Annotated in this window: 54 protein-coding genes and 3 pseudogenes (1 of these 57 cut by a window edge); 24 read left to right on the top strand and 33 right to left on the bottom strand. The window is 70.0% G+C overall.

The window, feature by feature from the left end:
* Window positions 1–434, bottom strand: partial view of a GNAT family N-acetyltransferase gene (locus AB0959_RS25245; protein WP_366828806.1) — the 5' portion only. 199 nt of this gene lie to the left of the window's left edge; only the first 434 of its 633 coding nucleotides appear in the window; it begins with the start codon at window positions 432–434; the stop codon falls past the left edge of the window.
* A gap of 133 nt (window positions 435–567) precedes the next feature.
* On the opposite strand from AB0959_RS25245, the gene AB0959_RS25240 reads away from it, so the two are divergent.
* From AB0959_RS25240 to AB0959_RS25220, 5 genes are all read left to right on the top strand, one after another.
* A complete protein-coding gene (locus tag AB0959_RS25240; RefSeq protein ID WP_366828805.1) occupies window positions 568–1017 on the top strand; it encodes a helix-turn-helix transcriptional regulator in 450 nt (149 codons plus the stop codon).
* Window positions 1018–1022: 5 nt separating this feature from the next.
* On the top strand, window positions 1023–1433 hold the full coding sequence (locus AB0959_RS25235) for a VOC family protein (RefSeq protein WP_366828804.1): 411 nt from the start codon (window positions 1023–1025) through the stop codon (window positions 1431–1433).
* Between the two features lie 200 nt (window positions 1434–1633).
* The gene (locus AB0959_RS25230) at window positions 1634–4027 is read left to right on the top strand and encodes an excinuclease ABC subunit UvrA (RefSeq protein ID WP_366828803.1); all 2394 of its coding nucleotides are present in this window, start codon (window positions 1634–1636) and stop codon (window positions 4025–4027) included.
* 46 nt (window positions 4028–4073) lie between these two features.
* Window positions 4074–4604, top strand: a complete 531-nt coding sequence (locus AB0959_RS25225; RefSeq protein ID WP_366828802.1) for a GNAT family protein — start codon at window positions 4074–4076, stop codon at window positions 4602–4604.
* 63 nt (window positions 4605–4667) lie between these two features.
* Window positions 4668–5318, top strand: coding sequence for a CatB-related O-acetyltransferase (locus AB0959_RS25220; RefSeq protein WP_366828801.1), 651 nt, complete (start codon window positions 4668–4670; stop codon window positions 5316–5318).
* Window positions 5319–5639: 321 nt separating this feature from the next.
* On the opposite strand, the gene AB0959_RS25215 is transcribed toward AB0959_RS25220, so the two are convergent.
* The 4 genes and pseudogenes from AB0959_RS25215 to AB0959_RS25200 all read right to left on the bottom strand — a co-directional run bounded on the left by AB0959_RS25215 (window position 5640) and on the right by AB0959_RS25200 (window position 8556).
* A complete protein-coding gene (locus AB0959_RS25215; protein ID WP_366828800.1) occupies window positions 5640–6320 on the bottom strand; it encodes an LAETG motif-containing sortase-dependent surface protein in 681 nt (226 codons plus the stop codon).
* Window positions 6321–6779: 459 nt separating this feature from the next.
* Window positions 6780–7031: pseudogene (locus AB0959_RS25210) on the bottom strand (peptidoglycan-binding protein); the annotation flags it as partial.
* 36 nt (window positions 7032–7067) lie between these two features.
* Window positions 7068–7208: pseudogene (locus AB0959_RS25205) on the bottom strand (LysM domain-containing protein); the annotation flags it as partial.
* 184 nt (window positions 7209–7392) lie between these two features.
* Window positions 7393–8556, bottom strand: coding sequence for an MFS transporter (locus AB0959_RS25200; protein ID WP_366828902.1), 1164 nt, complete (start codon window positions 8554–8556; stop codon window positions 7393–7395).
* A 46-nt stretch (window positions 8557–8602) separates the two neighbouring features.
* Between AB0959_RS25200 and AB0959_RS25195 the strand changes: the two genes are divergently transcribed.
* On the top strand, window positions 8603–9355 hold the full coding sequence (locus AB0959_RS25195; protein WP_366828799.1) for an AraC family transcriptional regulator: 753 nt from the start codon (window positions 8603–8605) through the stop codon (window positions 9353–9355).
* 62 nt (window positions 9356–9417) lie between these two features.
* Here AB0959_RS25195 and AB0959_RS25190 read toward each other — a convergent pair whose 3' ends face one another.
* Genes AB0959_RS25190 through AB0959_RS25180 form a run of 3 tightly spaced genes read right to left on the bottom strand, consistent with a single transcriptional unit; the run spans window position 9418 to window position 12490 of the window.
* Window positions 9418–10377: a 3-hydroxyacyl-CoA dehydrogenase NAD-binding domain-containing protein gene (locus AB0959_RS25190; RefSeq protein ID WP_366828798.1), complete on the bottom strand. Its 960-nt coding sequence runs from the start codon at window positions 10375–10377 to the stop codon at window positions 9418–9420.
* Window positions 10364–11293 carry a 3-keto-5-aminohexanoate cleavage protein gene (locus tag AB0959_RS25185; RefSeq protein WP_366828797.1) on the bottom strand — a complete coding sequence of 310 codons (930 nt, stop codon included), beginning with the start codon at window positions 11291–11293 and terminating at the stop codon, window positions 10364–10366. The genes AB0959_RS25190 and AB0959_RS25185 overlap by 14 nt, the downstream gene beginning before the upstream one ends.
* A 27-nt stretch (window positions 11294–11320) precedes the next feature.
* The gene (locus AB0959_RS25180; protein ID WP_366828796.1) at window positions 11321–12490 is read right to left on the bottom strand and encodes a ring-hydroxylating oxygenase subunit alpha; all 1170 of its coding nucleotides are present in this window, start codon (window positions 12488–12490) and stop codon (window positions 11321–11323) included.
* Between the two features lie 216 nt (window positions 12491–12706).
* Between AB0959_RS25180 and AB0959_RS25175 the strand changes: the two genes are divergently transcribed.
* Window positions 12707–13291 carry a TetR/AcrR family transcriptional regulator gene (locus tag AB0959_RS25175; protein ID WP_366828795.1) on the top strand — a complete coding sequence of 195 codons (585 nt, stop codon included), beginning with the start codon at window positions 12707–12709 and terminating at the stop codon, window positions 13289–13291.
* A gap of 333 nt (window positions 13292–13624) precedes the next feature.
* Here the strand turns inward: AB0959_RS25175 and AB0959_RS25170 are convergent, their stop codons facing one another.
* Window positions 13625–15439, bottom strand: a complete 1815-nt coding sequence (locus AB0959_RS25170) for a helix-turn-helix domain-containing protein (RefSeq protein ID WP_366828793.1) — start codon at window positions 15437–15439, stop codon at window positions 13625–13627.
* Window positions 15440–15817: 378 nt separating this feature from the next.
* Between AB0959_RS25170 and AB0959_RS25165 the strand changes: the two genes are divergently transcribed.
* From AB0959_RS25165 to AB0959_RS25145, 5 genes are all read left to right on the top strand, one after another.
* Window positions 15818–17158 carry an MFS transporter gene (locus tag AB0959_RS25165; protein WP_366828792.1) on the top strand — a complete coding sequence of 447 codons (1341 nt, stop codon included), beginning with the start codon at window positions 15818–15820 and terminating at the stop codon, window positions 17156–17158.
* Between the two features lie 136 nt (window positions 17159–17294).
* Complete coding sequence (locus AB0959_RS25160) at window positions 17295–18683, top strand: FAD-dependent oxidoreductase (protein ID WP_366828791.1); 1389 nt, start codon at window positions 17295–17297, stop codon at window positions 18681–18683.
* Between the two features lie 80 nt (window positions 18684–18763).
* Complete coding sequence (locus tag AB0959_RS25155; protein ID WP_366828790.1) at window positions 18764–19666, top strand: dihydrodipicolinate synthase family protein; 903 nt, start codon at window positions 18764–18766, stop codon at window positions 19664–19666.
* Window positions 19667–19734: 68 nt separating this feature from the next.
* Window positions 19735–21246: an aldehyde dehydrogenase family protein gene (locus AB0959_RS25150; RefSeq protein WP_366828789.1), complete on the top strand. Its 1512-nt coding sequence runs from the start codon at window positions 19735–19737 to the stop codon at window positions 21244–21246.
* Between the two features lie 155 nt (window positions 21247–21401).
* Window positions 21402–21752 carry a hypothetical protein gene (locus AB0959_RS25145; protein ID WP_366828788.1) on the top strand — a complete coding sequence of 117 codons (351 nt, stop codon included), beginning with the start codon at window positions 21402–21404 and terminating at the stop codon, window positions 21750–21752.
* A 57-nt stretch (window positions 21753–21809) separates the two neighbouring features.
* On the opposite strand, the gene AB0959_RS25140 is transcribed toward AB0959_RS25145, so the two are convergent.
* Window positions 21810–22886 carry a cellulase family glycosylhydrolase gene (locus AB0959_RS25140; RefSeq protein ID WP_366828787.1) on the bottom strand — a complete coding sequence of 359 codons (1077 nt, stop codon included), beginning with the start codon at window positions 22884–22886 and terminating at the stop codon, window positions 21810–21812.
* Between the two features lie 731 nt (window positions 22887–23617).
* Between AB0959_RS25140 and AB0959_RS25135 the strand changes: the two genes are divergently transcribed.
* Window positions 23618–23908 (top strand): zinc-ribbon domain-containing protein, encoded by a 291-nt coding sequence (locus AB0959_RS25135; protein WP_366828786.1) that lies wholly within the window; start codon window positions 23618–23620, stop codon window positions 23906–23908.
* A gap of 49 nt (window positions 23909–23957) precedes the next feature.
* On the opposite strand, the gene AB0959_RS25130 is transcribed toward AB0959_RS25135, so the two are convergent.
* The 4 genes from AB0959_RS25130 to AB0959_RS25115 all read right to left on the bottom strand — a co-directional run bounded on the left by AB0959_RS25130 (window position 23958) and on the right by AB0959_RS25115 (window position 26017).
* Complete coding sequence (locus AB0959_RS25130; RefSeq protein ID WP_366828785.1) at window positions 23958–24449, bottom strand: hypothetical protein; 492 nt, start codon at window positions 24447–24449, stop codon at window positions 23958–23960.
* Window positions 24433–24924 carry an RNA polymerase sigma factor gene (locus AB0959_RS25125; RefSeq protein WP_366828784.1) on the bottom strand — a complete coding sequence of 164 codons (492 nt, stop codon included), beginning with the start codon at window positions 24922–24924 and terminating at the stop codon, window positions 24433–24435. Before AB0959_RS25125 ends, AB0959_RS25130 begins: the two co-directional genes overlap by 17 nt.
* Before the next feature lie 98 nt (window positions 24925–25022).
* Complete coding sequence (locus AB0959_RS25120) at window positions 25023–25637, bottom strand: class F sortase (RefSeq protein WP_366828783.1); 615 nt, start codon at window positions 25635–25637, stop codon at window positions 25023–25025.
* The gene (locus AB0959_RS25115) at window positions 25634–26017 is read right to left on the bottom strand and encodes a sortase-dependent protein (RefSeq protein WP_366828782.1); all 384 of its coding nucleotides are present in this window, start codon (window positions 26015–26017) and stop codon (window positions 25634–25636) included. Before AB0959_RS25115 ends, AB0959_RS25120 begins: the two co-directional genes overlap by 4 nt.
* A 283-nt stretch (window positions 26018–26300) precedes the next feature.
* On the opposite strand from AB0959_RS25115, the gene AB0959_RS25110 reads away from it, so the two are divergent.
* Together AB0959_RS25110 and AB0959_RS25105 are read left to right on the top strand one after the other, a co-directional pair.
* Entirely contained in the window at window positions 26301–27641 is a 1341-nt protein-coding gene (locus AB0959_RS25110) for a HEAT repeat domain-containing protein (protein WP_366828781.1), read from the top strand.
* Between the two features lie 56 nt (window positions 27642–27697).
* The gene (locus AB0959_RS25105) at window positions 27698–28738 is read left to right on the top strand and encodes an endonuclease/exonuclease/phosphatase family protein (RefSeq protein ID WP_366828780.1); all 1041 of its coding nucleotides are present in this window, start codon (window positions 27698–27700) and stop codon (window positions 28736–28738) included.
* Between the two features lie 51 nt (window positions 28739–28789).
* Here AB0959_RS25105 and AB0959_RS25100 read toward each other — a convergent pair whose 3' ends face one another.
* On the bottom strand, window positions 28790–30133 hold the full coding sequence (locus tag AB0959_RS25100; protein WP_366828779.1) for an ABC transporter ATP-binding protein: 1344 nt from the start codon (window positions 30131–30133) through the stop codon (window positions 28790–28792).
* A 244-nt stretch (window positions 30134–30377) separates the two neighbouring features.
* Here AB0959_RS25100 and AB0959_RS25095 point away from each other — a divergent pair.
* Window positions 30378–30479 (top strand): annotated as a pseudogene (locus tag AB0959_RS25095) (alpha/beta hydrolase); the annotation flags it as partial.
* Window positions 30480–30530: 51 nt separating this feature from the next.
* Entirely contained in the window at window positions 30531–32117 is a 1587-nt protein-coding gene (locus AB0959_RS25090; protein ID WP_366828778.1) for a hypothetical protein, read from the top strand.
* Window positions 32118–32230: 113 nt separating this feature from the next.
* Here AB0959_RS25090 and AB0959_RS25085 read toward each other — a convergent pair whose 3' ends face one another.
* Together AB0959_RS25085 and AB0959_RS25080 are read right to left on the bottom strand one after the other, a co-directional pair.
* Window positions 32231–33013 carry a class I SAM-dependent methyltransferase gene (locus AB0959_RS25085; RefSeq protein ID WP_366828777.1) on the bottom strand — a complete coding sequence of 261 codons (783 nt, stop codon included), beginning with the start codon at window positions 33011–33013 and terminating at the stop codon, window positions 32231–32233.
* A 248-nt stretch (window positions 33014–33261) separates the two neighbouring features.
* The gene (locus tag AB0959_RS25080; protein ID WP_366828776.1) at window positions 33262–34443 is read right to left on the bottom strand and encodes an FAD-dependent monooxygenase; all 1182 of its coding nucleotides are present in this window, start codon (window positions 34441–34443) and stop codon (window positions 33262–33264) included.
* 95 nt (window positions 34444–34538) lie between these two features.
* Between AB0959_RS25080 and AB0959_RS25075 the strand changes: the two genes are divergently transcribed.
* Together AB0959_RS25075 and AB0959_RS25070 are read left to right on the top strand one after the other, a co-directional pair.
* Complete coding sequence (locus AB0959_RS25075) at window positions 34539–35096, top strand: TetR family transcriptional regulator C-terminal domain-containing protein (RefSeq protein ID WP_366828775.1); 558 nt, start codon at window positions 34539–34541, stop codon at window positions 35094–35096.
* Window positions 35097–35130: 34 nt separating this feature from the next.
* A complete protein-coding gene (locus AB0959_RS25070; RefSeq protein WP_366828773.1) occupies window positions 35131–35604 on the top strand; it encodes a diadenosine tetraphosphate hydrolase in 474 nt (157 codons plus the stop codon).
* Window positions 35605–35769: 165 nt separating this feature from the next.
* Here the strand turns inward: AB0959_RS25070 and AB0959_RS25065 are convergent, their stop codons facing one another.
* Window positions 35770–37152, bottom strand: a complete 1383-nt coding sequence (locus tag AB0959_RS25065) for an SMI1/KNR4 family protein (protein ID WP_366828772.1) — start codon at window positions 37150–37152, stop codon at window positions 35770–35772.
* Between the two features lie 156 nt (window positions 37153–37308).
* Between AB0959_RS25065 and AB0959_RS25060 the strand changes: the two genes are divergently transcribed.
* On the top strand, window positions 37309–38760 hold the full coding sequence (locus AB0959_RS25060; protein WP_366828771.1) for a WGR domain-containing protein: 1452 nt from the start codon (window positions 37309–37311) through the stop codon (window positions 38758–38760).
* Between the two features lie 22 nt (window positions 38761–38782).
* Here the strand turns inward: AB0959_RS25060 and AB0959_RS25055 are convergent, their stop codons facing one another.
* The gene (locus AB0959_RS25055) at window positions 38783–39886 is read right to left on the bottom strand and encodes a winged helix DNA-binding domain-containing protein (protein ID WP_366828770.1); all 1104 of its coding nucleotides are present in this window, start codon (window positions 39884–39886) and stop codon (window positions 38783–38785) included.
* Window positions 39887–40172: 286 nt separating this feature from the next.
* Complete coding sequence (locus AB0959_RS25050) at window positions 40173–40751, bottom strand: DinB family protein (protein WP_366828901.1); 579 nt, start codon at window positions 40749–40751, stop codon at window positions 40173–40175.
* Between the two features lie 101 nt (window positions 40752–40852).
* Here AB0959_RS25050 and AB0959_RS25045 point away from each other — a divergent pair, with 101 nt between their 5' ends.
* A complete protein-coding gene (locus tag AB0959_RS25045; protein ID WP_366828769.1) occupies window positions 40853–41863 on the top strand; it encodes a WYL domain-containing protein in 1011 nt (336 codons plus the stop codon).
* Window positions 41864–41962: 99 nt separating this feature from the next.
* Here AB0959_RS25045 and AB0959_RS25040 read toward each other — a convergent pair whose 3' ends face one another.
* From AB0959_RS25040 to AB0959_RS25010, 7 genes are all read right to left on the bottom strand, one after another.
* Entirely contained in the window at window positions 41963–42655 is a 693-nt protein-coding gene (locus AB0959_RS25040; protein WP_366828768.1) for a class F sortase, read from the bottom strand.
* A gap of 129 nt (window positions 42656–42784) precedes the next feature.
* Entirely contained in the window at window positions 42785–43375 is a 591-nt protein-coding gene (locus tag AB0959_RS25035; protein WP_366828767.1) for a hypothetical protein, read from the bottom strand.
* A 236-nt stretch (window positions 43376–43611) separates the two neighbouring features.
* Entirely contained in the window at window positions 43612–44304 is a 693-nt protein-coding gene (locus AB0959_RS25030) for a M24 family metallopeptidase (protein WP_366828766.1), read from the bottom strand.
* 70 nt (window positions 44305–44374) lie between these two features.
* Window positions 44375–44860, bottom strand: coding sequence for a hypothetical protein (locus AB0959_RS25025; protein WP_366828765.1), 486 nt, complete (start codon window positions 44858–44860; stop codon window positions 44375–44377).
* A gap of 319 nt (window positions 44861–45179) precedes the next feature.
* Entirely contained in the window at window positions 45180–45710 is a 531-nt protein-coding gene (locus tag AB0959_RS25020; protein ID WP_366828764.1) for a hypothetical protein, read from the bottom strand.
* Between the two features lie 238 nt (window positions 45711–45948).
* Window positions 45949–46563 carry a dihydrofolate reductase family protein gene (locus tag AB0959_RS25015; protein WP_366828763.1) on the bottom strand — a complete coding sequence of 205 codons (615 nt, stop codon included), beginning with the start codon at window positions 46561–46563 and terminating at the stop codon, window positions 45949–45951.
* A 110-nt stretch (window positions 46564–46673) separates the two neighbouring features.
* A complete protein-coding gene (locus AB0959_RS25010) occupies window positions 46674–47393 on the bottom strand; it encodes a DinB family protein (RefSeq protein WP_366828762.1) in 720 nt (239 codons plus the stop codon).
* Between the two features lie 206 nt (window positions 47394–47599).
* Between AB0959_RS25010 and AB0959_RS25005 the strand changes: the two genes are divergently transcribed.
* Complete coding sequence (locus tag AB0959_RS25005; RefSeq protein WP_366828760.1) at window positions 47600–48256, top strand: ATP-dependent endonuclease; 657 nt, start codon at window positions 47600–47602, stop codon at window positions 48254–48256.
* A gap of 28 nt (window positions 48257–48284) precedes the next feature.
* Here the strand turns inward: AB0959_RS25005 and AB0959_RS25000 are convergent, their stop codons facing one another.
* Window positions 48285–48881 (bottom strand): cadmium resistance transporter, encoded by a 597-nt coding sequence (locus tag AB0959_RS25000; protein ID WP_366828759.1) that lies wholly within the window; start codon window positions 48879–48881, stop codon window positions 48285–48287.
* A gap of 126 nt (window positions 48882–49007) precedes the next feature.
* On the opposite strand from AB0959_RS25000, the gene AB0959_RS24995 reads away from it, so the two are divergent.
* Window positions 49008–49391 carry a DoxX family protein gene (locus AB0959_RS24995; RefSeq protein WP_366828900.1) on the top strand — a complete coding sequence of 128 codons (384 nt, stop codon included), beginning with the start codon at window positions 49008–49010 and terminating at the stop codon, window positions 49389–49391.
* A gap of 11 nt (window positions 49392–49402) precedes the next feature.
* Here the strand turns inward: AB0959_RS24995 and AB0959_RS24990 are convergent, their stop codons facing one another.
* The 4 genes from AB0959_RS24990 to AB0959_RS24975 all read right to left on the bottom strand — a co-directional run bounded on the left by AB0959_RS24990 (window position 49403) and on the right by AB0959_RS24975 (window position 52086).
* The gene (locus AB0959_RS24990; protein ID WP_366828758.1) at window positions 49403–50203 is read right to left on the bottom strand and encodes an alpha/beta hydrolase; all 801 of its coding nucleotides are present in this window, start codon (window positions 50201–50203) and stop codon (window positions 49403–49405) included.
* Window positions 50203–50751, bottom strand: a complete 549-nt coding sequence (locus AB0959_RS24985; protein ID WP_366828757.1) for a YciI family protein — start codon at window positions 50749–50751, stop codon at window positions 50203–50205. The genes AB0959_RS24990 and AB0959_RS24985 overlap by 1 nt, the downstream gene beginning before the upstream one ends.
* Window positions 50752–50923: 172 nt before the next feature.
* Window positions 50924–51496: a hypothetical protein gene (locus AB0959_RS24980; RefSeq protein ID WP_366828756.1), complete on the bottom strand. Its 573-nt coding sequence runs from the start codon at window positions 51494–51496 to the stop codon at window positions 50924–50926.
* Window positions 51493–52086, bottom strand: a complete 594-nt coding sequence (locus tag AB0959_RS24975; RefSeq protein ID WP_366828755.1) for an RNA polymerase sigma factor — start codon at window positions 52084–52086, stop codon at window positions 51493–51495. The genes AB0959_RS24980 and AB0959_RS24975 overlap by 4 nt, the downstream gene beginning before the upstream one ends.
* 302 nt (window positions 52087–52388) lie before the next feature.
* Between AB0959_RS24975 and htpG the strand changes: the two genes are divergently transcribed.
* Window positions 52389–54299, top strand: a complete 1911-nt coding sequence (gene htpG, locus AB0959_RS24970) for a molecular chaperone HtpG (RefSeq protein ID WP_366828754.1) — start codon at window positions 52389–52391, stop codon at window positions 54297–54299.
* Window positions 54300–54559: 260 nt separating this feature from the next.
* Here htpG and AB0959_RS24965 read toward each other — a convergent pair whose 3' ends face one another.
* Complete coding sequence (locus AB0959_RS24965; protein ID WP_366828753.1) at window positions 54560–55633, bottom strand: glutamate--cysteine ligase; 1074 nt, start codon at window positions 55631–55633, stop codon at window positions 54560–54562.
* Window positions 55634–55765 lie beyond the last annotated feature (132 nt).

Raw genomic sequence — 55765 nt, 5'->3', positions numbered from 1 at the left:
CCGAGCCCCTGCCACTGGGGAAGCAGATCGATGTGCAGGTGGGCCGGATACGCGGCGACTTCGGGGACGAGCATGCGCTCGGGGTGGTGCAGCATCTGGATGATCGCCTCGTCCGGTGTGCTCGGCGTCCCGAGGGGCTCCGGATAGCGGTCCACGACCAGGGGCAGCCACCGCGTGCGGAAGGCCTCCGCGAAGCGGGGAGTGTCCGCCGTGCCGAGGACATAGCCGACCGCCCGTCCCCGCCCGTCGTCCAGTACGAAGGCCAGCTCCGGCTCCAGGTGAACGTACGGAGCCGCGAAGGTCGTCGGGAAGATCCCGGGGTCCGTGTAGACCGGGCGGCTGTCCTGCCCGTTGTGCGCGGTGCGGACGCAGATGTCGTCGAGGGACTCTCGGTCCTCGGGGCGGTAGGGACGTATGGCGGCAGACGAGGTCACGGCGACATCCTGTATCGATGGGAGCGCTCCCACAAGAGGCGGGGACTGACCGGGACCCTGAGAGCGCCGAACAGCCCGTGAAGCGCCGGCAACCCGCTTGAGCACTCCGGTGCGCCGTGGCACGATCACGAAGGTGAGCACCAGACCGCCCGCAGAGCAGCGGCTGAGCGACCTCGCGCGACTACGTCGCGTGCGTGACCGGATCGACCGGGAGTACGCGCAGCCGCTGGACGTCGAGGCGCTCGCCCGGGGCGCGAACATGTCGGCCGGGCACCTCAGCCGCCAGTTCCGGCTCGCCTACGGCGAGTCGCCGTACGGCTACCTGATGACGCGGCGCATCGAGCGGGCGATGGCGCTGCTGCGCCGTGGGGACGTCAGCGTCACCGAGGTCTGTTTCGCGGTCGGCTGCGCGTCACTGGGCACCTTCAGCACGCGCTTCACCGAACTGGTCGGCATGCCGCCCAGCGTCTACCGGCGCAAGGCGGCGACCTCGACGGAGGGGCTTCCGTCCTGCGTGGCGAAACAGGTGACGAGACCGGTCAGGAATCGAGAAGCGCCGGCACCCGAACCACACCTAGCGTGAGGGCCATGGACATCACCATTCACACCAGCGTCCTCCCGCACGACGACCCGGACGCCTCCCTGGCCTTCTACCGCGACGCCCTCGGCTTCGAGGTCCGCAACGACGTCGGAACCGGCAAGATGCGCTGGATCACGGTCGGCCCCGCCGGCCAACCCGAGACGAACATCCTGCTGGCTCCGCCCACCGCCGACCCCGGCATCACCGACGACGAACGCCGCGTGATCGCCGAGATGATGGCCAAGGGCACCTACGGCTGGATCCTGCTGGCCACCAGAGACCTCAACGGCACCTTCGAGAAGGTGCAGGCAGGCGACGCCGAGGTCGTACAGGAGCCGACCGAGCAGCCGTACGGCGTCCGCGACTGCGCCTTCCGCGACCCCGCGGGCAACATGGTCCGCATCCAGGAGCTGCGCTGACACGTCAGGTAGAGCCGCCCGCCGGTTTCGGCCGGAGGGTGTCCTACCGGTCGGGCTCCGTATCCCCCCGTGCCGCATCCGTGCTTGGCGCGAGGAGAGCGGGACCTGAACAGAACACCCCGCTCGACGGCTGGCCGGACGGAGCCGGGCGACGCCGACGGAGGCCGCGAGGGCGGCTCCGCCCAACAGATGGAGACACGATGAGCACGGCCAAGAGGACGCACGCGCAGTCGCCTTCGCCGCACGCCGCCGACACCCACGATCTGATCCGCGTGCACGGGGCGCGCGAGAACAACCTCAAGGACGTCAGCGTCGAGATCCCGAAGCGCCGGCTCACCGTGTTCACCGGCGTCTCCGGCTCCGGCAAGAGCTCGCTCGTGTTCGACACGATCGCCGCGGAGTCGCAGCGGCTGATCAACGAGACCTACAGCGCCTTCGTGCAGGGGTTCATGCCCACCCTGGCGCGGCCCGAGGTCGACGTCCTCGACGGGCTGACCACCGCGATCAGCGTCGACCAGCAGCGCATGGGCGGCGACCCCCGCTCCACGGTCGGCACCGCCACCGACGCCAACGCCATGCTGCGCGTCCTCTTCAGCCGCCTCGGCGAGCCCCACATCGGGCCGCCCAGCGCGTACTCGTTCAACACCGCCTCCGTCCGCGCGAGCGGTGCGATCACGGTCGAGCGCGGTGACAGGACCAAGGCCCAGAAGGCGACGTACGAGCGCACCGGCGGCATGTGCAACCGCTGCGAGGGCCGGGGCAAGGTCTCCGACATCGACCTGACCCAGCTCTACGACGACTCCAAGTCGCTCGCCGAGGGAGCGTTCACCATCCCCGGCTGGAAGTCGGACAGCCAGTGGACCGTGCAGGTCTACGCCCAGTCCGGCTTCGTCGACCCGGACAAGCCGATCCGCGAGTACACCAAGAGGGAGATGCAGGCCTTCCTGTACGGGGAGCCGACCAAGGTCAAGGTCAACGGCGTCAACCTCACCTACGAAGGGCTGATCCCCAAGATCCAGAAGTCGTTCCTGTCCAAGGACAAGGAGGCGATGCAGCCGCATATCCGGGCGTTCGTGGAGCGGGCGGTCACCTTCACCACCTGCCCCGAGTGCGACGGCACCCGGCTCAGCGAGGGCGCCCGGTCGTCGAAGATCAACAAGATCAGCATCGCCGACGCCTGCGCGATGGAGATCCGCGACCTGGCGGCATGGGTCCGTGACCTCGACGAGCCGTCGGTGGCGCCGCTGCTCACCGCGCTGCAGCACACCCTCGACTCGTTCACGGAGATCGGCCTCGGCTACCTCTCGCTGGACCGGCCGGCGGGCACGCTCTCGGGTGGCGAGGCGCAGCGCGTCAAGATGATCCGCCACCTCGGCTCCTCGCTCACCGACGTCACCTACGTGTTCGACGAGCCCACCATCGGCCTGCACCCCCATGACATCCAGCGGATGAACGACCTGCTGCTGAGACTGCGGGACAAGGGCAACACGGTGCTCGTCGTGGAGCACAAGCCGGAGACGATCACGATCGCCGACCATGTCGTCGACCTCGGACCCGGCGCCGGTACGGCGGGCGGCACCGTCTGCTTCGAGGGCACCGTCGAGGGGCTGCGGACCAGCGGCACCGTCACCGGCCGCCACTTCGACGACCGGGCCACCCTCAAGGAAACCGCGCGCGAGCCCACCGGCCGGCTTCCGATCCGGGGCGCGAGCACGCACAACCTGCGGGGCGTCGACGTCGACATCCCGCTCGGCGTGCTCTGCGTGGTCACCGGAGTCGCCGGCTCCGGCAAGAGTTCGCTCGTCCACGGGTCGATTCCCGCCGACGAGGGTGTGGTGTCCGTCGACCAGAGCCCGATCAGGGGCTCCCGGCGGAGCAACCCGGCCACGTACACCGGGCTGCTCGAACCGATCCGCAAGGCGTTCGCCAAGGCCAACGGCGTGAAGCCGGCGCTGTTCAGCGCCAACTCCGAGGGCGCCTGCCCCACCTGCAACGGCGCGGGCGTCATCTACACCGACCTGGCGATGATGGCCGGTGTCGCGACCCCGTGCGAGGACTGCCAGGGGAAGCGGTTCCAGGCGTCGGTGCTGGAGTACCACCTCGGCGGGCGCGACATCAGCGAGGTGCTCGAGATGTCGGTGGCCGAGGCCGAGGAGTTCTTCGGCGCCGGCGAGGCGCACACGCCCGCCGCGCAGCGCATTCTCGCCCGGCTCGCCGACGTCGGACTCGGCTACCTCAGCCTCGGCCAGCCGCTGACCACGCTGTCCGGCGGCGAACGGCAGCGGCTCAAGCTGGCCACGCACATGGCCGAGAAGGGCGGCGTCTACGTCCTCGACGAGCCGACCGCCGGCCTGCATCTGGCCGACGTCGAGCAACTGCTCGGCCTGCTCGACCGGCTCGTCGACTCCGGCAAGTCGGTCATCGTCGTCGAACACCACCAGGCGGTCATGGCGCACGCCGACTGGATCGTCGACCTCGGCCCCGGCGCCGGCCATGAGGGCGGCACGATCGTCTTCGAGGGGACCCCCGCCGACCTCGTCGCCACCCGGTCCACTCTCACCGGCGAGCACCTCGCGGCCTACGTCGGCGCCTGACATCAAACCAGTTGATCAACCGGGGCGCGTGGGATAGCAAGGACACGTGATACGAGGGGAAAAGGTCGCGCTGCGGACGCGGCAGGACAGCGATGTTCCGGTCTTCCAGGCCGAGTTGTACGAGGACGTACTCATGCGCTCACGTGCCGACTCCGCGCCCTGGCGACCCCTACCGCCGGATGCGGCGGATTCGCCCGCCGCGGCGGCAGCTCCCTCGCCGGAGAAGGCGTACTTCTCGGTGGTGGAGCTGCAGTCGCGGGAACTGGCGGGCGAGGCCCTGCTGTGGGGAATCGACCCGCACAACAGGACGGGCCATCTGGGGGTCTCCCTGCTCCCCGCCTTCCGGGGGCGGGGGCTGGCGGTCGACGTCGTCCGTGTGCTGTGCGAGTACGGATTCGCCGTGCGCGGCCTGCAACGGCTGCAGCTCGAGACCCTCGCCGACAACCACGCGATGATCGCGGCTGCGACCAGGGCCGGGTTCTCCGTCGAGGGAACGCTGCGGCGCTCCGCGTGGGTGTACGGAGCCTTCCTCGACACGGTCGTTCTCGGCCTGCTCGCCGAGGAATGGACACGGTGAGGGAATGCCCGCCGGAATGCCGGCCAGGAAAACCCGCTGCCGTGACACACGAGGAGCCGATTCATGAGCCCAGTTGTTCCCGCTGACCCCAACGTCGTGCATCCGATGCCCGAGCAGCCGCGTGTGGTGCTGTTACGGCCGTTGGTCACCTCGCCGCTGATCGAGGTGGGGGAGTTCTCCTACTACGACGACCCGGACGATCCGACGGCCTTCGAGACCCGCAACGTGCTGTATCACTACGGGCCCGAGAAGCTGGTCATCGGCAAGTACTGCGCCCTGGGCGAAGGTGTGCGGTTCATCATGAACGGCGCCAACCACCGCATGGACGGTCCCTCGACGTTTCCGTTCCCCATCATGGGCGGTTCCTGGGCCGAGCACTTCGACCTGATCACCGGTCTGCCGGGCCGGGGTGACACGGTGGTCGGCAACGACGTCTGGTTCGGCTACCGGGCCACCGTGATGCCCGGCGTCCGCATCGGCAACGGAGCGATCATCGCTTCCGGTGCGGTCGTGGTCGACGACGTTCCGGACTACGGCATCGTCGGGGGGAACCCGGCCCGGCTCCTGCGCCGCCGGTACGACGACGAGGATGTCTCCCGGCTGCTGGCGCTCGCCTGGTGGGACTGGCCCGTCGAGCACATCACCGCACACATCCGCACCATCATGTCGGGCAGCGTCGACGCCCTCGAAGCGGCGGCTCCGGCCGGCGGGTAGGCCCGCACCACGGGGCCGCCGCACGCGAGGGCGCGCGGCGGCCGAACGCTCCGTGGCACCTGCCCACGGAGTGGTGCGCCGCTCAGCGCGCTCGGTACCCCGGTACGTGCGGGACGCTGATGCATGCCATGGCACCAGGACGCCGGGGGTCACGTGAGCCCCGGGACGGTCACGGACGTCGGCAACGGGCCACCGGGTTCGTCCAGTTGGCCCGCGCAGCCGGAGGGACCGCGATGCCGTCGGGGTGGACGTCCGTACCCGATGCTGTCGAAGTGCGACAACTCGGGGCCGCTCCTGAACCGGCGCGGCCCCGATCAACCGTCAACGGGAGCGGGACGTCCTCGGGCGGCGCAGGGCGAAGACCACGCCGGCTCCGACGGCGACCAGAGCGGCCGCGATGCCGAGGATCAGCGGGGTGTGGGAGTCCGCGCCGGTCTCGGCGAGGTTGGAGCCGCCGCCCTGGGGCGAGGGGCTGCTGCTCGTGCTGGGGCCTGCGGCAGGGGTGGTGCTCTGCGACGGAGTCGACTGGGCGGGCGTCCCCTTGGGGGGCTGCGTCGACGGGGTCTGCGAGGGCGAGGGGGACGTCTTCGTCGCCGAGCAGGCCTGGGACGGAGTGGTCAACAGGGGCTTGATGTCCTCGTCGACCTGGTTCCCCGCCTTGACGCGGATCCGGTACGTCGTGTCGGGCGCCCAGTTCTCGGCGAAGTCGACGGCGACGCCCTGCGCGTCCGGATGCTCGATCGTCTTCGTGTCGAGGAGCCGGTCTTCCTCGCCGGGGACGGTCATCTTGATGTACAGCGAGACGGTGGCAGGAGTGCCGGACGCGTCCGTGTCCGTGACGCGGATGACGCCGCTACCGCTGTCGTCACAGGTGGCGACGGCGGAGAAGTCACGGATGTTGCAGGCGAACGCGGTGTTCGCGACGCCGATGGAGAGCGCTGCCGCAGCGGTGCAGACGCCCAGGAGGCGCACCGCTCTCGCGGTGCGGTGGGAAGGGGACACAGTTGTCCTTCACGGGTTGCTGAAGCTCGATGGGGTTCGCCGGGGCGGTCCAGTGGCCGGAACCACCCGTCGAACGCCACACGTCTACAAGCCTTTCAGATCCCTGTCAACGTCGTGTCTTCGCAGGTCACAGCGCGATGAAGGGCTCGTCATGAACCGGTCGGCGCCAGGTCAAACTGTGGTCATGGCCGGTACGGGTTCGGCCATTCGCCGTGTGTGCGCGGCTGTGTGCCGTCCCTCATGGTCCGTCACGGGCTCGGGAAGCGCGTGACGGCCTGGCGGTAGGCCTTCGGCTGTTCCATGTCGATGAGATGGCCGGCGCGGGGCACGGTGACGAACGTGGCGCCGGGCATGGCTTGTTGGTATTCGCGGGCGATGGAAGCCAAACCGGGCGCCCCCACCGTGCGGCCCCCGTCGGGGTCCGGGGGCCGGGCTGTTCTTCAGTGCACTCGTATCACTTCACTCGTAGATGGCGGGCACGTGGAGTCTGTCCCACGACTTCCGGCCGGGAATGCCGTCCGCGTCACCGCCGGAGAAACCGAGCTTGCGCTGCCACTTGGCGTACGACTTCCGGTCCGCGTCGCTCCACCGGTAGTCGGGCTCGCCGTTGTACGCGGAGCAACCCTCCTCGACGAGGCGGTTGCCCATGGCCTCGATGACCGGGCTGCTCACGGAGGTCTGGAAGAAGTCGGTGCCCGGGAAGGGCTCGTACTCGCCCTCGAAATCCGGCTCGGAAACGCGGATCCGCTGCCCTGGGTGAATGATGTTCGGGTTGGTGATCTGCGGGTTCCACTCCATGATCTGGGCCAGCGTCACGTCGAACATGGCCGCGATTCCTGAGAGTGTGTCGCCTTGTCGCACCACGTATATCTGCGCTGTTCTGTCCATATGGCCACTGTAATAAAACGTGCCTGGAATTGAGAAGAGCGAGAACGTGAAATGTCGTTGAAAAGGCGTGCTATTAGCCAGCGGAAAGGATCTCGGAGGAATCTTACTAGCCCGGATGTCTTGTGCAACCTGAGTGTTCGCCGAAAAATGCGAAGGCGGGGATTTCCATTGTCCTTTCAGCTGTTCAATCCCGCAATAACCTCGGTTCGGGCAGGGTGCGGAACAGCAGCCAGCTCAGGGCGGGCATCAGGATCAGCGGGGTCAACGCCGTGCGCAGGGACGTCGCGTCGGCGAGGCTCCCGATCAGCGGGCTGGCCAGACCCCCGACGCTCACGGTGAGGCCCAGGGTGATCCCGCCGGCGGTACCGACACGGGACGGCAGATAGTCCTGGCCGAGGGTGACCTGCAGAGAGAACGGCACGTACAGGCCGACGGAGGCCAGTGCCACGAACACGTAGAGCACGGGGCCGGGGACGGACACGATCCCCGCGACCGCGGCGGCCGTGGCCAGGTACGACCAGCGGGAGACCGTCACCCGGTCCCAACGCTCGGCCAGATGGCCGCCCAGTACGGAGCCCACCGCGCCACCGATATAGAGCACGAAGAGCGCCGCGGTGCCCGCCGATGTGCCGCCTCCCAAGCGCTGCGTGGCGTAGAGCGAGACGAAGGTGCCCAGTCCGACGAAGACGACGGACCGGCAGATCACCGCAAGCGAGAGCTTCACGAACGCGACCCGGTCGTCATGTCCCCTCGCCGTCTCCCCGCCGACGGGGGAGCCACCCGCGCCTTCCAACGCCCGCAGCATGGGCAGGCACAGCACGCTGCCGACGAGGGCCGGTACGACGAGCAGCGGCGTCAGGCGCAGTCCACCGGCGGCGACGACGGCGGAGACCATCAGAGGTGCCAGCGCGAAACCGAGGTTGCCGCCGAGCGCGAACCAGCCCATGCCGCTGTGGCGGCCACGAGCGGCGTGCCGCGCGAGACGGGCGGACTCGGGGTGGTACGCGGCCACTCCCAGCCCGGACACCGCCACGAACGCCAGCGTCCACCCGTAGGACCCGCTCACACCGCTCAAGGCGATGCCCGCACCGCCGAGCAGAGTGCTCACCGGCAGGAGCCAGGGCATCGCCCACCGGTCGGTCATCACCCCGAACACGGGCTGGGCCACGGAGGACAACACGGACGCGGCGAGGACGACTCCGGACACCGCTGCGTAGCCGTAGGAGCGCTCGGCGACGAAGAACGGGACGAGCGCCGCCACCGCGTCCTGGTACACGTCCACGCAGGCGTGACCGACCGACAGGAGAATGATCGACTTGTTGCTCGGATTCCTTGGCACGCCACCCATCGTCGGCATGGCACGGGTTGTCGTACTTCCAATAAACTGCCGACCAATGACGCAGATCCGCCACCAGCCCAGTGCGCCCACTCGCACCCAAAGGCTCGCGACGGGAGCGGAGATCCATGCCCACATGCACGACGACCACCAGATCGTCTACGCCGGGCGAGGTGTGCTGACCGTTACGACCGGCACGGGCACCTGGGTGGCACCGGCCACGCGCGCCATCTGGGTGCCGGCCGGCACCGTGCACGCCCACCAGGCCCACGGTGAGCTGGAGTTGCACCTGGTCGGCCTGCCGGCGGCCGACAACCCCCTCTCCCTCGAAGAGCCCACCGTGCTGGCCGTGGCTCCCCTGCTGCGCGAGCTTCTCCTCGCCTACACACGCCCTCCGCTCGACGACACCCCCGAACGCACGCGGCTGCGCGCCGTCCTGCTGGACCAGCTCCGGGCCTCGCCCCAGCAGCCACTGCACCTGCCCACCCCCACGGCCTCGCCCCTGAAGGACCTGTGCGCCTTCCTGCACACCGACCCGGCCGACAACCGCACGCTCGCCGCGCTGGCCAAGGAGGTCGGCACCAGTGAACGCACGCTGTCCCGGCTGTTCCGGGCCGACCTCGGCATGACCTTCCCGCAGTGGCGGACTCAACTGCGCCTGCACCACGCTCTGATCCTGCTGGCCGAGAACACCCCCGTCACCGCCGCGGCGCACCGCTGCGGCTGGTCGTCCGCCAGCGCCTTCATCGACGTCTTCCGCCGGACCTTCGGCCACACGCCGGGGACGTACCAGGGCCGTGGACTGCCGTGACCTCGACGGGCGGGGCGGGGCGGGGGGCCGGGGGCTGCGCATCCGCTCTTGGAGCGCGAACCTCACCGCTTCGCCGCGATGAACGACTGGATGAGCGCGTCACGCTGTCGGGCGAGTTCATCGACCGGTGCGTCCCCCGTGGCCTGGGCCAGTCCGAGGACAAGACGCTCGACCGTCGGCGGATCGAGGCGCGGGTCGCCCAGATCGTCCCACCAGCGATGGAAACTCTCGGCGTACCGTTCACAGAACTTGGCCAGGCCTCCTTCTCCGGCGCCGAGATGAAACAGAAGTGTCGGCCCCATGGCGGCCCAGCGCAGCCCGGGTCCGGCCGACACCGCGATGTCGATGTCTTCGACGCCGGCGACGCCCTCGTTGACGAGGTGGATCGCCTCTCGCCAGAGCGCGGCCTGCAGCCTGTTGGCGACGTGGCCGGGTACCTCGCGTCTGACCTCGATGGTCACCTTGCCGAGCGTCTCGTAGAAACGGCGAGTCCACGGCACGGCTCGAGGATCGGATCGTTCGTTCCCCATCACCTCGACCAGCGGGATCAGATGCGGCGGATTGAACGGATGCCCGAGGACAAGGCGAACCGGGTCGGCCCATCCGCCCTGAAGTTCGCTCAGCGTCAGGCCGGACGCCGACGAGGCGACGACGGTTGTCCCGCCGAGAACGGGTTCGATGAGCTCATAGAGCCCATGCTTGAGTCCGAGCCGCTCAGGCACGCTCTCTTGTACGAAGCCCGCGCCTTCGACCGCGGCCCGAGGGTCGTCGCATACTTCGAGCCTGCTCGAAGGGTGAGGTTGTGCGGTCAGCCCGAGGTCACGCAGCACCGGCCACGCCCGCTCGACTGCCTCCCTCACCCTGTCCTCGGCGGTGGGATCGGGATCGTAGAGAGCGACCGATTTTCCGGCAGCGAGGAAGAGCGCGGTCCAACTCCGGCCGATCACGCCTCCCCCCAGCGCGGCCACGTGAGCGACCTCGGCGGGATCCTGCCAGGGTTCTGTGGACTCAGAAGGCGACATGGTTGGCTCCCTTGAGAGCGAGTCTTTCCCGCGCCTGCGCAGGCGTTGCGACCTCGTGGCCCAGAGCGGTGATGATCTCGATGATCTTTCGGACCTGGCTCGCGTTCGAGGGGGTCAGTTCGCCGGGTCCGATGAACAGGCTGTCCTCCATGCCGACGCGGAGGTTGCCGCCCAACATCGCGGCCTGGGTCGCGAAGGGCATCTGGTGGCGGCCGGCGGCCAGGACCGACCACTCGTAGCTGTCCCCGAACAGCTTGTCCGCGACGGTGTGCAGGTGCAGGAGGTTGTCGAGGTCCGCTCCGACACCGCCGAGGACGCCGAAGACCATCTGTACGAAGAACGGTGGTTCGAGCCACCCTTGGTCCACCACCCAGGCGAGGTTGTAGAGGTGCCCGAGGTCGTAGCACTCGAACTCGAACCTGGTGCCATGGCCCAGGCCGAGTTCCTTCACGACGTACTCGATGTCGGCGAAGGTGTTCTTGAATACGAAGTCCCGGGTCATCTCAAGGAACGAGGGCTCCCAGTCGTGCTGCCAGTCCGTGTACTTCTGCAGCATCGGGAAGATCCCGAAGTTCAGTGAGCCGACGTTGAGGGAGGCCATCTCCGGGGATGTTGCCACGGCCGCTCGCAGCCGCTCTTCGCGTGTCATGCCGAGGCCGCCGCCGGTGGACACGTTCAGTACCGCATCACAGCCTGCTGAGATCTGCGGCATGAACTGCTGGAACAGCTCCGGGCTCGGGTCGGGCCGCCCCGTCAGGGGGTTGCGGGCGTGGAGGTGGATGATGGCCGCCCCTGCCTCGGCCGCCTCGATGGACGCCTGCGCGATCTCCTCAGGGGTCACCGGAAGGTACGGGGACATCGTCGGCGTATGGATGCCGCCAGTGGGGGCACAGGTGATGATCACTGGCTTCGGCATGGCGCGTCCTCCAGGAGTTCGGGGCCGTTACGAGAGCGCCGTTGTCCGTGTGCTCTGCGGCAGGCCGACCAGCGATCGGTAGGCATCCAGCACCAGGCCGTGGAAGTGGTGGACGCCGTGTTCGGACAGTCCTGAACCCTCCGGGTCGTACACGATCCGGCCTTGGTCGAAGGCGGGCGTGTTCATGCCTCGCTGGACGCTCTCCACCAACGCGATGTCCTGCGCCTGGAGAACATCGTCGATGTAACGGAACGCCTCAGCTTCTGCTTCATTGGGCTCGGTGGTCTCGAGGAAGAAGTCCCAGGTCTCCAGCGTGTGATCCGGGCCCGCGGGGATGACCTGGAAGACCATGAAGTTGCCCCGGCCCGGATAGCGGAGAAGACATGTGTTGGGCCAGAGCCACCACACGGCATGGTCGTTCACCGTCGCCTGGGACACGTCGTAGGCCACGTTCTCGTGCAGGCCGGCCTTGGCGAAGTGGCTCGACCAGATTCCGTGGGTCTTCACCTCGTAGGTGTCCATGTCGACGAGATCGACGAACTCCTTGTGCGCGATGTGGCAGTGGTAGCACTCGAGGAAGTTGTCGATCACGTTCTTCCAGTTGCTTCGCACGTCGTAGGTGAGGCGCTTGGCGCGCGTCAGGCCGGCCACGTCGGGAGCCCATCGCGCGATGTCGGCAGCCAGGTCGGCTGCCTGGTCAGCGAGGGGCGCGGCCGCCGTGTCGAGATTGACGTAGACCATCCCGCCGAACTCCTCCACCAGCACCTGGTCGAGGCAGATCTCGGACTTGTCGAAGGTCGGCATCGCGTCGGCGCGGCGGGCGGCCTTCAATCTGCCGTCCAGCCCGTAGGACCAGGCGTGGTACGGACAGACGATGTTCCGCGTGGTGCCCGAGCCCGAGAGAAGTTCGTGGGCCCGGTGCTTGCAGACGTTGTAGAAGGCCCGCAGGCTCCCGGCGCGGTCGCGGACGATCGCAATCGGCATGCCTGCCACGGAGGCGGACACGTAGCAGCCCGGGGTGGTCAGCTTCTCCGCGTGACAGATCCACTGCCAGGTCCGGGCGAAGATTCCCCGAAGGTCTGCTTCGTGCCACTTGGCGTCGGTGTAGGCCTCGGCACGAAGTGACATGGAGCGGGCCGGGTCGTCATGGAACCCGCTCTCGATCGCATGCACGTCGGAGACGTCGATGGATGCCATGCCGAAATCGTAAGACCAAACTGAACAACCGTTCAAGGCCTTGACTGGACGTTCGTTCAGTCCTTATCGGGGGGGGCTTCGACTCCGACAGCTCCTTCGCAGTGATCCGCGGCGGACGCATCGACCCTTGCGGGGAGCCGGGTGGCTGCCATTCGCACCGGAATCGCCGGCCGGCTACGCGGATGGGCGACGTCGCTCGGTGACTAGTCTTGTCGCATGAGTGCTCACACAGGACTTACTGGTCAGCCGGTGGACAGGCAGGCCCGAATCCTCGATGCGACCCTGCATCTTCTGGCGCGGCACGGGATCTCTGGTGTGAGCATGCGGGCAGTGGCGCGTGAGGCCGGGGTCGCGCTCGGCCTCGTGAACTACCACTACGAGGACAAGAACAGCTTGATCCGGGCGGTGCTCCACCGGATCGAGGAGCACGATGTCGCTCTTCTGGCCGTCGACGAGTCTCTTCCCCCGGAGAAACAGGTTCGTCTCGCGCTCCGCCGTGTCGCGGAGCCTCGGTTTCTCACACAGGAGTACTTGTCGTTGCGGCTCCAGTTGTGGGCTCTCGCCCAGGCCCATGAGGACTTCGCCCATATCAACACGGCGGCGCAGAAGAAGTACCGGGCCGGTCTTGCCGCGCTGATCCGGGCGGCACGGCCGGCTCTGTCACGGGGGGAGTCCAACCAGCGGGCTGCGGACATCGACGTGCTGCAGAACGGCTTGTGGCTGACGGCGCTCCTCGGGCTCGACAGGACGTCGATCCGGCGGAGTGTCAAGCGGTGCGAGGAGATCGCCCTCGCCGACTAGCCGAACCTGTTCCTTTGCCGTTCAGGACGCGATGACCTGGGCCAGGCGGCTTCGCCGGGAACTCGGCGCCATGCCCATCGCGGGGGAGACCCTTCCGGAGTTTCGATAGGTGCCTGTTCCTCGACCGCCTGCCGGACCTGGCGGGCCATGTGCGCGAACACGGTCCCCTGCTGCGCGCCGTCATCGACGGCGATGCCGAGAAGGCCACGGCTCTGGCCGTGGGGCTCGTGGAAGGGTTCGAGGCGGCGATCCGCGGCGTCATCTGAGCCGCGCCCCGTTCGACGCGGGAGCCTCGCCGGCATCTCAGCCTGTGGCCCGCGTCCTCAGGCCGCGTCAGCGTGCCGCGCCTCGCAGCGCCCCGGGGCGAAGCCGGGGCCTGCCCGCCAGGGTGGTCCACAGGTACGGCGCCACGTCGTCCTCGGAGAGCTGGGCGATCATGTAGCGGACGCAGCGTTCGATCTTCACCCGCCACAGCCGCGCCGCCTCGTTCCCGTCCGCGTCGCGCAACGCGTCGTGCACGGCGGTGTCCTCGCCCGCGATGGTGTCGCACGCCTGGCTGTAGTCCATGTCCAGGACCGTGACGAACATCCGCAGCCGGGCCGTGAGGCGCTCGAAGGTGTGGGCGGCCTGGGGGAGGTCCGCGATACGGGCGAGGGCGTCCTGGAACCGCAGGTCGACTTCCCGGATGCGGAGGTGATCATTGTCGCGGGCGGCCGCGTGGACCTCCGCCAGGGCGGCCGAGGCCGGGGCGAGGTTCTCGCGGCCGAGCATGGCGATACGGCGCATCAGAAGAGCGCCGAGGCTGGCGCGCAGAGCGTAGAGGTCGAGGACGTCCTTCGCGGTGACCTCGGGGATCGCGGTCGCACCGCCGGGCAGCAGATCGAGCATGCCCTCCTCGGCCAAGGCCCGCAGGCCCGCGCGGACGACCCGGCGTGAGAGGCCGAGATCGTGCGCGAGCGGGGCCTCCCGGACGCGATCGCCCGGCCGGTAACCGTCGGTGAGCAGGGCTTCGCGCAGCAGGCCGATGACGGGGTCGGGGGTGACGGGGGCCCCGGGTGAGGTGTCGAGGGTTGTGATCTCCGCCGCTTCGGGCAGGCCGGAGTGGTCGAGTGTGCGCGTGCCCGGAGCGTTCGAGTCGTTGTCGGGGCCGCAGATGGCCGGGATGACGTACGCCGGGCGCGGCGGGGCGACGCGGGTGAAGGGAGCCGCGGACGCGGTCCAGGTGGTGGACCAGGTCAGCAGGGCGTCACGGAGGCGGGGCGTGCGGGACGCCGGTTCGCGGAGAGGCCGGTCATCCGCGGCGAGGAAGCGGTGGGCCTCCTCGGTCCACGCCTCTGAGCTGGGCGCATGGTGCCAGCGCCCGGACGCGTCCGGGCGATCGAGGGCGCCGGACGTGCCGTACGCCAGCAGGTGCACGTTCATCCCGGCACCCGCGGCCGAACGCACCTGTTCCACGAACGCGTGCAGCCCGGGTACGTCCCCCATGGGCAGCTCACCCCGCAGGGCCGCGAAGGCGCAGACCACGGCCAGTACGTGAGCCGCGTCCTGGTCCTGTCCGAACAGCCGGCCGGCGACTGTCGCCCCGGAGCCGCGCGCGAACCCACCCCGCCAGGCCCGGGCCGTCACGGCGAGCACGCACACCGGTGGGGCCACGAACAGCCCGACCACCTCCTCGGCGCGGTCCGGCAGGGACCATGCCCGGCGCGGGCCGACCTGGACCCGCGCCCCCGGCTGGGCGCGGTAGGTCCGCCAGATCCGGCTCACGGTGCTCTGGCTCAGACCGGTCTCTGCCGCCATCGAACGGGTCGACCAGCCCCGCGTGGCACCGGGCGGTGGCGGGGTGAGGGTGCGGACGAGGACGTGTGCCACGGTGTCGTCGTCGGCTGCCGGTGGCCGGCCGGGGCGGGGCTGCTCGTCCAGACCGGCCAGCCGTTCGGCGAGGAAGCGGGCGCGCCACTTGCCCACCATGTCGCGGGAGACGCCGAGGTGCTCGGCCACGGCGGTGTTGGTGGGCTCGCTCTCGCAGGCCAGCACGATCCGCGCACGCAGGGCTCGCGCCTGGGAGCAGGTGCGACTGCGGGTCCACAGCAGTAGTGCGGCCCGTTCGTCCTCGGTGAGGACAACAGCGTTGCGAGGACGGCCGACCATGGGGCAACCGTAGCCGAACTTCTGACTCGGACATACCCCCGTGCCCCGTGCCCGAGCGGGGGCATTGTTGGCCCGCCCTGCCCTTCACATACTTCGTGGCAACCCGGTGGCCATGCCGCCGGCGTCCCCGAGAAACCGAGAGTTCTCCTCGACCACTACGACGCCGTCCACCTGTCGCACGAGCAGACAGGGCAGTACCGATCGTGCCGGCCGCGGCCGACTCCCTCGGGAGCTGTGAGCGCCAGTGGAACCGAGGTGCTCCCGGCATGACACCAACCCCGACCTGATCAACCCCGACCTGGACCGGGCCTACCCCAGAGCGGGTAGGTCCGGGAGCCGCTCCCGGAGGCTGTGATGACCGAAATCGCAGGAAACAAAGTGGACGACGCGCCTCTGTCGCGCTTCCACAAGAAACTGGCGCTGTACTCGTCCGGGGGCCCCTTCCTCGACGGCTACGTCCTGAGCATCATCGGCGTCGCCATGGTGCAGATCACGCCGCAGCTGCACCTGTCCTCGTCCGCCGAGGGTCTCATCGGCGCGTCCGCTCTCATCGGGATCTTCCTCGGCGCCTTCGTGGGCGGCTGGCTGACGGACAAGTTCGGCCGGCAGGTCCTCTACACGATCGACCTGATCGCCATCATCGGCTGTTCCATCGCCCAGTTCTGGGCCACCGACCCGGTGTGGCTGTTCGTCCTGCGGCTGCTGATCGGCATGGCGGTCGGCGCGGACTACCCGATCGCCACCTCGCTGCTCGCCGAGTTCACACCGCGCCGCTACCGGGGGCCGCTGCTGGGCGGCCTGGTGGTGATGTGGTTCGTGGGCGCCGCGGTGGCGTACGTCGTCGGTGAGGCGCTGCTGTCGCTCGGCGACGACGGCTGGCGGTGGATGCTCGCCAGCGCCGCGCTGCCCGCCACGGTCATCGTGCTGCTGCGGCTGGGCACGCCCGAGTCCCCGCGTTGGCTGGCGAACAAGGGCCGTACCGAGGAAGCCGAGAAGGTCCTCAAGCAGGTCTACGGTCCGGAGGCGACGATCGCCGATCTGCCGGAGGAGGAAGAGCGCGAGAACGTCGACCTCAAGGCGATCCTGCGCTCCGGCTACGGCGGACGGATGCTCTACATCACCATCTTCTGGACCTGTTCCATCGTGCCGCTGTTCGCCATCTACGCCTTCGGCCCGAAGATCCTCGGCGCCCTCAACCTCGAAGGCTCACTGGCCAACGTCGGATCGGCGCTGATCACCGTCATGTTCCTCGTCGGCTGTGTGATCGCCCTGCTCGGCGTGAACCGCATGGGCCGCCGCCCTCTGGTCATCCACAGCTTCGTCTGGTCGGGCCTGGCCCTGCTGCTGCTCGGGATCTTTCCCGGTGCCCCCGCCGGCGTGGTCATGGTGCTCTTCGCCATGTACGCCGTCATCATCGGCGGCACCCAGATCCTTCAGTGGATCTATCCCAACGAGCTGTTCCCGACCGAGGTACGGGGCTCCGCGGTCGGCCTGGCCTCCTCCGCCAGCCGGATCGGTGCCGCCGTCGGCACCTACCTCGTCCCCATGGCCCTGACCGGCTGGGGCATCGGCGGCACGATGATCGCCGCGGCCGCCATCAACGTCGTCGGCGCCGTCGTCTCCGTCTTCTGGGCGCCCGAGACCCGCGGTATGGCCCTTCACGAGGCCTCCGCCCTGTCACCCAAGTCAGAGCCCGTCGGCCGGCCCGCCGCCGTCTGACCGTCACCGGCAGGACGGGCCCCCAACTGGTTGGGGGCCCGGACCGCCCTCGGCTGCCGTACCGGACGCTCGCGGAACGTCGCGCGGGCTCGTCCAGCAGCCGAGCTCTTCCCCCATGAATGTGCAGGAGGTTTCCATGAAGGACGTCGTCATCGTCGGTGGTGGCATAGCGGGTCTGGCCGCCGGCTGGCGGCTGCGCCACTGGGACACGCTCCTGCTCGAGTCCGAGGGACGGGTCGGCGGGCGTATCCGTTCGGAGCGCCGGGGACCGTACTGGCTGAACTGGGGTGGCCATGTCTACGCCGGTGGTGATTCGGCGACGTCGTGGCTGCTGAACAGCACGGGTGTCGACACGGTGCCGGTGCCCGGGTCGCTGGCGGGTCTGTCGATGAACGGCAAGCTGCTCCTCAAGGGCCGGGTGGAGACCTACCCGTTCCGTATCCCGATGTCCATGGAGTCGCGGATCGGCATGGTCAGGGCGGGCGCCAAGGTCGCGCTGCGCGTGGCGCGTTACGCCCGGATCGTGGGACGGCGGCGGAACGAGACCGCGGCGCAGCACCAGCAGCGGATCTACGACTTCATGAACGACCGGTCCTTCAAGGACTTCATCGGCGACCTGCCCGAGGACGCCGAGGCGCTGTTCAAGCCCACGGTGACCCGGTCCTCCGCCGACATCGACCAGCTCTCGGCGGGTGCGGGCGTCGGTTACTTCAGCCTGGTGTGGAACATCGGCGCGGGGCTGTCCCAGAGCATCCTGGGCGGCCCGTCGACCCTCACCGAATCGATCGCTGCGGCTGTGGACGACCGGGTGCGGCTGAACGCGACCGTCGACGAGATCGTCCAGAAGGACGCTTCGGTCGTGGTCCGTTACCGGCAGGACGGTGTGGTGCGGGAGGTCGAGGCCCGCTGTGTTGTGCTGGCCACGCCGGCGACGGTGAGTCACCGGATCGCGGTCGATCTGGACCGTGACGTCCGCGAGGCCCTGTCGAAGATCGTCTACGGTCCCTACGTGAGTGCCGCGTTCCTGTCCGACGAGAGCGGCCGTCAGATCTGGGACGACGCCTACGGCATCGCCACCCCGAAGCGGTCCTTCAATGTGGCGCTGAACATGTCGAACGTCGTGCACGGCTACGAGCGGGAGCGCCGCCCCGGCAGCAGCATCATGACCTTCTCGCCGGGCAGCCTCGCCCGCGAGCTGATGGAACACGACGACGACACCATCCGCCGGATCTACCTCGACGACCTCGACCAAGTCCTGCCCGGCTTCCCCGACAACGTAGTGGAGGCCGAGGTCCAGCGCTGGCCCACCGGTGCCCCGTACTGCTTCCCGGGCCGCGGCAAGCTCCAGCAGACGCTGACCCGCCGAAGCGGCCGGGTGCTCCTGGCCGGTGACTACCTCGGCACGCTCTACACCGAGACCGCGATCCAGACCGGCCTCTCCGCCGCCCACGAGGTCCGCAGCCTGCTGGCCACCGACCGGCAGACCGCCCTGCGCGACGTGACGCCGGTGCCGAGCGTGTCGTAGGCCCACCACGCCCACCACGCCCACCCCGCCCACTGCCCCACTGCCCCACTGCTTCACCGGAACCTGAGGAGACTTCAGAAATGTCGGCACAGCTCAGCGGCGTCCTGACCGCACTCGCCTCCCCCTTCGCTGCGGACGGGCAGCTCGACGAGAAGCTGCTGCGCCGCCTGGTCGACCGCAGCATCGACGGCGGTGTCGACGGCGTCGTCGCCTGCGGCTCCACCGGCGAGTTCGCGGCCATGACCGGCGACGAGCGGCGCCTGCTCGTGGAGACCGTGGTCGACCAGGCCGCCGGACGCGTACCCGTCGTCGCGCAGACCGGCGCGGTGAGCACCAGGGAAGCGGTCGAACTCTCCCGGCACGCCGAGGCCGCCGGAGCCTCCGTGCTCATGGTCGTCGCCCCGTACTACGAGCCGCTGACCATGGACGAGACGCTGCACTACCTGCGCACCGTCGCCGACGCCGTCCAGATCCCGATCATGCTCTACAACCTGCCGGGCGCCACCGGCGTCAACCTCGACCCCGAGACCGTCGGACAACTCGCCCGCGAGGTCGAGAACATCCAGTACATCAAGGACACCAGCGCCGACATGGCCCAGGCCGGGCAGCTGATCCACAACCACGTCGACGTCATCTCGACGTTCATCGGCTGGGACAGCCTCCTGCTCCAGGCGATCACCGAAGGCGCGGCCGGTGTCATGGCCGGGACCGCGAACGTCATGCCGGCCGAACTCGTCTCCATCCACCGCGCGCTGCGCTCCGGCGACCTCGACCGCGCGCGAGCCGAATGGGCGCGGATCTACCCGCTGATGGACGCGATCATGTCCGCCCCGTTCATCCAGGCGGTCAAGGCCGCACTGAACGCGGCGGGATTCCCGGTCGGCGGCCCCCGTGAACCTCTCCTCGGCCTCGACGCCGCCACCGCAGCCAGGATCTCCTCCCTGGTCGAGGCGACGCTGCCGCAGCTGTCCGCCGCGCACTGACGAACGGCACGACAGCCACCGCACAGCCCAGCAGTACGACACGACCACTCCCCGAGGAGCCACCGACCATGAGCACTGCCGCCGACCTCACGACGGCCACCGTTCGGCGCGCAGCCGACGCACCGTCCCTGCTCTCCGAGGCCGACCTTCCCCCGGCCCGGCACTTCGTCGACGGGACCTTCGTCGAGCCGTCGACCGACCGCGTCATCGATGTGGTCGACCCGTGTACCGAGGACGTCATCGCCCGGATTCTCGAGGGCACCACCGAAGACGTCGACCGGGCGGTCGCCGCCGCGGTGGCGGCGAGGGCCGGGTGGGCGCGGCTGGTCCCGAAGGAGCGCTCCGAGCTGCTGCACGCCATCGCGGACCGGCTGGCCGAACACACCGATCCGCTGAGCAGGCTGGAGTCGGCGAACACCGGCAAGCCGCTCGCGGTGTCGACGGACGACGTCGGCCAGGCCATCGACACCTTCCGCTTCATGGCCGGCGCGGTGCGCGCGACCACCACCCTGGCCGCCGGCGACTACGCCGAGAACCACCTCTCGGTCATCCTGCGTGAACCGCTCGGCGTGATCGGCGTGGTCACCCCGTGGAACTACCCCCTGCTCATGGCGGTCTGGAAGATCGCGCCCATCCTCGCCGCCGGCAACACGCTGGTCCTCAAGCCGTCCGAGCAGACCCCGCTGACCACCCTGAAGTTCGCCGAACTCGTCGCCGACCTCCTGCCGGCCGGTGTGCTGAACGTGGTGAACGGCTACGGCCCGACCGTCGGTGCCCGGCTCGCCGAGCACCCGGACGTGAACATGATCGCCCTGACCGGATCGGTCGCCAGCGGTCGCGCCGTAGCCCGGGCCGCCGCCGACACCCTCAAGCGCGTCCACCTCGAACTCGGGGGCAAGGCCCCGGTGGTGATCTTCCCGGACGCCGACCTCGCGGCCGCCGCATCGGCGTTGCGCGTCGCCGGCTTCTGGAACTCGGGCCAGGAGTGCGGGGCCGCCTGCCGCGTCCTCGTCCACGAATCCGTCGCCGAGCAGTTCGTCGAGCAACTCGTGGGAGAGGTCAGGGCGTTGGTCGTCGGCGTGCCGCAGGCCGGTGAGGACGTCGAGGTCGGTCCCATGGTCTCGAAAGCCCACTTCGACCGTGTCACGGGGTACTTGGAGCGCGCGAAGGAGGAAGGCGTTCGCGCGGCGACCGGAGGCGGAGCCATAGACGGGCCCGGCTACTTCGTCGCTCCGACCGTGCTCGTCGACGTCCCCGAAGGAGCCGAAGCCGCCCGCGAGGAGATCTTCGGCCCGGTGATCACGGTCGAGACCTTCACCGACGAGGCCGAGGCGGTACGACGCGCCAACGACGTCCCGCTCGGTCTGTCGGCATCGGTGTGGACCGAGAACGCCCGCCGCAGCCACGACATCGCCGCTCGCCTCGACTTCGGCACCGTCTGGGTCAACTCGCATCTCGTGCTGGCCAGCGAAGTCCCCTGGGGCGGCTTCAAGGGGTCCGGCTACGGCCGCGATCTGTCCGTCTACGCCCTCGACGACTACTCGCGCACCAAGCACGTCATGCACAACCACGAGCGCTGACCCCGTCCTTCCTGGGGCGTGCCGCATGCGCGCGGGGGGCGATGGTTCACCTACGTGTTTCTCTCCCCTCTCGCGGAGCCCGCACGGCCCTGGGCGACCTCCTTGCCGATCTCACGAACACCCGGTAGTCGCCTCACAATCCGTGGAGGTGTGGAGTGACCGTCAACGACCCCCTGATGAGTCCGTTCGCCCTGAAGAACCTGAAGCTGCGCAACCGCATCGTCAGCACATCCCACGAGCCCGCGTACAGCGAGGACGGCCTGCCCAAGGACCGGTACCGCGCCCACCACGTCGAAAAGGCCCGTGGCGGTGTCGCGTTGACGATGATCGGCGGCGGCGCGCTGGTCAGCCGCGACAGCGCACCCGCCTTCGGAAACCTGCAGCTCTGGAAGGACGAGGCCGAGCCCTGGCTGCGACGGCTCGCCGACGAGGTGCACGAGCAGGGCGCGGCCGTGATGAAGGATCGCAGGGCCATGCACGTCGTCTGGCACACGGCACCGGTCTGAGCGGACGCCGACGGGCCCAACTGCCTTCGGCTGCCGGCAGTCGCGCCCGTCACCGCGTCAGGGCTGGACGGGCTTGCCGCGTCCCCAGCCCCAGGCGAGACGGTCGGCGCCGGACTGGTTGGTGGTGGCCAGCCACGGCCTGGCGGGGTCACCGGTCAGGGTCTGCAGCGAGTAGGTGTCGTCCGTGCGCAGGCCCGGCCAGTAGACGGACCCCATCTTGAGCTGGCGGAACGTGTCGGTGACGGCCTGGACGTAGTTGATGTAGTTGTTGTCGGGGGCCGGCTTGTTGTAGTTGAGGCCGGTGGTCATCGGGGCACCGAACTCGTCGGCGACGGTCCGGTTGGCGCAGTCACCGATGCGCTCCTTGAGGTCGGCCACCCACTGGTCGTAGGTGGCGTACTCCTTCCAGAACCCGTAGTGGTGCAGCGACAGGTAGGTGCCCTTCAGGCGCGGGTCGGCACAGACGGAGGTGACGTGGTCGTTGTAGCCGGCGCCGCTGACGAACACCCGGTTCCGCGGGACCGTCGGGTAGGTGGACAGCCACTTCGCGGCGATGTCGGCCCACTCGGTGTCGGTGTAGCCGTGCGGCTCGTTCATCGGCTCGAAGTAGACGCGGCTGTCACCCTTGTACGCCTTGACCACGGTGTCCCACATGGGCCAGTAGGTGGCGGTGTCGTCGATGAAGCCGTCCTTGCGGGCACCGGTGCCCTCCCAGTAGGAGAGGATGACCTTGAAGCCCTTGTCCGACGCCGCGTCGATGACCCCGCGGTACGACTTCCAGTAGGAGCCGTTGACCGTGTACGGGTTGATGGGCAGCCGCACGGTGTTGGCACCGAGGTTCGCGCGGAACGCCGAGATGATCCGGCTCGCCTTGGCGTAGGTCTGGGCGTAGGTGTCGGACGTCGACAGGCCGGACAGCACGACGGGGTCGTCGGCGAAGTTGTCGCGGGGGTCGGCCCAGTTCACGCCCTTGAACTGGGTCGTGTCTCTGCTGAGTTGGGTGGTGCCTCCGCTCGCCGCCGCGTTGGCGGGGCTTCCGGCGAGGGCGGTGCCGCTGGTCGCGGCGATGGCGATCGCCACGCAGGCGGCGCGCAGCCGGGGGGTGAGACGGGGGCTGGATGGGGTTGTGCGCATCGGCTTGCCCTTTCGGAGGATGGCGACTCGGCGTACGGCGGCGGATGCCTGCGCGTGGTTGAGCGGCCGCTGGGGGGGGGAACGCCAGGCCGGACGGGGGTGTGTCGGCTCGCCGTCGACAGGCCTTGCGATGACCGGCGGTGTGCCGGTCCGTTTGGCGTGAGGGATTACGGGGGGGGGGGGCGGTCCTGCCGCGCTGGGGGATGAGGGCCGGACCATCCGGTGGCTGTCCGGCTCACCGTCCGGTGAATCCGGTGAACGCCTTGCTGACACGCAGGTCGCCGGACGTCGGCGTACCTGGCTAGGGGCGGCGTAAAGCGAGGTGCGTGCCGATGTCGGCGTCCAGGATGTCCTGCGAGCGCCCGCCGTCGAAGGAACGGACGATCCTCGCACGCCCCCTCAAGGGCGGCAGCCTCCCGGCGCGGTGGGCCCTCGCCCGTGGTGCTGAGACCATCGTTCGCTCCTGCCTGCTCCACCAGCCGCGACGCAGTGTTTGCGTAAACATGCTGCGGCCCAGTCGGCCTTTGGTTGATGTTTACGTAAACATCGCGGCGTCGGAATCGTGGCACCCGCCACAGTGATCGTCAAGGTTTCGCACGGGTAACAGTGGTCGCGGTGGCTGTCAGGCGTCGCGCCGGCTGAGCCGAGCCGCTCAATCCGGGCTTCGTGATCACACCGTGCCGACTCACTGGCACTATGTCGACAGGCGCTGACCGGAAAGGACCAACGGAATGATCATTTTTGGCACCAAGGGATACCTCTACCAGCTCGCGATACTGACGCTGGTGTGTGGCCACTGCGGCAACCCCTCCGCGCACGCGCTCAGGAAGCGCGTCACGAAGTTCACGCTGTTCTTCGTGCCGCTGTTCCCCTTCTCGACCAAGTACGCGACGCAGTGCACCTTCTGCGGCGCGGAGCAGAAAGTGACCAAGGAACAGGCGGAGCAGCTGCAGGCGCAGGCCGCGGGCGGCCACGGTGGTCAGACGTACGGGCAGACGCAGCAGCAGCCGTACCAGTCCTGAGCGGAGGGGGCCCCTCCGACCCGTGGACGAGGGCATCCGGCCGCGCCGGTCAGGGCGTGTCAGCGTCGCCCGTGCCTCGAACCGCGGACGGCTCCTTCGCGGACGACTCCTCCACCGACGGCTTCGGTGTCGGCGATGGTGCGTGGCTGGGCTCGGTGGGACCGGGTGTGGTGCCGAGGCTGGGTGCCAGGCTTGCCCCGGATCCGGACGGGTGCCGGCCGTCGGGTACGGGGGACGTCGACTGCCCCGGTGTGGGGCCCTCGGCCGGTGGACTGCTCGCGGGCGGCGGGGCGAGCGGTACCGACGGTGAAGCCGGGGCTTCGTGTGCCGCGAGGCGCAGCGGCAGTACGACGGCGGCGGCGACGGCGCAGGACACACCGACTCCCGCGGCGGCACGGAGCAGGCGGCGGCGCGCCGCGGTACGGCGGATCGTCTGGTAGCGACCGGGGGGCGGGCCGAGGTGGTCGGAGGGCGGTCGCAGGATGACCGCGAGGGGGTCGTCGGGCTCGAAGTCCGGGCCCTCGTCAGAGCGTGTGATCAAGGCTTCTCCTCAAGTGGGCGCGGAGCAGCTCGCGGGCCGCGTGGAGATCGGCCTTGATGGTTCCTTCCTTGCGCCCGGTCAGCACGGACACCTCGCGGATCGGCATGTCAGCGTAGTAGTGCAGCAGTACCGGTACGCGCAGTCGTTCCGGCAGCGACTGCACGAGCATGCGAACCGAGGGATCGTGTTGCTCCGCGTGCGGGCGGACGGCGGCTTCCGCTGTGGCCCGGCGCACGGCTCTGCGCTCGCGTTCGAGCTTGCGCCAGTGGTCCCGGACGAGGTTGGCCGCGGTGACGTAGAGGAACCCCTGGGGCTCCGCCACGGACGTCCACCGGGCCCAGAGTCGCGTGAACGCCTCAGAGGCGATCTCGTGGGCCGTCTCGTCGTCGTCGACCAGCCGACGGCACCAGCCGGCGAGGCGAGGGTACAGGGCGGCGAACAACTCGGACGCTGCCTTCTCGCGGGACCGTTTCAACGCTCTCCTGGTCGTGACGTCGTGGTGGCACTCGTGGTCGCACTCGTGAGGGAGGAGCCCGGGCCGCTGGAGTCGGTTCCATCGGCCCGGACCCCGGGTCAGCGGCTCGTCGAGCTCAGCGCGGCGAAGACGATCACGTTGTCGCGGTAGCCGTCACCGGTACGGGGGCCGCCGCAGGTGATGAGCCGCAGCTCGGGACGGTCCACGTCGCCGTACACCGCGTCCACCGGGAAGTCGGCCTTGGCGACCGTTCGTACGGAGCCGACGCTGAACAGGGCCGTCGTGCCGTTCTCCAGACGCGCCTCGATCCGCTCGCCCCGCCGCAGCCGGGCGAGGTGACGGAAGACCCCGTCCCCGTAGGCGCCGACCGTGGCGTGGCCCAGAATCACCGACGGACCGGTCTGACCCGGCGTCGGCGAGTGCCGGTACCAGCCCGCCCGGTCGTTCGCCGTGACCGGCGGCACCTGCACGCTGCCGTCCGAGGCCAGCCCCAGCCGCATCAGCGGGGTGTCGACCCCGATGGCCGGGATCCGCAACCGCACCGGGACCGAACGGCCAAGGGCGCGGGCCGGCTTCGCGGAGGGCCGCGCCGACGGTGACGTGGTCACGGGGCGCGCTGTCGTGCGCCGTCCGTCGTCACCGTTGCCGTCGCAGCCCACCAGCAGCGACGCCATCGCCGCGGTGGCGAAGGCGCGCCTGGAGAGCGTCGTCATGCGGTGGTCGCCCGCCGGCGCCGTACGAGAAGGACCGTCGCGCCGCCACCGACGAGTACGGCGGCAGCGCCCCCGCCGACCACGAGCCCGCTCGCGCTGCCGGACTGCGTCGACGGCGGCGCGACACCCGTGTCCGGTGCGCCGCTGGGCACGACGGAGACCTGGCCCGAGTCCGGCGCCTTTGTCGGTGCGGTGCTCGGAACGGGAGTCGCGGAGGCCGACTCGTCGACCGGGTCGGTGGTCGTCGGGACCGGGGACGGGGCCTGGGAGGCCTCGCGGACGGTGGGGACCGGGGTCGGGTCGTCGGCGAACGCGGGTACCGCGCCCGCCAGCACAGCGGTTCCGGCGAGTGCCATGGCACTGAGGACAGTTCGGCGCATGAATCGCTCTCTCTTTGTCGGTCCGCCCGCCGGTGGCGCGGCGGGAGGCGTGATGGATCGAGCGGAGAGACGAGGCAGCGGCAGGGCAGGTTGTAAAGAGATGGCAAAGTCGTCGAGCCGCAGCTCTGCGGGCCGTCGGATAGGTTGGGAACGTGATCCGGCGTGGTGGGCCAGGTGAGTTGGCCCGCCCGGGCGCGGCGAGGTCGTCCGGACAGGGCGATGGGTGAACGGTGGAACGGCGGGGGCCGGAAGCATGGGCGAGGGGGAACTCGACGGTCGTCTCATGGCGGCGGTTCGGGCGGGGGATGCGGAGGCGGTTCGGGCCCTGTTGGACAAGGGCGCGGATCCGGACGTGTCGGACGCGAACGGGGTGTCGGCGCTGTGCGTGGCCGTGGCCGCCTACGACGCGTCGGTTGCCGAAGCGCTGGTCGAGGGCGGGGCGAACCCGGACCAGGTACTGCCGGACGGGACCACGCCGCTGCGTCGTGCCATCGACGGCGGCTCCCCGGCGGTCTTCTCCGCGGCACTGGGCAAGGAGCCCAGGCTGCGCCTGCCGGAGTCGGCCCGTGAACGGCTGCTCGCCCTGGCCCGGAGCTGGTACGAGACCGGCGCCGCCGAGGAACTGCGGCGCAGGACAGGCGCTTCGGGGAGCGCCGTGACCGTCCGGGTCCAGGACGACGAGAACGACTGGGTCGACCAGGTCTCGCTCGGAGGACTCGCCGTGCGCGCCGGGCACGGCGCCATCCTGACCTCGCTGGAGTGGGCCTTCCGCGTCCTGACACCCGTCGACGAACTGATCGCCCGCGCTGTCGGCCGACCGGACGAGCGCCACGTGAACTGGTCGGCGGTCCTGTGGACCCTCGTCGAGCGTCGCAGCTTCGAGACCTGGTCGGCCGTGGTGGCCCATCGCCACCACTCTGCCCCGGCGCACCGCCGGTTCGTGGCGGACTATGTGCGGACGCGAGCGCTGGTCCACTGGGGTTCCAGCTACTACGCGAAGAAGGAGAGCGAGCTCCTGGCCGCCTGGGCGGCCGAAGAGACGGACAGCGAGATCCTCGCGAAGGTGCTCGACTCCTTCACCACGTACGTCGACACCGGGAAGGAGTCCATCGGCCTCCGTCACGCCCACCACCCCGACCCCCGGGTGCGCCGCGAAGTGCCCTACACCCTTGCCTGGGAGGGCGTTTGCCGGTCCGCCGAGGCGAGGTCGGCTCTGCGCGGCCTCATGCGTGACCCCGACGCCGAAGTGCGGTTGCGAGCATGCGCGGCGGGTACGGGGGACGACGACCTCCTCCCGGACATCATCCAGGCGCTGCTCCTCCTGGCCGAGGCCCCGGATCCCGAGGTACGGCGCGAGGCCGTGCGGGTACTGGCCGGCTCACGGGACCGTACGCCCGCCGTCGCCGACGCCCTGGCGGCACTGCTCGGCGAAGACGACCGACTCGTGCGTCTGGAGGCCGCGTACGGCCTCGCCGTGCGCGAGGATCCGCGCACCGAGGAGGCGATCGAGCGGGTAGGTCCTCTTGGAGCCGGTTTCGACCACGACCACCGGGTGAGTGCGCTCTGGCGCTGGAGACGGCGGTCGGAGGACCCCTCTGCCGGATCCAACGCCGTGGAACGGTGACCTCGCGGTCCGGAACCTGATCAGCGGGCTGTGTGTTCCAACGGGTAGGGGGATGGATGCGGGTGGAGCGGGCCAACTGCACGGTGGAGTCGGGGCCGAAGGCGGCGGAGCCAAGACGGCTGGGGCGGCAGGCCGACTGGCTGCGGTGGGTCAAGGGCCCGGCAGACCGCTCGCCCTGGACACGCGGGCGTGTTCTCGCGACGCTCGCCGTGCTGACCGCGGGCCTGCTGGCGTTCCACTCCGCGGTGCCCAACGCCGTGGGACACCTGGGGAGCCTGCTGGAGACGTTCCTGCCCTGGCTCGGCCTGACCGTTGCGCTGTTGCTCGTGCCGGCGCTGGTGCGCCGCTCGGCGATCGCGATGGTGGCGCTGCTGCTGCCGTCGGCCGTCTGGGCCCACCTGTTCGGTGGGCGGCTTGTGGCCGGGGACCGTGGCGCACACGACATCGTCGCCGTCCAGCACAACGTCAGCGACGAGAACACCGACCCCACGGGCACCGCGGCCGCCCTGATCGAGGACGCCCCGGACTTCGTTGCTCTGGAGGAGCTGACCTCCTCCGCGTTGCCGGTCTACGAAAGGGCCCTGGCAGGGGACTACCCCTTCCACGCGGTCGTGGGGACTGTCGGCATCTGGTCGAGACATCCGCTGTCCGACGTCCGGCCGGTGGACGTCAGACCGGAGGGGATCCCCGAGGACTGGAACCGGGGGATGCGGTCCACGGCCCGTACCCCATGGGGCGACATCGCGGTCTACGTCGTCCACCTGCCCTCGGTCCGTATCGGGATCAGAGGCTTCGGCGCGGGCCCGCGGGACGAGAGCGCAGGGCTGCTGGGTGACGCCATCGCCGCCGAGAACCTCGACAAGGTGGTCCTGCTCGGCGACCTCAACAGCACGGTCGACGACCGCGGGCTGGCCCCGGTCACCTCGCGGATGGACTCGGCGGGGCGGAACTTCGCCTTCAGTTGGCCCGCCGCCTTTCCTCTGGCCCGGATCGACCACGTCATGACCCGCTCGGCCACCCTGACCGACGTCCGGACCCTGCCGGCCACCGGCAGCGACCACCTGCCGATCGCCGCGAGCATCGGACTGGGTCGCTGATCCCGGACCGCCGCACTCTGAGAAGGGGTGGAGAGGCACCGGGGAAGGGGATCACTCGTTCAGGTCCGGCCGCCGGTCCGGAGCCGGGCTGACACGGTCGCCGTGCTGGTCGAAGACGAAAAGGTGGGCGAGGTCGACGAGGAGGGGGACCTGCATGCCCTGGCGGAGCTCGAAGTCCGGGGTCGTGCGGACCACCAGGTCACCCGGGAGGCGGCTCTCCTCCACCACCGGTGCCGGCAGGCCGGGTTCCACGCCGTGCGGGTGGTCCAGGACCACCACGGGGCCGGCGCGCAGGGCGCCCGCGCGCTCCCGGATGCGGTTCAGGACCGAGCCCTCACGACGGCGACGACGGACCGTGCGCGTCGGGTAAGGGGCTTCCAGGTCCGGTACGACGGCCGGCTGGGAGCCGGTGTTGAAGTGGACGAGGACCTCGTGGCCCTGGAACTCCAGATGCTCGACCAGCCCGGTGATCGGTACCTCTCCGGGACGTGCGGCGGCGGGTCTGGCGATGCGGACCGCCTCCGAGCGCAGCCCGACGATGACCTCCCGGCCCTGCTGGACGCGCAGCATCTGGTGGTCGAGGGACAGGGGCTCGGGCAGCCGCATGTACTGACGGCCCAGACTGATGGACATCGCACCGCCGAGCGGGGCGCGGACCATGCCGCGCAGCAGGTTGATGCGCGGTGTGCCGATGAAGGCGGCGACGAAGACGTTCCTGGGCAGCGCGTACACCGAGCGCGGCGTGCCCACCTGCTGGAGCACGCCTCCGCGCATGACGGCGACCCGATCGCCGAGCGACATGGCCTCGGCCTGGTCGTGGGTGACGTACACCGTCGTGACGCCGAGCTTCCGGGTGAGCGTGGAGATCTCGGCCCGCAGGTGGTTGCGGAGTTTGGCGTCGAGGTTGGACAGCGGTTCGTCCATGAGGAAGGCGGAGGGCTCGCGCACGATGGCACGGCCCATGGCCACGCGCTGGCGCTCGCCTCCGGAGAGCTGGCGCGGGTAGCGGTCGAGGAGGTCCTCGATGCCGAGCATGCGGGCCGTCGCGTCCACGCGGGGGCCGGGGTCGTCGCCCGGGCTCTCGATGCGTAGAGGGAAGCCGATGTTGCCGCGGGTGGTCATGTTCGGATAGAGCGCGAAGTTCTGGAACACCATCGCCATCTCCCGCTCCGACGGCGACAGGTCGTTCGCGTACTCGCCGTCGAGCAGCAGCTCGCCCTCGGTGATCTCCTCCAGCCCGGCGATCATCCTGAGCACGGTGGACTTGCCGCAACCGGAGGGCCCGAGCAGCACGAGGAACTCACCGGGCGTGATGTCGAGCGAGAGCCCTTCCACCACGCGGATGCCCCGCGTGTAGGCCTTGCTTACGTGGTGCAGAGAGATGGCGCGTGTCATGGCACATGCCCCCGAGGGCTCGCTGATCGCTGGTGCTCCGCTGTCGGAGGTCCCGGGCGGGTCGCACTGGACTTATGAGTCACGGAAATTAACGGACCGCACACCTCCGGGGGAAGACCCTGCCGGGATCCGATGGTCCCGTCCCGTCAGGCGAGAAAGCGGACTGCCCGGTTCATCCTCCGGTCCGGCACGTCTGACGCATACCCGACGTCGGTCCGGTACGCATGCTGTGGTCCGGTGGAACGACCGGTTGCCGAGGGCCCGGCATCTCGCGAACTTCGACGCACCCGACGCCTTCACCGACGCCGTCCGCCGATTCGCCCGGCAGCTGCCCGAGCACCGCTGAGCAAGCACGTTCGCCCCCCGGCCCATCGGCCCCATACGGCATACTGCGGCGATGACCGGCATTTGGGGGCGCCCGGACACAGCCGTCGTCCGGTGGTTGGCGGCCGCCGTCCTCGCCCTGGGCGCCGCGCTCTCCGGTGCGGGGCAGGCCGGGGCAGCGGAGAGCGGCCCCCGGGACACCACTCAGAAGTACTTCTACGTGCCGCTGCACCTGACGAAGAAGACGGCACCCGACACGTGGCTTCCCCTGTCCTTCGCACACAAGGGGCCGTCACGGGACGCCGAACTCACCGTGGACGCGTCGGGGATCCGTCAGGTCGCGGCCCTCGCGCCGGGCAGCGAGCAGGTGATCGACCGCTGCAAGCCGAGGATGCCGTCCTTCACCTGTTCCGTACGGCTGAACTCCGAGACGGAGAGCCTGCTGAAGTTCCGCCCCGTGGACGGCGCCCGGGCCGGGGACTCCGGCGTCCTGCGCTACACCCTCACAGCCGACGGCCTGCCTGCCGCCCGGGGCAGCGTGAAGGTCATCGCCGGACGCCCCGAACTGCGGGTGAACAAGAGACCGCTCTCCGGCGATCTGGATGTCGGGCGGACAGCCGACGTGCCCATCCTCATCCGTAACACCGGTGACGTTTCCGCGCGCGGGATCGTCCTGCGCATCGACGACACCGAGGATCTGTCCACGACCGCCCGGCACAGCAACTGCCGGTATCCCGGGGACGGCGAGTCAGGCCTCGCCGTCCAGTGCCTGCTGCCCGACGCCGTCATCGCTCCCGGTGAGACATGGCGCGTGACCCCCGGGCTGCGGGTGAGGCCGAGCCGGCACGCGGCAGCCGAGTACCTGTCCTACGGCGCATGGCCCTACGACACCTCCGGACCAGGGTCGGGCGGCTCGTGCTGCGTTGACCATCGCGACCCCGGCCTCACCCCGGGCGAGGGCGTGCCCCTGTCCCTCGTCCGGGACTCGGCCGGAGGCGAGGGGACGACGTTCACGACGGACAGGGAGCCGACGAGGACGGACGTACCGGTGCGCAACACAGCCGACATCGAGGCGTTCGGCCCCTCGGTCCGCGGCGAGGTCGGCAGTGTCCACCGCATCCGCATCGGCTACCGCAACAACGGCCCCGCCGCGATGCAGGAGGTCCGGACCGTGTTCATCGTCCCTCCCGGCGCGAAGGTGACCAAGGCACCGTACGACGCCGAAGCCGAAGAGGAGATGCTCGACCAGGTCTGCGGGACGAAGGACGAGGGCCGCAGCTACACCTGCGTCAGCGGCGGCCGAATCGGCCAGGAGGTCTCCTACGACTTCACGTTGCGCATCACGGACGACGACTCCCGCTCCGGCTGTGTGACCGTTTCCGGCTGGACCGCCCCCGGCCCGAACGGCACCCGGGTCAAGGACACCCGGCGAAGCAACGACAGGGCCCCCGTCCAGGTGGCGAAGAACGGCAGCTTCTCCTGCGCCCTGCCCGACAGAGACGGCGTGAGCGGCTGGGCCGTCGGCGCCGGAATCGTGGCCGTCGCCGGAGCCGTACTGCTGGTCGTCGGTCACCGGCGCAGAAAGACGTGCACCTCCGGCCGACGGCCAACGCCTTGGTGGACGCGGTTCGAACGCGAACTGCCTCCCGCCGGTGGCTGAACAGCGGCCCCCAGTGCCCCGCCGACGGCGGCATGCAGGGCGCACCTCGGGCGTCCGTCCACCGAGCCCTCGGGCCGCGCGGTCTCCGCCGATCAGGCCCTCCTCATGGCGGGCTACGGCTCGGCCCGGACGTGGCGTGCGGTGAGTACGGGCTGGTAGAACCCGGTGGAGTCCGGGGTGTGCCAGGTGATGTCGGTGAAGCCGGCTTCGGCCACGAGTGCTGTCACCTGTCGGCGTGTCAGTGCCCAGTAGGTGGTCCGGCGGACACGGACCTCCCAGGTGTCGGCCGCGGGGTGGATCTGGAAGTGTTCCACGTCGTAGCGCTCGCCGTCGGTGTGCCAGTTCCACAGCTGAAAGGTGATCACCCGGCCCTCGGGGGTGTCCGAGACCTGGGGAGGCGCCGACACGGGTCTGGTCCGGCGGTCCTCGTCGTAGGCCCGGACAGTGAGTACCAGCAGTCCTTCGTCTCGGAGGACCCGTCGCATCTCCAGGAGAGCCGCCCTGACGTCCTGTGCGGACAGCAGGTGGGGGAGCGCGTTGTCCGCACAGACGACGACATCGAAGCCGGACGACGCGAACGGCAGCAAACGCATGTCGGCCGCAGCCACAGGAAGACTGATGCCCCGGTCCGCCGCCTCGGCCGAGGCGCGTCCGGCGGCGACGGGACTCAGATCACTGCCGACGACTTTGTGCCCGGCCAGGGCCAGCCCGATCGCCTGCGTGCCGATGCCGCAGGAGCAGTCCAGGACTCTGCGCGAACCGGGTCCCGGATGACGGCGGAACAGTTCGTCCAGTACCGCCGCCTGGCGCGCCATGCTCGCATCCCAGTCACGGAAGATCAGGTGGTAGTCGGGAGCCAGCCCGTCGTAGAAGTCCCTCACCGAGAATGCGGCCATGGACCTCACGGTAGTGCGCGAAGAGGGGGCCGTGCCGCTGTCGCCGCCTGTGGGACCGTCGCTGGGCACACCGCTGACGTCCAACCGCGCCACGGCCTGCTCGTCTCCGGACCGCAGCCGCTCACCGATCCCGACGCCGCGCCGCCCCACGGAAGCCGTCCACCATGGTGGTGCTCGCCGCATCCCTGACCCTGCGGTTTCCCGTAAACACGCTGTGTCCGGAGCACACCGGTTTCTCGTGGACGCGGTCAACCCCAGGCGGGCGGCGTCCAGTCGGCATGTTGCAGGACGGCCCGGACGGTCACGCCGGAGGGGGCCAGCCGGAGCGCGGTGTTGCGGGCGGCGACAGCCAGCGGGTGGGTGAGCTGCTGACCCATGCGGCCTGCCCGGCGTGCCGCGCGTGCGACGGACTGGCTGCGTGGGCGGCGCTCGGCGTCGTAACGGGCCAGCGCCGACTCGACGGTGGGTTCGGTGGCGAGCGCGGCGGTCAGAGTGGCCGCGTCCTCGAGAGCCTGGCAGGCGCCTTGGCCGAGATGGGGCGTCATGGCGTGTGCGGCGTCCCCGAGGAGGGCGACCCGGCCGGCGGTGTAGGCGGGCAGCGGGGTCGTCAGTTCATGGATGTCGTGGTGCAGCACGGCGTCGGGCCGAGTGGCTTCCAGCAGCGCCGGGATCGGGGCGTGCCAGTCGGCGAATCGGCTGCGTACGGCGGCGAGGGCATCCGCGTGCCGTACCCCGGGCGGTGAGTTCAGCACGGCGTGCCACTCGGCCCGGCCGTCGCGGAAGGCGATGTGGCCGAACTCGGCGCCCCGGCCCCACGTCAGCTCGAAGTCGGTACGCGACGCGACGGGCTGCTCGGTGATGGCACGCAGCACGGTTGACCCGCTGTACACGGGACCCGGGTGGCGGGGGAACAGCCGCCCCCGCAGTCGACTGTTGACTCCGTCGGCGGCCACGACCAGGTCGGCTTCCAGGTTGGCGTCCAGGCCGGAGCGCAGGGATCCGTCGTCTACAGACACCCGTACGCGGGTGGTGCCGGTGTGCTCCACGTCAGTGGCCTCCGCCCCGACGCGCAGACACTCGGACGGCAGAGCGGCGCGCAGAAGGCGGTGCAGTTCCGCGCGGGGGATGCCGACGATGGGCGTTCCCAGCGCCCGTGCGAGGGCGGCTCCGTCCATCCGGGCCAGCCAACTGCCGCTCGGGGTTCGGGTGCCGCCCGTGTACTGGGGCCGGGCGGCCGCACGAACCGCCTCACCGAGGCCGAGGGCGTCCAGAGCGTGGATGCCGTTGGCGTGCAGCGAGATGCCCGCCCCCACGTCCGAGAGCACCTCGGCGCGTTCGACGACCGTCACCTCCCATCCGATCAGGCGCAGGCCGATCGCCGCGGCCAGCCCACCGATGCCTCCTCCCACCACCACAGCACTCCCGCCCATGCCCGCCCCTCTCCGCCGCTTCTGACCGTCCACCGTTTCTACGGGTGTAGAAGCGGCAGAGTACTTCACGCCCTCTACAGGTGTAGAAATAGGGGGTGGTTACGGATCGACGCACTCTTCTCGCCGACGCGGCCATCGACGTCCTCGCCGAGAGCGGGATGCGCGGGCTGACCCACCGAGCGGTGGACCGGGCGGCGGATCTGCCGCCGGGTACGACCTCCGCCTACTACCGCACACGTCAGGCGCTGCTCACCGGGCTGGTCCGGCGCCTGGTCGCGCTCGACCAGGCCGAGCTCCAGGAGACGGGGGAGCGGACGCCGGTGCCGCGCGACGCCGAGGAACTCGTGGCCGGTATCGCCGCGTTCGTCGAGCGGCGGCTCGTGGGGGAGGGGCGGCGGCGTTCCCTCGCGCGCTACGCGTGTGCCATCGAGAGCGTTCACCATCCCGAACTGCGGGAGATTCTCGTGCCACGCGAGAACGCGGGGAGGGACGTGGTACGCGACTTCCTGGCCGCGCGGGGCGTCGCCCACGCCGAGGAGCGCACCGTCACGTTGCTGACCTGTGTGGACGGGTTGGTCTTCGACCGCCTGGTGAACGGGGGAAGGGTGTCCACCCAGGACCTGCGCGGGCTGGTGGCTGCCGCGCTGCGATGAAGCGGGACCTTGTCCGGCGATAGAGTCGCCGACCATGGCGGACGACTGGCGCGGGGACCGGATCGGCAGCGCGCTTCGCGGCGGGAACCCCACGGTGCTGCGGCGTTTGGACGCGGGATTCGCGGTGATCGGGGACGTCCAGTTCCTCCCGGGGTACTCGGTGCTCCTCGTGGATGATCCCGTGGTGCGGCGGCTGTCGGAGCTGCCGAGGAGCAGGCGGCTCGCCTTCCTGTCGGACATGGACCGTCTGGGCGAAGCCGTCGAACGTGCCTGCGGGCGGCTGGATCCGGCCTTCCGGCGGGTCAACCTGGAGATCCTGGGGAACACCGACCCGTTCCTGCACGCGCACGTGTGGCCGCGGTACGACTGGGAGCCGGCCGATCGTGTGGGCGGCCCTGTGTGGCTGTATCCACGTGAACGATGGGACGACGAGCGGTACGCACTCGGCCCGCGGCACGACGTCCTGCGCCAGGCGATCGGCGAGGAACTCGACCGGCTCGCAACCTGACGCGGCCCCGCAGCCCGCGCCGCCGTCCCCGCGACGGGACGGGGCAGGACGGCGCGGCGGGGCAGGATGGCGTGGCGGGGCACCGGGCGGGATGGCGCGACGGCGGCCTGGGGGCGGGGCCGAACCAGACCCGCGTCTTCTCGCGCGAACAGCCGCGACGGCCGATCACACCCCCGGTTCGAGGTGGCCTTCGACGATGGTCCGGGTGATCGGAGGGCGGTCCCAGAGGGTCAGGAGTTCGTTGGCCAGTGCCACGACCTGCAGGGGGTGCCGAGAGCCGTGCACTTCGATGGCGGCGGCCGACAGACCGCGGGGGACGGCTCCGGCATCGACCAGGACACGCCAGTCCTCCGGCCCCAGCTCCAGGAACTCAAGGACCGTCAGTTCGGCGATCTCCATTGGATCGGCGAGCGTGCCGGGATAGGCGGTGAGCGTCCGCAGACGGGGGAGTCCGGTGACGGGGGCGAGGCTGAAGGGAGCGCCCTCCCACACGCCGAGGGACAGGACCTCCAGTCCGGCGTGTGCGGCGGCCCGGACACTGTCCAGGCTTCGGATGTTGACCCTGGCCACCGCCGGCGGGCCGTCCCCGTGACGGCCGCGGCGCCCCGGACCGCGCCCTTCCAGCACCAACTGGCTGAGGGAGTCGGCGAGAAGACCGGCGCCGATGTTGTCCTCGTGGCTGAGCATGATGATCTGCCCTGTGTGGCCGCGCGGGCCCGGAGTCAGATCGACGGCGATCCGGTCACCGCCGCCGTTGTCGCCGAAGGCGATCCAGCCGGGTGAGCCGACCAGTCCCTGAACCGCCGCGTCGGGCGGGGTGACGACTGCCTCCCTCGCCCCGAACCGCCACGGGCACGGACGGGACGACGCGTCGGCGATGTACAGGTCGTCCAGGGGGAAGAGCTCGCAGCCGACCGCGGTGAAGACGCGCTCCGCCACCGCGTGGTCCTCACCCCAGTCCTCCCAACGCGCCCGTGTCACCCGGTAGAGCACCTTGAGCTCGTCGGGCAACGCGACGCCGAGCCGCGCTTCCGTGGCGGCGATCTCCGCCTCCGTGGCGCCCACGGCACCGGGGACCCGCTCGCGGAGCGTCCGCTCCAGCGACGCCAGATCCACCGACGGGGCCGGAACCGCCCCGGGCACCGGATCGGGAAGGCGACGCCACGGCTCGGGAACGGAGTCCTCGACGAGGATGAGCGACCCCGGATGCGGGCCGCCGATGCCCGGCTCCACCGCCGGGCCGGGACTGATCAGATGAAGCACGCTCCGCCCGGTCGGCGATATCTCCGCCGTGAACGAGATGGTGTCCGCGCCGATGTCCGCGAGCGCGCCCTGCACCCGCTGCACCGCGTCGAACTCGTCCTGTACGTCCTCGACCTGAGCGGCCTGCCCGGGCCGCGGAATCCGTCGCTGCAGGGGCAGACTCCACCCGTAGTGGCTGATCTGTCCCGCCACGTGACCGCCGGGGACGGCAAGGTTCCCCGCGTTGCCGGTCCGCAGGAGCCTCAGTAGCGGCTCCCACGTCGCGAACTCATGGAGCGACGGCAACGGTGACCTCCGGTCGTTGCGGTGAAGGTGGCGAAGCCGATTATCACGGACGGCCGGACGAACGTACGCGCAGGCGATTGTCAGTGCCTCCTCCTATGGTTCTGGCAATGGGACCGGGCGGAAAAGCCGTAGGTCCACCCTGGGGAGGGGTCTGTCATGTCTGCGGGGTCCACGGTGTCGACGACGTATCTGGAGCTGTCACAGGACGGGGGTGGCGCGCACAAGTTCTACGAAGTGCGCGTCGACGGTGTGGTGGTGACGGTGCGCTACGGGCGGATCGGCGCGACCGGGCAGGTGCAGACGACGACGTTCCCCACGGCGGAGAAGGCCCATGCGGCCGCTGCGAAGAAGGTGGGGGAGAAGGTCCGCAAAGGGTACGCGCCGGCTGTCCCCGGGCAGCGCGCCCCGCGGGCGGTGACCCGCCGTCAGGTGGCGTCGGTTCCGTCCACCGCACGCGCCGTGGCGCCCGTCCTGTGGCGGTTCCGCACGGGCTCCTCGGCGTTCGGCATCCACGTCGACGACGACCACTGCTGGGTCGGCAACCAGTCGGGAGACGTCTACACCCTGGACCACGACGGTGGCGTCCGCGCCCGCTTCAGCCTGCCGGACGGTGTGAAGTGCCTGGTCGCCGACGACTTCTGGATCTACGCGGGCTGCGACGACGGCAAGGTCTACGACCTGTCCTCCAAGTTGCCGTTCGCGGCCTACGACATCGCGGCGGACGTCGACATCTTCTGGCTCGACATCCACGAGGGCATCCTGAACGTCTCGGACCGCGACGGCCGGCTCACCGTCATCGACCACGAGGACGAGCATCAGTGGGCCCGCCGAAGCCAGGGCGAGCACGCCTGGATGGTCCGCGCCGACGACCGGGCCGTGTACCACGGCCACCACCGGGGCGTCACCGCCTACGCGCCCGACGGCGGCGGCGAGTTGTGGCACACGCCCACCCGGGGCGGTGTCCTGTTCGGCTGGCAGGAGGACGCCGCCGTGTACGCGGCGACCGCGCACCGTCTGGTCCAGCGGTTGTCGAAGACGACCGGCAGGGTCGAAGCGACCTACACCTGCGACAGCGCGGTGTACTCGTGCGCGACCTCACCCAGCGGGCGGTTCGTCTTCGCCGGTGACGCGGCGTCGTCCGTCTACTGCTTCGACCGCGACGGCACCCGCCTGTGGAAGCTCGGCACGGGCGACGGCTCGGCACTGTCGATGCAGTACCACGACGAGCGGCTGTACCTGGTGACCACGGACGGCTCACTGGTGTGTGTGGACGCGAGCGAGGCGGCCATCTCCGCCGCGCAGCAGGGCACGGTGCCGGTGGCGCGGGACGTCAAGCTCGCCGCGGCCCTGCCGACCTACGCGCCGGCCACGGGCGTGGCCGCGGTGGCGAGCGTCGACCGGGCTCCCGCCGGGGCGATCGTCGTCGAGTGCGTCCAGGAGAGCGGCCGTCTGCGCGTGCACGTGGTGTCCGAGGGCTACGACTCGTCGATGAACGTCCAGTTCCCGCGCGCGATACGGGAGCCCGGCACGCGCTACGTCGTGGACGCCCTGCACACCGCTGCCGGCGGCTTCTACCGGGTCCGCGGTGACATCCGCCGTCTGACGTGACGGAGCACGCTGCCGTGACCCTCTATGAGCATGGAGACCCGGCGACCCGCACCTGCCTGTCGGCGTTGTCGGAGAGGAAGGACGCCAGCTCCCGCCCTTGCTCGGCGACATCGGTGCGCTCGGCTCGGGACAGGCCGCGCAGCGGCGTGACGGACACGGTGTCGGCCTCGACGCTCCAGGTCGCGGCGACCCGGCCGTCGACGAGGACGACGCGCGCTCCGGCGACCGAGAGACCACGGTGGGTGTCCTCGATGATCCGGCTTCGGTCGTGGTAGCCGAGGAGCGCGTTGTCGAACGCCGGCAGGAACCGCACCGGGGCGGGTGTGTCAGGATCGGGGCGCGGCGCGTCGGGCAGGTCGAGCAGTTCACGGCCCCGCTCGTCTCGAAAGGCGACCAGTTCCTCGCGTATCGCGGCGACCGCGGCCGGCAGTCCGGCGAGGCCGCACCAGGCCCGCAGGTCGGCCGAGGCGGCGGGGCCGAACGCGGCAAGATAGCGCCGTACCAGAGCCTCGCCCACGGGGTCGGAGCCGTTCGGGGACGGCGGGTCGATCTCGCGCCCCAGCCAGGACGAGAGCAGGACGTTGCGCACGCCGGCCTTCGTCCGCCACAGCCCGCGTGGCGGCAGCTGCGCCATCGGTATGAGGGCGGCGATCAGCATCTCTCCGAGCGCCCGTGGAGCGCGCGTCGGCCAGCGCTCGGCGAGCGCCCGCGTGAGCTCGGCCATCGAGCGGGGCTCGCCGTCGGCCATCACCGCCCTGCCCGCTGCCGCGAGTTCGTCGAGGTCCACCCCGTCGAGCTCGCGGCGGTACGTCCCGAGCACGCGCTGGCGCAACATGGCCTCGTGACGGGTCCGCCAGGCGACGGCGTCGTCGGCGGTGACGAGGTGAACGGTGCGGCGCATGAGATGGGTACGCACGACCTTCCGCCCGGTCAGCAGGTCCGAGAGCACTGCCGGGTCGAACGCGCGCAGTCGCGACCAGAGCCCCACGAACGGTTCCTGCGGTTCCTGCGCCTGCAGACCGCCAAGGTGCCCGACAGCGACGAGGACCGGTACATCGGCGCGATCGAGCAGCAACTGCCGGGCCAGCGTCGCGCGGTTGAGCGCCCGGTTGTCCATGACGGCCATCAGGAACACACCTCGAAGGACTTCATCACGTGGTCCAGCGTCCACTGGATGATCCGGACGCCTCCGTCCTGGTCGGTGCAGCCGCCGGTCCGCCCCGGCGCGTTCATCTTCACGGCGATGCCGTTCCCTTCGATTCCATACAGGCACTTGAGGTCAGGACCGGAGCGGGCACTGAAGCCGGGACCGGGCGGTCGGCGGGCAGCCGCCTCCTGGCCCCGGTTCACCGCGTCCGGCGCACAGTGCCAGGTCGCGGCGATGGCCCGGTCCGGCCGGGCTCCGTCACCGGTCAGGTCGACTTCTGCCCGTCGAGCGTCTCGCGCAGGATGTCCGCGTGCCCGGCATGCTGGGCGGTCTCGGCGATGAGGTGCATCAGCACCCGGCGCACGCTGCGCACCGCTCCCGGCTCGTTCCAGGGCGCCTGCGGCAACGGGTGCGTGGCCGACAGGTCGGGCACGGAGGCGATGACGTCCTCGCTACGGGCGGCGACCTGCTCATAGTGTTTGAGGATTCCGGCCAGCGTCTCGCCGGGCAGCATCGAAAACTCGTTCTGGTGGTCGATCGCCCACTGCGGGACCTCATGTGCGGTACCGGCCGCGAGGTCGGCCCAGGTGACGCCGTCGGGCAGGTCGTAGCGCATCGCGGACGGCCCCTCGACCACAAAGCGCATCCACGCCTCCTCGATCGACGCCACGTGCTTGATCAGCCCGCCGAGGCACAACGCGCTGACCGTGGGGCGCTCGCCGGCCTGCTGGTCGCCGAGCCCGTGCGTGGTGGTGGTCAGGGCGGATCGCGCGGTCGCCAGTGCGGCGAGCAGGTCGGCCCGCTCATCGTCGGGAGTGGAGCGGGGCGCGGTCGTGACGGTCACGGTGATGGGATCCTTCTGGTCGTTCTCGTTGTCTGACACGAGAGAACCGTCGCAGGGGAAGCGGTCAGGATGTGGCCGCTTCTCCGGGCACCATGGGCGTCATGCCGAAGACATCAGCGCGACTGCTGTCCCTGCTCTCCCTGCTCCAGGCACGCCGGGACTGGCCGGGGGCGCTGCTGGCCGAGCGGCTGGACGTCAGCCCGCGCACCGTGCGCCGTGACGTCGACCGCCTGCGCGAACTCGGCTATCCCATCGTGGCCTTCAAGGGGCCCGACGGCGGGTACCGGCTTGACGCAGGCTCGGAGCTGCCACCGCTGCTGTTCGACGACGAGCAGGCCGTCGCTCTGGCCGTCGCGCTCCAGATCGCCACGACCACCGGCGCCGGCATCGAGGAAGCGGCGGCGCGCGCGTTGACCACTGTCCGACAGGTCATGCCCGCACGGCTGCGCCGCCGGATCGACACCCTCAAGTTCACCGCAGTCGAGCCACCGGAGGCGCGGCAGGCCCCACAGGTCGACAGCGGCGTGCTCATCACCCTCAGCGCCGCCGTCCACGCCCGCGAAGTGCTGCGCTTCGACTACACCCCCGTACATCCACCGGGAGGTGACGCCGCCGCGACTCCACCGCGTCGGGTGCAGCCCCATCACCTCATCACCTGGGGCGGGCGCTGGTATCTCGTCGCCTTCGACCTCGACCGGGAGGACTGGCGCACCTTCCGTGCCGATCGGATCACGCCGCGCATCCCCGCCGGCCCTCGCTTCACCCCACGCGAACTGCCGGGAGGTGAGGTGGCCGCCTTCGTGGCCGGGAGGTTCCTCGGCTCCGACGGCTGGGGCGACTGGCCCTGCCGCGGCGAGGTGATCCTCGACCTGCCCGCCGCGGAGGTGTCCCGCTATTCCCGCGACGCGGTCGTCGAGGAACTCGGGCCGAACCGCTGCCGACTCGTGCTGGGCTCGTGGTCGTGGCCCGCCCTGGCCGCCGCCGTCGGCAGGTTCGACGCAGACATGGAGGTCGTCGGCCCGGTCGAACTCCAGGACGCCTTCGCACTCCTGGCCCGCCGTTACGCCAACGCCGCGGCCGACGCACGGGCCATGCGGCCCCCGGTCGAATGAGTCCGGCGCACGCCGGTGCCTCAGCGGAACTGCCCGTCGTCCAAGGAGCCGTGGGTGACTGGTCCGGCCACGGCGGCGACAGAAGGCACGGGACCCTGCTCAGCCGCGACGACGGGTCGAGTCGAGGTGGGCGAACACCACCACGTTCTCCTCGTATTCGCGGGTGCTCTTGTTGTAGGCGCCGCCGCAGGTGATCAGGCGAAGCTCGGGCGAGGGTGTGTCGGCGTAGACCCGGTCGTTCGGGAAGTCCTCTTTGCTGAAGGCTTTGACCGAGTCGACCTTGAAGCTCGCGACCGTGTTGTCCGCGCGGGCGATGCGCACCATGTTTCCGGGCCGGAGTGATTCCAGCCGTGCGAACACGGCCGGGCCCGTCGTGGTGTCGACATGACCCACCACGATCGATGCGCCTCGCTCGCCGGGCGACGCCCCATCCCGATACCAGCCGACGAGATTGGTGTCGTCGGCCGGTGGCGGGTTGAGCTGGCCGGACGTGCCGATGGTCAGCTGGGTGAACGGCGCGTTCACGGCGATGGCCGGGATCGAGAGGCGCTCCGGCACAGAGCGGGGCAGCGCCGACTCGGAAGCGGACGGAGCCGCCGTGGGTGTTGCCGGGGCGATCGCCGCCGGCCGGGTCTGCGGCTTGAGATCCGCTCGGCTGTCCATCGAGTTGTGGATGAGCAGGGCACCCAGCGCCGCCGCTACCGCGGGCCACCGAAGAGCGCGGAGGAGGGAGTGGGACACGGGCTTGGGCTGCGACTGGTGCGGCTGGGGTGGCTGCGGGGCTGCTGCCATGGGGCGGTGCCCTTTCATGAGCGTTACGGCATGAGGCGTGGGGCGTGGTGAAACGCCGCGGCCGCGGCCGTCGCCCCCTCTGCAGGTGACGACGGCCGCGACAGCGCAGCACTTGCGAGAGGGACCTGATCAGCTCGCGGCGTCGGCCGCGTTGCGACGCCGGAGCATGTACGCACCGGCTCCGAGGCCACCGAGCAGCAGCACGGAGCCTGCGGCCATGCTGCTTCCGGACGTGGCCAGGCCGCCGCCACCGGCGTGGATGCCGCCCTTCGGCTTGTCCTTCCCGAAGTGGTCCCAGTCGTCCTTCTTGCCGTGGTCGCCCTTGAACTCTTCCTTGCCGTGCTCGTCCCCGAACCGGCCGTGCTCGTCCTCGCCGTGGTCGCCGTCCGTGACGCTCATGGTCAGGCCGCCGCTGCCGGCGTGGACGCCGCCCCGCGGCCGCTCCTTGCCGAAGTGCTCCTTGCCGAAGTCGTCCTTCTTCTCGTGGTCTTCCTTGCCGTGCTCTTCCTTGCCGTGGTCTTCCTTGCCTTCGTCTCCCTTACCGTGCTCTTCCTTGCCGTGGTCGTCGTTCATGAACTTGTCGTGGTCGTCGCTGCCGTAGGAAGTGCCGTCGGTCGACGCCCAGGGCTCGTCCGCCGTCATGGCGTTGGTAGCGGGAGCGGAGATCGCGACGGCAGCGGCTATCGCGGCGGAGACGAACACTGTCCGGGCAATGCGCATGGGAGTACCCCTTTCGTCGCGACTGCGCAGCCGACACGGCGTCGACTCGGATGGGATCGCAGTAGCGACGTGATTACCCTCAGCTGGATTTCGTCCCCTCACCACCGGAGAAATCAGCATTCGAGTTACTTTGTGAGCTCTTCGGGTGATTGAGCGGGAAACGTGACCCGACTGGCGGCGCCAGGCTCCGCGGTTCCGGCACCACGATGAGGTAAGGCGACGCGTGCCGTGACGGATCAGCCGAGTGTCAGCAGCTCCTCGTAGAAACCGCCGAACTCTCGCTCCCGGTCGACGAGATGGACCTCAAGGATCCAGTGGCAGCGGCGCCCCGCCTTGTCGGTGCGTCGCAGCGGGGTGTCGTTGGCGGGGGTGATGTACGACTCCGTGTCGGCGCCGTCGATCCACTCGTGCGGGAACTCGCCCACCAGGTGCCCGGCGTGCCAGCCGCCCAGCTCCCACCCGGCCTCGCCGGTCAACCGCTCGATCTCGCTGTACAACAGCTTCCCGGTGACGGCCGGGTCGCTTTCAAAGAAGCGTCTGCCGGCGGCGAAGATCCTGGGCAGGTCGTCCCGCAGCCGATGCTTGACGGTGTCGTCGCCGAGGACGAAGGTCCGCCCGAAGTCGGCCTCGTACTCCTCGAAGATCGGCCCGAAGTCCGCGAACACGATGTCGTCCGCGTCGATCACACGGTCCGGCGGGTTCTCGCGGTACGGCAGCAGCGTGTTCGGCCCCGACCGTACGATCCTCTTGTGCCAGTGCCGGGTCGTACCGAACATCTCGTTCGCCAGGTCCCGTATCCGGTCGCTGACCGCCCGCTCCCTCTCGCCCGGCGCGACGAGTCCGCGGTCCACGATCTCCGCGAAGAGCTGTTCCGCCTTCGCCTGAGCGTCCAACAGCTTCGCGGCGCGCGTGAGTTCGTCGTCGGCCATGGGCCCGAAGGTAGGCCGCCGCATCGTCTCCCGGCAACAGGGATACCGCGACGTCGCGTGACGGTGGCTGTCAGCCGGTCACGATGTGGAGGATCGCCGTACCGTCCTCGCCGGTCACCGCCTGGATGACCACGGCGCCGGGCTGAGGGCTGGGCCGCGTGGCGTTCCCGAGGTCTCCGCAGGAGTTGCCGCCACCGTTGTCGCGGAGGACCGTGACGCACCCTTGTCCCGGTCCGGTCACCCCGCCCTTGGACTGGCTCTTTCCCGACTTCACCGTGTACTCGACCCTGTTCGCACCGACCTCGGTCACGGACAGGGTCGCCGGACCGGCCGGCCCCGGAAAACGGAACGTCACCGGCTCGGACACCGCGACCTCGCAGTTGCCGTCCGCGCAGGCGCCGACGTCACGCCCGTCCGCCGCCGCGAATGATGGTTGCCCGGACGAGGGCTGCCCGGAAGAGGATTTCGAGGTCTGCGGACCGGGTGACGAGGCCTCGTCGCTCTCGCCCGGGCTGCCGCAGCCGGCCACCGGCAGGGCGAACAGCGCGGCGACCACGATGCCCGTTCCCCACTGGCACGAACGTGCTCCTCGCCGCCTCCGCGCTGATGTCGTCGTAGCCATGGTGCTTCCCTGAGTCCCGGCGTGCCTCGGTTCGGTGTCCGGCAGCCAGTCTTCCCTCTGGTCACCGTCAGCAGGTGCTACTCCGCCGGGTACAACACAGGCCGGCACCCAGGAGGGTGAGTCGGCGGCGGCACCGTTGACGATGCGCGGGAGACACGCCGCGATGGGCCCGGTAGGCGTCGGGCGAACAGCGGCGGGCGGTACGGGGTGCGAGTCGGGTCCCGCGCCCCGTACCGCCGCCGTCAGGCTGGACTCAGCAGCGCTTGCTGGAGTGGCCCGTAGCGGGTGCGGGATCGCCCGCGGCCCGTACTGAACCCGTCCCGGCGGTGCATTCGCTGACCGTGCTGGTGCCGTTGGACCAGAACTCCTGGGCGGTGGTGTTGGTCCAGGAGCGCTTGCCCAGGACCTCGTCCTGCGAGTAGCTGTAGACGGCGGAGGTCACGTCGTAGTCACCGGCGACGTCGCGGAAGCTCTGCCAGACCCAGACGTAGCCGTAGTTCTGGGCGCAGGACGGCGAGTAGAACTGCTTGACGGAGGCGATGGTCTTGCCACTGCGGGTGATGTACCCCGTGGTGCCGATCTGGTAGGCGTCCGAGCACACCCCGGCGGCCTGCGCCCTCAGGCTCGCCGGGTTCCCGGCCGGGGACGGCGCGGTGGACGTGGCGGACGCGGTGGTGCGTGCGCCCGGTGCGGGCGCCGGACCGGTCCCGGCGGAGGCGATCCCCGCCGGGACGAGGGCGAAGGCGCAGGTCAACGCTGCGGCGGCGGTCTTCAGGTAACGCATGCGATGAAATCCCCCTAGCTGTGGTCACAACCGTCATCCGAAGCGGGGGAACACCCAAAGACGTCATGCGTGGTCGGCGCGGGTCCCCGTCGTACGAAGCGGCGACTTCCAAAGAGCCCGGAACGCTTCGGACATCCAGTGAGACCCGTGGGCCTTCCGAAAGGTTGTACATGACACGAGGCCGGCTCGGACATCCGGCGCCGGCCGTGGCGGTGCCGTAGGCGTGATCCCCGCCCGATCACTTCACGAAGCGGTACTTCAGGTGGGTGGCGAGGGGCGTGTCGACCACCCTGACCGGCTCGACGTTCCGCCGCCCGGCGCCCAGTCCCTCGAAGAGCCGCAGTCCGTCGCCGAGGAGCGCGGGCACCACGTGCAGCTGCAACTCGTCGATGAGCCCCTCCCCGAGGTACTGCTGCACCGTGCTCGCCCCGCCCGCGATGTCGACGTTCCTGTCTCCGGCGGCGGCCTTCGCCCGGGCGAGGGCGCTGTGGATGCCGTCGGTGACGAAGGTGAAGGTGGTGCCGCCCTCCTTGACCAGGGTCGGCCGGGGGCGGTGGGTGAGGACGAAGACCGGGGTCCGGAACGGGGGGTTGTCGCCCCAGAACTCCTCGCCCGTGTCGTACATCATCCGGCCCATGACCACCGCTCCGGTGGCATCGAACCACTCGCGCATCAACTCGGAGTCACGGTTCTCCTCTCCGCCGGTCATGCCCTGGCGCTGCCGCCAGCTCGCCAGGTTGTGGATCCACTCGAAGAGCGGTTCGGCGCCGTCGCCCCCCGGGTTGTCGAGGGCGACGTCGGTGCCGGCGATGTAGCCGTCGAGAGAGATGGCCAAGTCCGCGGTTACGGTCACGATGGGGTGCTCCTGAGATCCTGGGTCGAGCTTCCTTTACTCTCACGTCGATCAGGAACCGGCGTATTCGACATCCCGGCGACACGCGATCGTCCCCGCCGCGCCCGGCCCTACCCGCGCGTGGTGAAGCGGGCCCGCCAGAGGTCGCGGAGCAGCGCGATCTCGGCCATGTGGTGGATGAATTCGAGGTTGGCGCCCCACAGCACGGCGATGAACGGATCATCGGGGTCGGAGCCGTACGGATACTGGGACAGGCCGACCGTGTCGAGCTGCTCGTCGGTCAAGGCGCCGACGCTGTCGCGCCAGCGGTCCATCACCGACCAGAACCGCTCGACCGTCACGGCGGCGGAAGGGGAGAAGTCGACCATCTGCTTCGGGTCCTGACGGCGTTCACCGAAGGTCCACTCCCACTGGCCCGCGAACTCGTGGTGCAGGTGCCCCAGCCGCCACGCGATCGTGGTGATCGGCGTTTCGTCGAGCTCCGCCGGTCCGGTGTGGTTGAGGACCTGCTCGACCCGCTCGACGCTCACGCTCCAGTCGTCGGCGATCTTGGCAACGGACATCCCGCCGGCGGCCTGCCGGGCAACCTCGTCGTACTCGTTCGCCGGGATGTCCGGGGCGCCTTGGTCGAGCACCCATTCGCCCGGCCCGAACGCCCTGGGCGTCGTCGCCTCGCCCCGGCGCCGGAGCGACCAGCAACCGGGTACCGGCTCCCAGAGGTACTCCTCGTCGGTGAGTCCCGTCAGGCGTACCTGGGCCATCTCCCTGGCGCGGTCGAACTGGTCGAGCAGTAAGCCGAAACGGTCGGTCCTTACGCCTTCGGTCTCCATGTCTGACTTCCCTCTCCGGTCATGTACCTGGCTGGGCCCAGGCGGAGGCTAACGGCTCGCCCTCACGGAACGCGACAGATTTCGGCGGCCGTCGCCACGGGCTTCGGCCCCCTCCGGATCCTTCGATGTCGTGAGTCCTGCCCCCGGAAAACGCAGTGCGTACGCGATCTCGGCCGTGCCAGGATGGCGTCGGAAAGCGAGGTCTCGTGGACGAGTTGAGGCGATTCCGCCTGGCACTGGTCGCGTGGGCGGCCGGCGGAACGGGGGCGGCCGCGGCCGCCGAGGCGGCGCGGGAGCTGACCGGCGGCGGTATACGGACGATCGTGCTCGTCGAGGGGAACAGTGATCAGATCGCGCTCGAAGCGCTGGCCACACGCTACGGTCGCGACCTCGGCGCGGAGGGCGTCGCGGTGGTACCGCTCGGAGGCGCGACGAACATCGGGCGTTTCCTGGACGTGTGCGGACCGCCGGGGCTCGGCCTCCCGCTGGCCGGTCTCTGCGACATCGGCGAGGAGCGGCATTTCCGGCGTCATCTGGAGCGGGTGGGGCTCGGGTCCGGTCTCACCCACGCCGGGCTGGAGACACTCGGGTTCCACGTGTGCGTCGCCGACCTGGAGGACGAGCTGATCCGCGCTCTCGGGGCCGAGGGTGTGCAGGACGTGATCGAGGCACAGGGCGAGCGGCGCCCCTTCCACACCTTCCGGAGCCAGTCGGCACAGCGGGAACGGCCCGTGGAACATCAGCTGCGGCGCTTCATGGGCACCCACAGCGGTCGCAAGGCGCTCTACGCGCAGGCACTCGTCGCGCACCTGGACCTCGAGCGCGTCCCCCGGCCGTTGGACCGCCTCCTCACGCACGTCTGACACGGCCGACGCCCTTGCGACGTAGACGTCACAGGCCGAAGGCGCCGCCCTCGATGAGGATGAGCAGCCCGAGGGCGATCAGGATCAGGGGGAGGAGGACGTGCCCCCACCGGCTGAGTGCCTCGGCGATGACGGGGCGGGTGGCGAAGAAGCGGCCCGCGAAACACCACACGGCCACCAAGGCGAGGAAGACGCCGGCGTACACGCTCATCCCGCCGACACCGGCGGTGGCGAACACGGGAACGTAGACCCCGATGTTGTCGCCGCCGTTGGCGAAGGTGACCGCCGCGACCTCCAACGCCTTCGGCCCGCCCGCGGTCGTCTCGCGTTCGCCGTCCTCGTCGCCACGGTGCCTCCACCCCTGCCAGGCCGCCTTCAGGCCCAGCGCGAGAGGCAGCAGGCCGAGGTAGGGAATGGCCGACTCGGGCAGGAAGGTCGCGCCGAACGCGGCGGCGACGGCGACGGCGAGGATGGCGGCGAAACCGAGGTACTGGCCGAGGACGATCCGGCGGGCTGAGCCGCGGTGTCCGGCGCCCTGTGCGAAGAACAACGACAGGATCAGGATGTCGTCGATGTTGGTGACGGCGAACAGCCCCGCTGCCTGGCCGACGATGCCCAGGTTCACGGACGGACGCCCCTCGTGCTCGGTTGCCCGCCGACAGTACCCGCTCTGGATGCCCCGGAGATGTCACAAGGCGGGGCGCTCTCTCGTCGTACGAGGTGCAGGTAGTACTCGGACAAGGAGTGGATGATGAACCTCGCGCTGTGGATCGCTGCGGGACTGCTGGCCGCTGTAGCCCTGACCGGCGGCATCAGCAAGACATTCGTGCCCAAGGAGAAGCTGGCCGCGGCCCACGGCGGGGGATGGACCGAGGACGCCGGCACCGGCTTCGTCAAGACCCTCGGCGTTCTCGAGCTCCTCGCCGCGGTGGGCCTGATCCTGCCCGCCGTGGTCGATGTCGCACCGGTTCTCGCGCCGGTGACCGCCGTCTGCTGGCTGCTGCTGATGGTCGGTGCGATGATCACCCACGGTCGCCGCGGCGAATCCGGGTTTGTGATGCTGAACCTGATCTATTTCCTGCTCGCGGCGTTCGTCGCGTGGGGCCGCTTCGGCCCCGAGTCCTTCATCGGGTAGCCGGCTGCAACTCACGACAGTGTCGCCTGACCCCACAGTTCCCGCAGGGCGGCGTTGACGGCGGCGGGCTGCTGGGTGTGCGGGTAGTAGCCTGCCACGCGGTGCAGTCGGGCACCGACGGCATCTGCCACGGCCTCGGCACAGGCCATCAGTGGTTCACCCACGTGCGCGCGGTACGGCTCCGGCGCGCCCTGCCAGGTCCCGCAGATCACCAGCGTCGGCCATGGGGCGGCCCGCAACGGCTCCAGCGGCACCGTCGCCTCCCATACAGGGCGTTCGCGCATCGAGGTGGTCACGGCGCCAAGGCGCTGTGGGGTGGGCTCGGGCATGTCCATCCCGATGCCCTCCGTGGAGGCACGCAGGTACTGCTCCGGAGTGACCGACTCCGGCACGCCGGCACCGCTACGCACTCGGTGCAGCAGGCCCTCGACCACCGGGTGACCCGCGGCGGCGGAGAACGCGGAAGGCTGGATCAGCGCGAGGGAGCGGACGAGGTCGGGGCGGCGCCCGGCGGCCAGCATGGCCGCCAAGCCGCCGTTGCCATGGCCGACGAGGTGCGCACCGCCGTCCTGTCGCGCCAGCAGCTCGACCAGGTCGTCGGCGTCGGTGTCGAAGTCGCTGCGGTCGGTGCCGGGGCTATGGCCGTAGCCCCGGCGGTCCACCAGCAGCAGCCGGTAGCGGTCGGCCAGCGACCGCTGGGCGGCGAACCCGTAGGTCTCGTCGCTGCCCCACGTGAAGATGTTGTGCACGAAGACCGCGGGAACTCCGTCGCCGCCGGTCTCGTCCCACACCGTTACATGAAGGGCGGTCATCAGCGGCGCCCGCCGAACTCCCAGTCATGGATCTCGATGTCGTCGTACCAGCCCGGGGTCAGGACGGAACGTGCGGCGTCCGGGTCCACGGCACGGACCAGCGCCGCCGTACCCAGCCAGGCGGTGCCGTCGTCCGACAACAGGGGCCCGTACGCGATCAACTCCTCCCGGCGGGGCGGTACGTCGTCGTCAGCGGACCGCCCTGAGCCGAGGCCGAGCACCAGGTACCGATTGCCACCGGTCCGGCCACCGGGGAAATCCCACATGGTGCGCCCCAGCACGTTGCGCCACCGGCGCAACAGCACGTCCCGGTAGGCGCCGGCCTGGTAGTTGGGCTCGTCGAAGGCGAACGCGCGGGCCGCAGCGGGGTCCGGCAGGTCGACGATGTGCACGCTGCCGGTGGGTGTTTCGCCGTCGTCGGCGAAGGTGGGACCGCGAGCGATCAGCTCCTTCGCGTACCCGTCCATGTAGGACCAGTGCTCTTCCCCCAACTCGTCGCGCAAGGTGAGCGAGCCGGGCCGATCGCGGTGGTAGCAGAAGAACTCCATGCCCACAGACCCTTCCCGACCCACGGCACCATCTCAACAGACTTTCGCGACGATGGCCGGACGCTGCGAACACGGCGGCGATCCGCCACATCTGTCTCTCAAGAACACGCCGCGGCCGTACGGCCCGCTGAACGGGCGGAGCCGCGGGGAGGGTTGCGGCTCCGCCCACAGTTCACTCCGGGTGTGCGGCCGGACCGCCGCCGATCCCCGACACGCTGCACCGCGGGACCTTCGTCACGAGTCGGGAGGAGATGGCCCGGATCGTGCCGTCCTGCCGGGACTCCGCCACGACGAGCAGCGTCTCGCCGTCGTGGATCAGGGCGGGGTGGACGGAGGCCTTGTAGCTGATCTCAGGGTCGAACGACATCGGGTAGCGGCCCTGGGCGCCGGGCGCGAGGGGCGGCTCGCCCGTGAAGCAGTTGTCGTCCCCTTCGAGGACCGCCGCCCGTACGCCCATGCTGTTCAGCCGCTTCTGAAGGCCGGGCGCGCCCTCGGCCCGGTTCAGCTCCAGGACCAGCGAGCCGTCGTCCTGCCGGGTGACCGCGTACGCGGGCGAACCGCCGGTACCGCTCACCGTCGGCACGACCACCGCGGCCGCGGCGGCGGCCGTCACCACCGCGCCGAGGGCGATGCGGGTACGAAGCCCACGGGCCGGGGCCCGGGTGGCCGGAACGGGGGCCGGTTCCGTCGCCATGGCCGTCAGCTCCGACGCCAGACGCTGCTTGAATCCGGTGGGCATGCTCATGAGACGACCTCCAGGAATTGTTCGGTGGGTTCGGTGTTTCCGGTCGCGTGCTCGGGTTCGTCCCGCAGGGCGCGTCGCGCGCGGAGCAGTCGGGAGCGCACCGTGGCCTGGTTGAGCCCCAGGACCTGGGCGGCTTCGCGAGGGGTGAGGCCGTCCACGGTCACCAGGTCGAGGACTTCGCGCAGTGGCTCGCTGAGCGCGCTGTGTCGTTCGGCCAGTGCCCGGGCCGCGCGTTCCGCGTCGATCCGCTCCTCCATCGCGGCGATGTCCTCCTCGTCGAGCAGGCGGCGGCCGTTGAGCCGGGCCGTCGCGTGCTGCTCGCGGGCGTTGCCCCGGTAGTGGGAGGACAGAACGTTGCGGGCGATGCCGTACAGCCAGGCATACGGCGTCCCGCGCTTGGGGTCGTACTGGCCAGCGGTCTCCAGCGCGGCGACGAATATGTCCGCGGTGAGGTCGCCGGCCACCTGCGGGCAGTACGTGCGCCGGGTCACGAAACCGAGGACGGCGTCGAAGTTCTCCTCGTAGAAGGCCGCGAACCCGGCCGCGTCCGGCCTCGGCGGCGCGGCCCGGCTCGCACGTCGTCCGGGCATCGCGGCCCGTTCGGGTGTTAAGGGCACCTGCTCCTCCAAGATGTTCGGTGATCCCTTCACCCGCTACTTGGTCGGGCGGGTGCCAACCGTTGCATCGCTGCCCCGCGGCCGTCCTCAGCGCCGGCACCTGCCAACCAGTCCGCTCACGGGCATCGGAACAGGGCCCCCGGGACGTTGGCTCGGGCTCAAACGCGCCGTGCGGATCCAGCCACCGCTGCCACCACTCGGCCACCGTCCTGACGTGGTGCTTTACAGTGGCTGCCGTCAGTTCCGGTGACAGGACGTGTGAGGTAATCGCGAACATGCCGACTGAGACGTTTGAGTTTCAGGTGGAAGCCCGTCAGCTGCTGCAGCTGATGATCCACTCGGTCTACTCGAACAAGGACGTCTTCCTGCGGGAGCTCGTCTCCAACGCCTCCGACGCGTTGGACAAGCTGCGCCTGGAGAAGCTGCGGGACGACGCGCTCGACGCCGACGTGTCCGATCTGCACATCGAGATCGACGTCGACAAGAACGCCCGCACCCTCACCGTGCGGGACAACGGCATCGGGATGTCGTACGACGAGGTCGGGCAGCTCATCGGCACGATCGCCAACTCGGGCACCGCGCAGTTCCTCCAGGAGCTGCGGGAGGCCAAGGACACGGCCGGGGCGGAGGGGCTCATCGGCCAGTTCGGCGTCGGCTTCTACTCCGGCTTCATGGCGGCTGACGAGGTCACCCTGGTGACCCGGCGCGCCGGCGAGAGCCAGGGCACCCGCTGGACATCGCGCGGTGAGGGCACGTACACGCTGGAGACGGCCGACGACGCACCGCAGGGCACCTCGGTCACGCTCCACCTCAAGCCGGCCGACCCGGAGAACCAGCTCCACGACTACACCTCGCCGTGGACGATCCGGGAGATCATCAAGCGGTACTCGGACTTCATCACCTGGCCCATCCGGATGATGCCCGAGGGCCCCGCCACAGCCGACGAGAGCGACGAGGCGCCCGAACTCGAGACGCTCAACTCCATGAAGGCGCTGTGGGCGCGGCCGCGCGGGGAGGTGTCCGACGACGAGTACCACGAGCTGTACAAGCACATCGGCCACGACTGGCGCGATCCGCTGGAGACGATCCGGCTCCAGGCGGAGGGGACCTTCGAGTACCAGGCCCTGCTGTTCCTCCCCGCTCACGCTCCTCACGACCTGTTCACGCGGGACTTCAAGCGCGGCGTGCAGCTGTACGTCAGGCGTGTGTTCATCATGGACGACTGCGAGGCGCTGCTGCCGCCGTACCTCCGCTTCGTCAAGGGTGTCGTCGACGCGGCGGACCTCTCGCTGAACGTGTCCCGCGAGATCCTCCAGCAGGACCGCCACATCGAGATGATGCGGCGACGGCTGACGAAGAAGGTCCTGTCCACGGTCAAGGAGATGATGACCAAGGACCAGGACGGATACGCCACGTTCTGGCGGGAGTTCGGCACGGTCCTGAAGGAGGGACTGGTCACCGACTCGGAGAACCGGGACGCCATCCTCGCCGTCGCGTCGTTCGCGAGCACGCACCACGACACCGAGCCCACCACGCTGAGGCAGTACGTGGAGCGGATGAAGGACGGGCGGAACGACATCTACTACCTGACGGGCGAGTCCCGGCAGAGCATCGAGAACTCCCCGCACATGGAGGCGTTCCGGGACCGGGGCATCGAGGTGCTGCTGCTCACCGACCCCGTCGACGAGGTGTGGGCCGACGCCGTCGGCGAGTACGAGGGCAAGGAACTGAGGTCCGTCGCCAAGGGGCAGATCGACCTCGACGCCAAGGACGAGGACACCTCCGACGGTGAGCGCGAGAAGCAGACCGAGGAGTACGCCGGGCTGCTCGGCTGGATGAAGGAGCAGCTGGAGGAGGACATCAAGGAGGTCCGGCTGTCCTCCCGGCTCACCGTCTCTCCCGCCTGCGTCGTCTCCGACGCGCACGACCTTCCCCCGGCCCTGGAGAACATGTACCGCGCGATGGGCCAGGAGGTGCCCCGCGCCAAGCGGATCCTCGAACTCAACCCGGACCATCAGCTGGTCAAGGGCCTCAACCAGGCGTACAAGGAGCGCGAGGACCACACGGGTCTCGCCGAGACCGCCGAACTCCTGCACGGCCTGGCGGTGCTCGCCGAGGGCGGCCAGCCGAAGGAACCGTCCAGGTTCGTCAAGCTGATGACGGACCGTCTGGCACGCGCGCTGTAACTCAGGTCGGCCGGGCCGGCGGCTTGCCCGGAGGAGACGGGCAGACCGCCGCCGGTCGGCCCTGCCAGGCGACGCTGGTTGTCCAGCCACCCCGAAGGCGGCCCGATACCACGGTGCGCTCAGGACTCGATGCCGGCTGCTCAAGGACCGCCCGGATACATGACGAGTCACGTCCTGTATCGCTTACGTCACTCAGCGCATGTCTGCCGCCCTGCCGCTTCGGTCACCAGCGGCAGGGAGCGGGCCGTTGCGGAGCCGGGTCAGGCCACCGTGCGGTCCGCGCAGTCCATGACGACCGCTCGGAGTTCGCTGGTCCGTTCGAAGACCTCCCGCTGGCGCCGCGCCCCGCTCCCGCGCCGCAGCAGCTCCGCGAGGCGCTCCTCCGCGGATTCCAGGTCTCCCGCCTCGGCCAGTGCCTCCCGCACATGGTCGAGCAGTGCCCGCATCACGGTCTCCGCGGGCGCCGGGGTCCAGATCAGAGGTTGGACGAGGTCGGCGTCGAGGCCGGAGCGGCCGGCCCGCCAGGCGGCGAGCCGCAGCAGGCCGATCCCGGCGGGTTCGGGGGGCTGCCCGGTGCGCCACTCACGGGCGGCGGTCTCCACCAGGGCGCGTACCAGCATGGCGAGCAGGAGGGTGTCCTCCGCCTCCATGCACACGTCCGCGACGCGCACCTCGACGGTCGGGTAGTGGCGGGAGAGCCGCGCGTCGAAATAGATCATGCCCTCGTCGAGCAGCGCACCCGTGTCGAGCATGGCGCGCACCTGCCGGCGGTACCGTTCCACGGAGCCGAAGATCTCCACCGGGCCAGCAGAGGGCCAGCGGCCCCAGACCCGGCTGCGGTAGCTGCTGTACCCAGTGTCGCGAGCATGCCAGAACGGTGAGTTGCTGCTCAGCGCCAGGAGGGGAGCGAGCCAGGGCCGTATACGGTCGAGTACTCCGACGCCTTCTTCGTCGGACTCGACACTCACATGGATGTGGCAGCCGCAGGTGAGCTGTTCCTGCGCGGTCAGCGCGAATTCCTCCCGCATCCAGCGGTAACGCTCACTGGAAGTGAGCGAGGGATGCACGGGCAGCGGGGATGTGGCGAGGGCAACCGGGACGGCGCCGACCTGAGCCGCACGTCGGACAGCCTCGGCGCGCCATCGCTTGATCTCCTTGGACAGCTCGCTCATCGCGGACTTGGGCCGGGTCGCGACCTCCAGTTGCTCGAGTTGGAGTTCCTGTTCCAGCCCGTCGTCGGGCGCGAGGGCGAGCACGGCCCCGGAGACCGCTTGAGGCTCTCCTCTGCCCGGGTCCACGAGAATGAGCTCCTCCTCGACTCCGACAGTTCGCATGCGAGCCCTTCCTCGATGACGGATCCTCGACGACGGAACGGCGCGGGGCCCGGGGGGCGGGCCCCCGCCGGGGGGTCGTGTCCAGTAGGCCACAAGGCGGATAGCAATTATTTCAGGGCGCCCGACACGGGC

The sequence above is a fragment of the Streptomyces sp. NPDC046862 genome (assembly GCF_040704615.1).
Taxonomy (GTDB): domain Bacteria; phylum Actinomycetota; class Actinomycetes; order Streptomycetales; family Streptomycetaceae; genus Streptomyces.
The sequence above is the reverse complement of the archived record's forward strand: the minus strand, read 5'-3'. Positions and strand labels throughout refer to the sequence as shown.

Excerpts from the sequence above, each read along its gene's own strand:
- AB0959_RS25235 (WP_366828804.1), top strand. The coding sequence starts at position 1,023 with ATGGACATCACCATTCACACCAGCGTCCTCCCGCACGACGACCCGGAC.
- AB0959_RS25230 (WP_366828803.1), top strand. The coding sequence starts at position 1,634 with ATGAGCACGGCCAAGAGGACGCACGCGCAGTCGCCTTCGCCGCACGCC.
- AB0959_RS25220 (WP_366828801.1), top strand. The coding sequence starts at position 4,668 with ATGAGCCCAGTTGTTCCCGCTGACCCCAACGTCGTGCATCCGATGCCC.
- AB0959_RS25200 (WP_366828902.1), bottom strand. The coding sequence starts at position 8,556 with ATGGGTGGCGTGCCAAGGAATCCGAGCAACAAGTCGATCATTCTCCTG.
- AB0959_RS25195 (WP_366828799.1), top strand. The coding sequence starts at position 8,603 with ATGACGCAGATCCGCCACCAGCCCAGTGCGCCCACTCGCACCCAAAGG.
- AB0959_RS25190 (WP_366828798.1), bottom strand. The coding sequence starts at position 10,377 with ATGTCGCCTTCTGAGTCCACAGAACCCTGGCAGGATCCCGCCGAGGTC.
- AB0959_RS25185 (WP_366828797.1), bottom strand. The coding sequence starts at position 11,293 with ATGCCGAAGCCAGTGATCATCACCTGTGCCCCCACTGGCGGCATCCAT.
- AB0959_RS25180 (WP_366828796.1), bottom strand. The coding sequence starts at position 12,490 with ATGGCATCCATCGACGTCTCCGACGTGCATGCGATCGAGAGCGGGTTC.
- AB0959_RS25175 (WP_366828795.1), top strand. The coding sequence starts at position 12,707 with ATGAGTGCTCACACAGGACTTACTGGTCAGCCGGTGGACAGGCAGGCC.
- AB0959_RS25170 (WP_366828793.1), bottom strand. The coding sequence starts at position 15,439 with ATGGTCGGCCGTCCTCGCAACGCTGTTGTCCTCACCGAGGACGAACGG.
- AB0959_RS25160 (WP_366828791.1), top strand. The coding sequence starts at position 17,295 with ATGAAGGACGTCGTCATCGTCGGTGGTGGCATAGCGGGTCTGGCCGCC.
- AB0959_RS25155 (WP_366828790.1), top strand. The coding sequence starts at position 18,764 with ATGTCGGCACAGCTCAGCGGCGTCCTGACCGCACTCGCCTCCCCCTTC.
- AB0959_RS25150 (WP_366828789.1), top strand. The coding sequence starts at position 19,735 with ATGAGCACTGCCGCCGACCTCACGACGGCCACCGTTCGGCGCGCAGCC.
- AB0959_RS25140 (WP_366828787.1), bottom strand. The coding sequence starts at position 22,886 with ATGCGCACAACCCCATCCAGCCCCCGTCTCACCCCCCGGCTGCGCGCC.
- AB0959_RS25135 (WP_366828786.1), top strand. The coding sequence starts at position 23,618 with ATGATCATTTTTGGCACCAAGGGATACCTCTACCAGCTCGCGATACTG.
- AB0959_RS25120 (WP_366828783.1), bottom strand. The coding sequence starts at position 25,637 with ATGACGACGCTCTCCAGGCGCGCCTTCGCCACCGCGGCGATGGCGTCG.
- AB0959_RS25115 (WP_366828782.1), bottom strand. The coding sequence starts at position 26,017 with ATGCGCCGAACTGTCCTCAGTGCCATGGCACTCGCCGGAACCGCTGTG.
- AB0959_RS25110 (WP_366828781.1), top strand. The coding sequence starts at position 26,301 with ATGGCGGCGGTTCGGGCGGGGGATGCGGAGGCGGTTCGGGCCCTGTTG.
- AB0959_RS25105 (WP_366828780.1), top strand. The coding sequence starts at position 27,698 with ATGCGGGTGGAGCGGGCCAACTGCACGGTGGAGTCGGGGCCGAAGGCG.
- AB0959_RS25100 (WP_366828779.1), bottom strand. The coding sequence starts at position 30,133 with ATGACACGCGCCATCTCTCTGCACCACGTAAGCAAGGCCTACACGCGG.
- AB0959_RS25090 (WP_366828778.1), top strand. The coding sequence starts at position 30,531 with ATGACCGGCATTTGGGGGCGCCCGGACACAGCCGTCGTCCGGTGGTTG.
- AB0959_RS25085 (WP_366828777.1), bottom strand. The coding sequence starts at position 33,013 with ATGGCCGCATTCTCGGTGAGGGACTTCTACGACGGGCTGGCTCCCGAC.
- AB0959_RS25080 (WP_366828776.1), bottom strand. The coding sequence starts at position 34,443 with ATGGGCGGGAGTGCTGTGGTGGTGGGAGGAGGCATCGGTGGGCTGGCC.
- AB0959_RS25070 (WP_366828773.1), top strand. The coding sequence starts at position 35,131 with ATGGCGGACGACTGGCGCGGGGACCGGATCGGCAGCGCGCTTCGCGGC.
- AB0959_RS25060 (WP_366828771.1), top strand. The coding sequence starts at position 37,309 with ATGTCTGCGGGGTCCACGGTGTCGACGACGTATCTGGAGCTGTCACAG.
- AB0959_RS25055 (WP_366828770.1), bottom strand. The coding sequence starts at position 39,886 with ATGGCCGTCATGGACAACCGGGCGCTCAACCGCGCGACGCTGGCCCGG.
- AB0959_RS25045 (WP_366828769.1), top strand. The coding sequence starts at position 40,853 with ATGCCGAAGACATCAGCGCGACTGCTGTCCCTGCTCTCCCTGCTCCAG.
- AB0959_RS25040 (WP_366828768.1), bottom strand. The coding sequence starts at position 42,655 with ATGGCAGCAGCCCCGCAGCCACCCCAGCCGCACCAGTCGCAGCCCAAG.
- AB0959_RS25035 (WP_366828767.1), bottom strand. The coding sequence starts at position 43,375 with ATGCGCATTGCCCGGACAGTGTTCGTCTCCGCCGCGATAGCCGCTGCC.
- AB0959_RS25030 (WP_366828766.1), bottom strand. The coding sequence starts at position 44,304 with ATGGCCGACGACGAACTCACGCGCGCCGCGAAGCTGTTGGACGCTCAG.
- AB0959_RS25020 (WP_366828764.1), bottom strand. The coding sequence starts at position 45,710 with ATGCGTTACCTGAAGACCGCCGCCGCAGCGTTGACCTGCGCCTTCGCC.
- AB0959_RS25010 (WP_366828762.1), bottom strand. The coding sequence starts at position 47,393 with ATGGAGACCGAAGGCGTAAGGACCGACCGTTTCGGCTTACTGCTCGAC.
- AB0959_RS24995 (WP_366828900.1), top strand. The coding sequence starts at position 49,008 with ATGAACCTCGCGCTGTGGATCGCTGCGGGACTGCTGGCCGCTGTAGCC.
- AB0959_RS24990 (WP_366828758.1), bottom strand. The coding sequence starts at position 50,203 with ATGACCGCCCTTCATGTAACGGTGTGGGACGAGACCGGCGGCGACGGA.
- AB0959_RS24985 (WP_366828757.1), bottom strand. The coding sequence starts at position 50,751 with ATGGAGTTCTTCTGCTACCACCGCGATCGGCCCGGCTCGCTCACCTTG.
- AB0959_RS24980 (WP_366828756.1), bottom strand. The coding sequence starts at position 51,496 with ATGAGCATGCCCACCGGATTCAAGCAGCGTCTGGCGTCGGAGCTGACG.
- AB0959_RS24975 (WP_366828755.1), bottom strand. The coding sequence starts at position 52,086 with ATGCCCGGACGACGTGCGAGCCGGGCCGCGCCGCCGAGGCCGGACGCG.
- htpG (WP_366828754.1), top strand. The coding sequence starts at position 52,389 with ATGCCGACTGAGACGTTTGAGTTTCAGGTGGAAGCCCGTCAGCTGCTG.
- AB0959_RS24965 (WP_366828753.1), bottom strand. The coding sequence starts at position 55,633 with ATGCGAACTGTCGGAGTCGAGGAGGAGCTCATTCTCGTGGACCCGGGC.